General features: G+C 68.9%; 63 protein-coding genes and 2 pseudogenes (1 of these 65 running past the window's edge). 23 read left to right on the plus strand and 42 right to left on the minus strand.

All coding sequences use genetic code 11. The features are described from left to right. A pseudogene (locus ABD908_RS03435) lies at positions 1–424 on the plus strand (alpha/beta hydrolase); the annotation flags it as partial. 3 nt (positions 425–427) lie between these two features. Here the strand turns inward: ABD908_RS03435 and ABD908_RS03440 are convergent. Together ABD908_RS03440 and dut are read right to left on the minus strand one after the other, a co-directional pair. Then, positions 428–1,234, minus strand: a complete 807-nt coding sequence (locus ABD908_RS03440) for a DUF3710 domain-containing protein (protein ID WP_344990893.1) — start codon at positions 1,232–1,234, stop codon at positions 428–430. A gap of 54 nt (positions 1,235–1,288) precedes the next feature. Further along, a complete protein-coding gene (dut, locus tag ABD908_RS03445; protein WP_344990896.1) occupies positions 1,289–1,753 on the minus strand; it encodes a dUTP diphosphatase in 465 nt (154 codons plus the stop codon). A gap of 24 nt (positions 1,754–1,777) precedes the next feature. Between dut and ABD908_RS03450 the strand changes: the two genes are divergently transcribed. Beyond that, the gene (locus tag ABD908_RS03450) at positions 1,778–2,236 is read left to right on the plus strand and encodes a DUF3093 domain-containing protein (protein ID WP_344990899.1); all 459 of its coding nucleotides are present in this window, start codon (positions 1,778–1,780) and stop codon (positions 2,234–2,236) included. A 45-nt stretch (positions 2,237–2,281) separates the two neighbouring features. On the opposite strand, the gene ABD908_RS03455 is transcribed toward ABD908_RS03450, so the two are convergent. Further along, positions 2,282–2,581 (minus strand): DUF4193 domain-containing protein, encoded by a 300-nt coding sequence (locus ABD908_RS03455; protein WP_344990902.1) that lies wholly within the window; start codon positions 2,579–2,581, stop codon positions 2,282–2,284. 307 nt (positions 2,582–2,888) lie between these two features. Here ABD908_RS03455 and cei point away from each other — a divergent pair, with 307 nt between their 5' ends. Beyond that, positions 2,889–3,587: an envelope integrity protein Cei gene (cei, locus tag ABD908_RS03460; RefSeq protein ID WP_344990905.1), complete on the plus strand. Its 699-nt coding sequence runs from the start codon at positions 2,889–2,891 to the stop codon at positions 3,585–3,587. 24 nt (positions 3,588–3,611) lie between these two features. Here cei and ABD908_RS03465 read toward each other — a convergent pair whose 3' ends face one another. Continuing rightward, the gene (locus ABD908_RS03465) at positions 3,612–4,505 is read right to left on the minus strand and encodes an inositol monophosphatase family protein (protein ID WP_385921333.1); all 894 of its coding nucleotides are present in this window, start codon (positions 4,503–4,505) and stop codon (positions 3,612–3,614) included. A gap of 124 nt (positions 4,506–4,629) precedes the next feature. On the opposite strand from ABD908_RS03465, the gene ppgK reads away from it, so the two are divergent. Beyond that, the gene (gene ppgK, locus ABD908_RS03470; protein ID WP_344991162.1) at positions 4,630–5,376 is read left to right on the plus strand and encodes a polyphosphate--glucose phosphotransferase; all 747 of its coding nucleotides are present in this window, start codon (positions 4,630–4,632) and stop codon (positions 5,374–5,376) included. Positions 5,377–5,575: 199 nt separating this feature from the next. Next, positions 5,576–7,027, plus strand: coding sequence for an RNA polymerase sigma factor (locus ABD908_RS03475; protein WP_385921336.1), 1,452 nt, complete (start codon positions 5,576–5,578; stop codon positions 7,025–7,027). Between the two features lie 73 nt (positions 7,028–7,100). Here the strand turns inward: ABD908_RS03475 and ABD908_RS03480 are convergent, their stop codons facing one another. Further along, the gene (locus ABD908_RS03480) at positions 7,101–7,568 is read right to left on the minus strand and encodes a hypothetical protein (RefSeq protein ID WP_344990915.1); all 468 of its coding nucleotides are present in this window, start codon (positions 7,566–7,568) and stop codon (positions 7,101–7,103) included. Between the two features lie 102 nt (positions 7,569–7,670). Between ABD908_RS03480 and ABD908_RS03485 the strand changes: the two genes are divergently transcribed. Further along, a complete protein-coding gene (locus ABD908_RS03485) occupies positions 7,671–9,458 on the plus strand; it encodes an N-acyl-D-amino-acid deacylase family protein (protein WP_344990918.1) in 1,788 nt (595 codons plus the stop codon). Here the strand turns inward: ABD908_RS03485 and ABD908_RS03490 are convergent. Then, positions 9,433–10,803, minus strand: coding sequence for an MFS transporter (locus ABD908_RS03490; protein ID WP_344990920.1), 1,371 nt, complete (start codon positions 10,801–10,803; stop codon positions 9,433–9,435). The genes ABD908_RS03485 and ABD908_RS03490 overlap by 26 nt on opposite strands. Continuing rightward, a complete protein-coding gene (locus ABD908_RS03495; RefSeq protein ID WP_344990923.1) occupies positions 10,800–11,483 on the minus strand; it encodes a TetR family transcriptional regulator in 684 nt (227 codons plus the stop codon). The genes ABD908_RS03490 and ABD908_RS03495 overlap by 4 nt, the downstream gene beginning before the upstream one ends. Before the next feature lie 59 nt (positions 11,484–11,542). On the opposite strand from ABD908_RS03495, the gene ABD908_RS03500 reads away from it, so the two are divergent. Next, entirely contained in the window at positions 11,543–12,355 is an 813-nt protein-coding gene (locus tag ABD908_RS03500; RefSeq protein WP_344990926.1) for an SDR family NAD(P)-dependent oxidoreductase, read from the plus strand. A 212-nt stretch (positions 12,356–12,567) separates the two neighbouring features. Here ABD908_RS03500 and ABD908_RS03505 read toward each other — a convergent pair whose 3' ends face one another. From ABD908_RS03505 to ABD908_RS03525, 5 genes are all read right to left on the minus strand, one after another. Next, a complete protein-coding gene (locus tag ABD908_RS03505) occupies positions 12,568–13,758 on the minus strand; it encodes a cation:proton antiporter (protein ID WP_344990928.1) in 1,191 nt (396 codons plus the stop codon). Next, positions 13,755–14,237, minus strand: coding sequence for a cation:proton antiporter regulatory subunit (locus ABD908_RS03510; protein WP_344990931.1), 483 nt, complete (start codon positions 14,235–14,237; stop codon positions 13,755–13,757). Before ABD908_RS03510 ends, ABD908_RS03505 begins: the two co-directional genes overlap by 4 nt. A gap of 109 nt (positions 14,238–14,346) precedes the next feature. Continuing rightward, entirely contained in the window at positions 14,347–14,733 is a 387-nt protein-coding gene (locus ABD908_RS03515) for a DUF5073 family protein (protein WP_344990934.1), read from the minus strand. Between the two features lie 16 nt (positions 14,734–14,749). Next, positions 14,750–15,532 (minus strand): heavy metal-binding domain-containing protein, encoded by a 783-nt coding sequence (locus ABD908_RS03520; RefSeq protein WP_344990937.1) that lies wholly within the window; start codon positions 15,530–15,532, stop codon positions 14,750–14,752. Positions 15,533–15,916: 384 nt separating this feature from the next. After that, positions 15,917–16,876: a TauD/TfdA dioxygenase family protein gene (locus ABD908_RS03525; protein ID WP_344990940.1), complete on the minus strand. Its 960-nt coding sequence runs from the start codon at positions 16,874–16,876 to the stop codon at positions 15,917–15,919. A 155-nt stretch (positions 16,877–17,031) separates the two neighbouring features. Between ABD908_RS03525 and ABD908_RS03530 the strand changes: the two genes are divergently transcribed. After that, on the plus strand, positions 17,032–17,541 hold the full coding sequence (locus tag ABD908_RS03530; RefSeq protein ID WP_344991165.1) for a TetR/AcrR family transcriptional regulator: 510 nt from the start codon (positions 17,032–17,034) through the stop codon (positions 17,539–17,541). 113 nt (positions 17,542–17,654) lie between these two features. Here the strand turns inward: ABD908_RS03530 and ABD908_RS03535 are convergent, their stop codons facing one another. After that, the gene (locus tag ABD908_RS03535; RefSeq protein WP_344990942.1) at positions 17,655–18,116 is read right to left on the minus strand and encodes a 6,7-dimethyl-8-ribityllumazine synthase; all 462 of its coding nucleotides are present in this window, start codon (positions 18,114–18,116) and stop codon (positions 17,655–17,657) included. A gap of 514 nt (positions 18,117–18,630) precedes the next feature. Between ABD908_RS03535 and ABD908_RS03540 the strand changes: the two genes are divergently transcribed. Beyond that, entirely contained in the window at positions 18,631–19,704 is a 1,074-nt protein-coding gene (locus ABD908_RS03540) for an LLM class flavin-dependent oxidoreductase (protein ID WP_344990945.1), read from the plus strand. A 1-nt stretch (position 19,705) separates the two neighbouring features. On the opposite strand, the gene ABD908_RS03545 is transcribed toward ABD908_RS03540, so the two are convergent. From ABD908_RS03545 to ABD908_RS03600, 12 genes are all read right to left on the minus strand, one after another. Next, on the minus strand, positions 19,706–20,674 hold the full coding sequence (locus ABD908_RS03545) for a phosphotriesterase family protein (protein WP_344990948.1): 969 nt from the start codon (positions 20,672–20,674) through the stop codon (positions 19,706–19,708). A gap of 23 nt (positions 20,675–20,697) precedes the next feature. Next, positions 20,698–21,792: an acyl-CoA dehydrogenase family protein gene (locus ABD908_RS03550; protein WP_344990951.1), complete on the minus strand. Its 1,095-nt coding sequence runs from the start codon at positions 21,790–21,792 to the stop codon at positions 20,698–20,700. Continuing rightward, positions 21,789–22,973, minus strand: a complete 1,185-nt coding sequence (locus tag ABD908_RS03555; RefSeq protein WP_344990954.1) for an acyl-CoA dehydrogenase family protein — start codon at positions 22,971–22,973, stop codon at positions 21,789–21,791. Before ABD908_RS03555 ends, ABD908_RS03550 begins: the two co-directional genes overlap by 4 nt. A gap of 5 nt (positions 22,974–22,978) precedes the next feature. Next, the gene (locus tag ABD908_RS03560) at positions 22,979–24,337 is read right to left on the minus strand and encodes an acyl-CoA dehydrogenase family protein (protein ID WP_344990957.1); all 1,359 of its coding nucleotides are present in this window, start codon (positions 24,335–24,337) and stop codon (positions 22,979–22,981) included. Then, the gene (locus ABD908_RS03565; RefSeq protein ID WP_344990960.1) at positions 24,337–25,299 is read right to left on the minus strand and encodes a phosphotransferase family protein; all 963 of its coding nucleotides are present in this window, start codon (positions 25,297–25,299) and stop codon (positions 24,337–24,339) included. The genes ABD908_RS03560 and ABD908_RS03565 overlap by 1 nt, the downstream gene beginning before the upstream one ends. A 245-nt stretch (positions 25,300–25,544) precedes the next feature. Then, complete coding sequence (locus tag ABD908_RS03570; protein WP_344990963.1) at positions 25,545–25,997, minus strand: MaoC family dehydratase; 453 nt, start codon at positions 25,995–25,997, stop codon at positions 25,545–25,547. Positions 25,998–26,037: 40 nt separating this feature from the next. Next, the gene (locus ABD908_RS03575) at positions 26,038–26,793 is read right to left on the minus strand and encodes an SDR family oxidoreductase (RefSeq protein ID WP_344990967.1); all 756 of its coding nucleotides are present in this window, start codon (positions 26,791–26,793) and stop codon (positions 26,038–26,040) included. After that, on the minus strand, positions 26,790–27,512 hold the full coding sequence (locus tag ABD908_RS03580; protein WP_344990970.1) for an HAD family hydrolase: 723 nt from the start codon (positions 27,510–27,512) through the stop codon (positions 26,790–26,792). The genes ABD908_RS03575 and ABD908_RS03580 overlap by 4 nt, the downstream gene beginning before the upstream one ends. Positions 27,513–27,514: 2 nt before the next feature. After that, entirely contained in the window at positions 27,515–28,504 is a 990-nt protein-coding gene (locus ABD908_RS03585) for an NADPH:quinone oxidoreductase family protein (protein ID WP_344990973.1), read from the minus strand. After that, positions 28,505–29,320 carry an SDR family NAD(P)-dependent oxidoreductase gene (locus ABD908_RS03590; RefSeq protein ID WP_344990976.1) on the minus strand — a complete coding sequence of 272 codons (816 nt, stop codon included), beginning with the start codon at positions 29,318–29,320 and terminating at the stop codon, positions 28,505–28,507. Beyond that, a complete protein-coding gene (locus tag ABD908_RS03595; protein ID WP_344990979.1) occupies positions 29,321–30,076 on the minus strand; it encodes an SDR family oxidoreductase in 756 nt (251 codons plus the stop codon). Positions 30,077–30,128: 52 nt separating this feature from the next. Then, positions 30,129–31,346, minus strand: a complete 1,218-nt coding sequence (locus ABD908_RS03600) for an acetyl-CoA C-acetyltransferase (RefSeq protein WP_344990982.1) — start codon at positions 31,344–31,346, stop codon at positions 30,129–30,131. A gap of 156 nt (positions 31,347–31,502) precedes the next feature. Here ABD908_RS03600 and ABD908_RS03605 point away from each other — a divergent pair, with 156 nt between their 5' ends. The 3 genes from ABD908_RS03605 (at position 31,503) to ABD908_RS03615 (ending at position 35,063) form a co-directional block, all read left to right on the plus strand. Next, entirely contained in the window at positions 31,503–32,135 is a 633-nt protein-coding gene (locus tag ABD908_RS03605) for a TetR/AcrR family transcriptional regulator (protein WP_344990984.1), read from the plus strand. Between the two features lie 147 nt (positions 32,136–32,282). Continuing rightward, on the plus strand, positions 32,283–33,440 hold the full coding sequence (locus tag ABD908_RS03610; protein WP_344990987.1) for an acyl-CoA dehydrogenase family protein: 1,158 nt from the start codon (positions 32,283–32,285) through the stop codon (positions 33,438–33,440). Positions 33,441–33,470: 30 nt separating this feature from the next. Next, on the plus strand, positions 33,471–35,063 hold the full coding sequence (locus tag ABD908_RS03615; RefSeq protein WP_344990990.1) for an FMN-binding glutamate synthase family protein: 1,593 nt from the start codon (positions 33,471–33,473) through the stop codon (positions 35,061–35,063). Positions 35,064–35,074: 11 nt separating this feature from the next. Here ABD908_RS03615 and ABD908_RS03620 read toward each other — a convergent pair whose 3' ends face one another. The 4 genes from ABD908_RS03620 to ABD908_RS03635 form a co-directional block, all read right to left on the minus strand. Continuing rightward, the gene (locus tag ABD908_RS03620) at positions 35,075–36,607 is read right to left on the minus strand and encodes an alpha,alpha-trehalose-phosphate synthase (UDP-forming) (RefSeq protein ID WP_344990993.1); all 1,533 of its coding nucleotides are present in this window, start codon (positions 36,605–36,607) and stop codon (positions 35,075–35,077) included. After that, positions 36,604–37,080, minus strand: coding sequence for a Dps family protein (locus ABD908_RS03625; RefSeq protein WP_344990996.1), 477 nt, complete (start codon positions 37,078–37,080; stop codon positions 36,604–36,606). Before ABD908_RS03625 ends, ABD908_RS03620 begins: the two co-directional genes overlap by 4 nt. Before the next feature lie 93 nt (positions 37,081–37,173). Further along, positions 37,174–37,878 carry a TIGR03557 family F420-dependent LLM class oxidoreductase gene (locus ABD908_RS03630; protein ID WP_344990999.1) on the minus strand — a complete coding sequence of 235 codons (705 nt, stop codon included), beginning with the start codon at positions 37,876–37,878 and terminating at the stop codon, positions 37,174–37,176. 154 nt (positions 37,879–38,032) lie between these two features. After that, positions 38,033–38,245, minus strand: a complete 213-nt coding sequence (locus ABD908_RS03635; protein ID WP_344991002.1) for a CsbD family protein — start codon at positions 38,243–38,245, stop codon at positions 38,033–38,035. A gap of 323 nt (positions 38,246–38,568) precedes the next feature. Between ABD908_RS03635 and ABD908_RS03640 the strand changes: the two are divergent. The 3 genes and pseudogenes from ABD908_RS03640 to ABD908_RS03650 form a co-directional block, all read left to right on the plus strand. Then, positions 38,569–38,712, plus strand: a pseudogene (locus ABD908_RS03640) (PRC-barrel domain-containing protein); the annotation flags it as partial. Continuing rightward, positions 38,713–39,336: a YsnF/AvaK domain-containing protein gene (locus ABD908_RS03645; RefSeq protein WP_344991005.1), complete on the plus strand. Its 624-nt coding sequence runs from the start codon at positions 38,713–38,715 to the stop codon at positions 39,334–39,336. Between the two features lie 501 nt (positions 39,337–39,837). Then, positions 39,838–40,509: a MerR family transcriptional regulator gene (locus tag ABD908_RS03650; RefSeq protein ID WP_344991008.1), complete on the plus strand. Its 672-nt coding sequence runs from the start codon at positions 39,838–39,840 to the stop codon at positions 40,507–40,509. A gap of 33 nt (positions 40,510–40,542) precedes the next feature. Here ABD908_RS03650 and ABD908_RS03655 read toward each other — a convergent pair whose 3' ends face one another. Genes ABD908_RS03655 through ABD908_RS03680 form a run of 6 tightly spaced genes read right to left on the minus strand, consistent with a single transcriptional unit; the run spans position 40,543 to position 46,631 of the window. Next, complete coding sequence (locus ABD908_RS03655) at positions 40,543–41,139, minus strand: glycosyltransferase family 2 protein (RefSeq protein WP_344991011.1); 597 nt, start codon at positions 41,137–41,139, stop codon at positions 40,543–40,545. Further along, positions 41,136–42,470, minus strand: coding sequence for a PIG-L family deacetylase (locus ABD908_RS03660; protein WP_344991014.1), 1,335 nt, complete (start codon positions 42,468–42,470; stop codon positions 41,136–41,138). The genes ABD908_RS03655 and ABD908_RS03660 overlap by 4 nt, the downstream gene beginning before the upstream one ends. After that, positions 42,467–43,534 (minus strand): acyl-CoA dehydrogenase, encoded by a 1,068-nt coding sequence (locus tag ABD908_RS03665; protein ID WP_344991017.1) that lies wholly within the window; start codon positions 43,532–43,534, stop codon positions 42,467–42,469. The genes ABD908_RS03660 and ABD908_RS03665 overlap by 4 nt, the downstream gene beginning before the upstream one ends. Next, a complete protein-coding gene (locus tag ABD908_RS03670; RefSeq protein ID WP_344991020.1) occupies positions 43,531–45,612 on the minus strand; it encodes a catalase in 2,082 nt (693 codons plus the stop codon). The genes ABD908_RS03665 and ABD908_RS03670 overlap by 4 nt, the downstream gene beginning before the upstream one ends. Continuing rightward, positions 45,609–46,205, minus strand: coding sequence for a type 1 glutamine amidotransferase domain-containing protein (locus ABD908_RS03675; RefSeq protein ID WP_344991023.1), 597 nt, complete (start codon positions 46,203–46,205; stop codon positions 45,609–45,611). Before ABD908_RS03675 ends, ABD908_RS03670 begins: the two co-directional genes overlap by 4 nt. A gap of 39 nt (positions 46,206–46,244) precedes the next feature. Continuing rightward, complete coding sequence (locus ABD908_RS03680) at positions 46,245–46,631, minus strand: hypothetical protein (protein WP_344991026.1); 387 nt, start codon at positions 46,629–46,631, stop codon at positions 46,245–46,247. Between the two features lie 532 nt (positions 46,632–47,163). Here ABD908_RS03680 and ABD908_RS03685 point away from each other — a divergent pair. From ABD908_RS03685 to ABD908_RS03695, 3 genes are all read left to right on the plus strand, one after another. After that, a complete protein-coding gene (locus ABD908_RS03685) occupies positions 47,164–47,484 on the plus strand; it encodes an STAS domain-containing protein (RefSeq protein ID WP_344991029.1) in 321 nt (106 codons plus the stop codon). 437 nt (positions 47,485–47,921) lie between these two features. Then, positions 47,922–48,077: a DUF6131 family protein gene (locus tag ABD908_RS03690; RefSeq protein WP_344991032.1), complete on the plus strand. Its 156-nt coding sequence runs from the start codon at positions 47,922–47,924 to the stop codon at positions 48,075–48,077. An 86-nt stretch (positions 48,078–48,163) separates the two neighbouring features. After that, a complete protein-coding gene (locus ABD908_RS03695) occupies positions 48,164–48,364 on the plus strand; it encodes a hypothetical protein (protein ID WP_344991034.1) in 201 nt (66 codons plus the stop codon). A gap of 9 nt (positions 48,365–48,373) precedes the next feature. On the opposite strand, the gene ABD908_RS03700 is transcribed toward ABD908_RS03695, so the two are convergent. From ABD908_RS03700 to ABD908_RS03710, 3 genes are all read right to left on the minus strand, one after another. After that, positions 48,374–48,748 (minus strand): hypothetical protein, encoded by a 375-nt coding sequence (locus ABD908_RS03700; protein ID WP_344991036.1) that lies wholly within the window; start codon positions 48,746–48,748, stop codon positions 48,374–48,376. A gap of 281 nt (positions 48,749–49,029) precedes the next feature. Then, a complete protein-coding gene (locus tag ABD908_RS03705) occupies positions 49,030–49,365 on the minus strand; it encodes a Na+/H+ antiporter subunit E (protein ID WP_344991039.1) in 336 nt (111 codons plus the stop codon). 3 nt (positions 49,366–49,368) lie between these two features. Next, entirely contained in the window at positions 49,369–50,058 is a 690-nt protein-coding gene (locus ABD908_RS03710; protein ID WP_344991042.1) for an HAD family hydrolase, read from the minus strand. Positions 50,059–50,263: 205 nt separating this feature from the next. Between ABD908_RS03710 and ABD908_RS03715 the strand changes: the two genes are divergently transcribed. After that, entirely contained in the window at positions 50,264–50,533 is a 270-nt protein-coding gene (locus tag ABD908_RS03715; protein ID WP_344991044.1) for a DUF7218 family protein, read from the plus strand. A 126-nt stretch (positions 50,534–50,659) separates the two neighbouring features. Then, complete coding sequence (locus ABD908_RS03720; RefSeq protein ID WP_344991047.1) at positions 50,660–51,349, plus strand: PAS and ANTAR domain-containing protein; 690 nt, start codon at positions 50,660–50,662, stop codon at positions 51,347–51,349. A 65-nt stretch (positions 51,350–51,414) separates the two neighbouring features. On the opposite strand, the gene ABD908_RS03725 is transcribed toward ABD908_RS03720, so the two are convergent. From ABD908_RS03725 to ABD908_RS03740, 4 genes are all read right to left on the minus strand, one after another. Further along, the gene (locus ABD908_RS03725; protein WP_344991049.1) at positions 51,415–51,660 is read right to left on the minus strand and encodes a CsbD family protein; all 246 of its coding nucleotides are present in this window, start codon (positions 51,658–51,660) and stop codon (positions 51,415–51,417) included. Positions 51,661–51,699: 39 nt separating this feature from the next. Then, positions 51,700–52,005 carry a hypothetical protein gene (locus ABD908_RS03730; RefSeq protein ID WP_344991052.1) on the minus strand — a complete coding sequence of 102 codons (306 nt, stop codon included), beginning with the start codon at positions 52,003–52,005 and terminating at the stop codon, positions 51,700–51,702. A gap of 162 nt (positions 52,006–52,167) precedes the next feature. Next, positions 52,168–52,944, minus strand: coding sequence for an RNA polymerase sigma factor SigF (locus ABD908_RS03735; protein ID WP_344991055.1), 777 nt, complete (start codon positions 52,942–52,944; stop codon positions 52,168–52,170). A 6-nt stretch (positions 52,945–52,950) separates the two neighbouring features. Beyond that, complete coding sequence (locus ABD908_RS03740; protein ID WP_344991058.1) at positions 52,951–53,331, minus strand: ATP-binding protein; 381 nt, start codon at positions 53,329–53,331, stop codon at positions 52,951–52,953. A gap of 416 nt (positions 53,332–53,747) precedes the next feature. Here ABD908_RS03740 and ABD908_RS03745 point away from each other — a divergent pair, with 416 nt between their 5' ends. From ABD908_RS03745 to ABD908_RS03755, 3 genes are all read left to right on the plus strand, one after another. Beyond that, the gene (locus tag ABD908_RS03745) at positions 53,748–54,062 is read left to right on the plus strand and encodes an STAS domain-containing protein (RefSeq protein ID WP_344991060.1); all 315 of its coding nucleotides are present in this window, start codon (positions 53,748–53,750) and stop codon (positions 54,060–54,062) included. Between the two features lie 256 nt (positions 54,063–54,318). Further along, positions 54,319–54,501 carry a hypothetical protein gene (locus ABD908_RS03750; RefSeq protein ID WP_344991063.1) on the plus strand — a complete coding sequence of 61 codons (183 nt, stop codon included), beginning with the start codon at positions 54,319–54,321 and terminating at the stop codon, positions 54,499–54,501. A 238-nt stretch (positions 54,502–54,739) separates the two neighbouring features. After that, positions 54,740–55,412, plus strand: partial view of a DoxX family protein gene (locus tag ABD908_RS03755; RefSeq protein ID WP_344991066.1) — the 5' portion only. The gene runs 248 nt beyond the window's last position; only the first 673 of its 921 coding nucleotides appear in the window; it begins with the start codon at positions 54,740–54,742; the stop codon falls past the right edge of the window.

Consider the following 55,412-nt stretch of genomic DNA (forward strand, 5'->3'; position numbering starts at 1 on the left):
CGCACCGTGGTGCGGGGAGCCGGGGGACGCGCCGGCAGCTCTGGCGGCACAGGCGACGGCGGACGCGGTCGACGTCGATGGCGCGCAGGCGGCGATCGCCGCCATGCAGGCGGGCAGTCCGCCGTGGCTCGCGCGCGAGCTGACCCGCTCGTGGGCGGCCCACGGAGCGTTCCTCGCGGCAGCGTTACGGGAGGCCGGTGCCTACCGAGGCCCGACGGTGACGGAGCTCGGCCGCGTCACGATGCCGACGGTGGTGATCGGAGCGCGCGGCGATGCCGTGCACCCCGAGGCGGTGGCCGCTGAGTGGGCAGCCGCGCTGCCCTCGGCGACGCACGTCACCGTCGACCTCGCGGAGCTGGGGACCGACGCGACCGCGCTGGGCCGGGCAGCCGTACAGGCGCTCGGATGGGACCCGCGCAGGTAGCGCTTACAGCCCCTGCTGCAGGCGGGACAGGGCCGAGCCGCGGGTCAACCGGTCCTGGTTGGGCTGGCGCAGCGCGGCGGGCGCCTGCGCAGCCGCAGCAGCGGCTGCCTCCGCCTGTTGCTGCGCGATGGTCGCCTGCAGGTGCGCGACGAGGTCGGCCGGGAGCTGGATGTCGAGGTGATCGCGAGCGGGCTGCGGATCGGTGCCGCGGCGGACCACGGTCTCCGCGAGCATCGTCCGGGCGATCTGTGCGGCCTGGTCCGCCATGCCCTCGGGGGCGGTGACCACGAACCGCACCATCCAGCGGGGACCGTCGACACCGATGAAGCGCACCACCGCACCGGGGCTGCGGCCCACGATCTCGCGGCCCCAGTGGCCGTCCTCGATGGTCACCTGCGCGCCGTTGCTCCGCAGGGAGTCGGCGATCTCGCCGACCACCTCGCGCCACAGGCCGCCCGACTTCGGCGCGGCGAACGCACCGGGCGTCACCCGTCCGACGGGGGTGTCGATGTGCACGCCGGCGGGGGCACCGTCGGGTCCCATCTCGACCTGCAGCTGCGCCTCGGGCGGAAGCGCCAACACGAGTGCGCCGAGATCGAGGCGCCCGTCGAGCAGTGTGGCCGTGTCCACGAGCTCGGCCAAGTCGTACGGGCCCTCGCCGCTACCCAGCGACTTGGTGGCGACGGTGGCGGGCGCCGGGGTGTGGACGACGCGCTCGGGCTGCCCGATCCCCGAATAGGGGTCGACACTCGACTTCGCCGACGTGGCGGCACCGGCCGGCTTGTGGGACTTGCGGCGACCGAAGGCCATGACGCTCCTTGACACTCGTGGGGTGGGCACGGGCCCCGTGCGGACCCGACCAGTCTAGGTGCCTGCCGGGTCGAGGCTCGCGTGCCCGCCGGTCGAGCCGTAACCGCCGGTCCCCCGGACGCTGTCGTCCAGGAACGGGACCTCCACCACGGCCGGCAGCTCCACCTGCTGTACCAGGAGCTGGGCGATGCGGTCGCCGCGCTTGATGTCCACGGCGGCGTCGGGGTCGGTGTTGATCAGGCACACCTTGATCTCGCCCCGGTAGCCCGCGTCGACGGTGCCGGGCGTGTTGACGATCGTCAGGCCGTGCTTGGCGGCCAGGCCGGAACGCGGGTGGATCAGCCCGACGGTGCCCTCGGGAAGCGCGATAGCGACGCCGGTGGGGATCAGGGTGCGGCGGCCGGGATCGATCCGGACCGAGATCGCGGAGTACAGGTCGATGCCGGCGTCGCCGGGGTGCGCGCGCTTCGGCAGGGGCAGGCCCCGGTCGAGGCGCAGCACGGGAATCTGACTCACCATGGGCAGCAGACTACGCTGGTCGCCGTGAGTTCGAACTACCGTGAGCGCCTGTACGTCCCTTGGTACTGGTGGCCCTGCGCAGGGGTCGCCGTCGCCTTGATCGGGTACGAGGTACAGCTCGCCGCCCGTGGCGCCGCGTGGGTCGCGGCGGTGTACGCGGCCCTCGCTGCGCTGTCCGTTGTGCTGCTGTGGTCGATGAGCCGCGCGACCGTCGAGGTGCGCGACGGCGAGGTGTGGGCGGGCAACGCGCACCTACCCGTCGAGTTGATCACCCGGGCCGCGGCGGTGCCGAAGAGCGCCAAGACCGCGGCCATGGGCCGTCAGCTCGACCCGGCCGCCTTCCTGTTCCACAAAGGCTGGGTCGGCACGCTGGTCGTGCTGGTCCTCGACGACCCCGAGGACCCCACGCCTTACTGGATGGTGTCCACTCGGCACCCGGAGAAGATCCTCGCGCACATCCCCACCGCGACCACGCTGGCCTGACCGCTCGACAGGCGTCGCCGTTCGCGACGACGCCTGTTCACATCGTCATGCGCAGTCGACGCAGATGAGCTCGTTACCGTTCTCGACGGCGAGCCGACTGCGGTGGTACACGAGGAAGCAGCTCGTACATGTGAACTCGTCGGCCTGCTTGGGCACGACCCGTACCGACAGTTCCTCGCCCGAGAGGTCGGCGCCGGGGAGTTCGAACGACTCCGCGGTCTCACTCTCGTCGACATCGACCGAACCCGACTGCGCCTCGTTGCGGCGCGCTTTCAGCTCTTCCAGTGAGTCCTCCGACATCTCGTCGGACTCGGTGCGACGCGGAGCGTCGTAATCAGTAGCCATAATTGATCCCCATCCCTTGCTGCGGCCGACGCGGCGACCCGAGATCGTCGGGTCCCGGTAGGCCATCGGTCCGCCGAGCGGCCCGTACTGTAGCTCATACCTTCCCGGATTCCAAGCGACACGCCCGGTTCCCCGGGTATGTCGACTGTCTCCACCGCCGCGAGCGCGCCCCGCATCGGGTTCCCACCCCGCGGCGCAGCGTGTAACGCGGCCGCACGGCGGTTGATTCCCCCGCGCCGTCACGCGTGGGAAGGGCCGGCGGTGGCGCCTCACGCGGCAAGTGCGGGACACGCCCTACACTGGCCGCGTGGTTTCCCAGATCACCGCCTTCGCTCATCGCCTCGACCGACAGGGGCAGCCGTGGCGGCGGCGCAATCCCTACCCGGTCCTGATCGTGGTGGTGGTGCTGGCCGTGGTCGGGATCATCATGTGGGGCGTGGCCCTCACCCGCCAGACGCAGGTCGCGGCACCGGTGTCGTGCCCCGCTCCCCCCGCGGCACAGCCCGCCGCAGCGGGCAAGCCGGCCACGAAGCCACCCGCGCGCTTCGAGGTGGTGTCTTCTGCCGACATGGTGCCGGTCCGGCCCGCGCCGCTGGCCAACACCACGGTCCGGGTACTCAACGCCTCGGACCAGAACGGTCTCGCCGAGACCATCATGGACAAGCTCAAGGACTACGGCTTCACCACACCTGGGACGGCCGGGTACGGCGACGACACCGTCTACCCCGCCAACGACATGGCCTGCCAGGCACAGATCCGGTTCGGAGACGCCGGCCGCGCCGCCGCTGCATCGGTGTGGATCGTCGCGCCGTGCGCACAGTTGATCGACGACGGGCGGCGCGACCAGAGTGTCGACCTGGTGCTCGGTACCTACTTCACCGACATCGACCCGTCCACGGACGCGCAGGAGGTGCTGCGCACGCTGCGTGCGAGCGCCGCCAGCGACGGTGACGGTGGCGCGAACCCCGCCCTCGTCGCCGCGGTCCACAACCAGACCTGCAGCTGATCCCGAACGCCGGGGACGGCGCGCTCAGAGCGCCTCGAGACCGCCGGCCGCCCGCAGGGCGTCGATGAGGGCCGTGGCCACGCCCGGCGCCGCGGCGAAAGTCAGGAACCCGTCCGCGCTGGTGCTGTCCGGGGCGGGCACCGTCACCATCGCACCCGCCTCGGCCGCGATCAATCCGCCCGCGGCCCAGTCCCACGGGCTGAGCCCGTGCTCGTAGTGCGCGTCGACTCGCCCCGCCGCGACCATGCACAGGTCGAGCGCCGCCGACCCCACCCGCCGCACGTCGCGCACCTGCGGCAGTAACTGCGCGAGCACAGCGGCCTGCCGGCGCCGCCGGGCCGCCTGGTAGCCGAATCCTGTCGCGACCAGGGCGAGGCCCAGGTCGGTGATCGGGTTCGCGGCCAACGTCCGGGGCTCCACGCCGGGCCGCAGCTCCCGGGCCCCACCGCCGCGGTGCGCGGAGTACACCGTGCCGCCGGCGATGTCGGCGACCGCACCCGCCACGGACACACCGTCGATCTGCGCCGCGACCGAGACCGCGTACGCCGGGATTCCATACAGGAAGTTCACCGTGCCGTCGATCGGATCGACCACCCAGCGGACATCACCCCGAGCCGGCACACCGCCCCCGTCGCCCTGCTCCTCCCCGAAAACGGGATCGCCCGGCCGCAGCTGCGAGAGGCGGGCACGCACGAACTCCTCGGTCTCGGTGTCGACGACGGTGACGGGGTCCGTGGGCGTCGATTTGGCCCGCACCGGGTCCTGGGCGGCCGAGCCGTCGGCCGTGTACGCGCCGACGCCGAACACTTCTGCACGGCGCAGACGGGCTCGATCGGAGGCCTCGCGGGCGACGGTGACGGCGATGTCCTCGAGCCGCGCGGGCTCTACCTGTCCGGCATAGGGATTCACGGGCCCCATCGCATCACAATCCACGGTAACTTGGCACCCGACCGGCGGTGCGGCAGGTTCGAGGCGCCGAGGGTGGGTCGGGCGGCAACACGCCGTTCGAGCGGGCAACTCACGACAGGGAGCGATGAGCGTCATGGGCGACAACCACGGATTCGGCGTCGACATCGGCGGTAGCGGGATCAAGGGCGGGATCGTGGACCTGGACACGGGTCACCTGGTCGGAGAGCGATTCAAGGTGCTCACGCCGCATCCCTCCACTCCGGGAGCGTGCGCCGGGGCGGTACGCGAGGTCGTGGACAACTTCGGCTGGACCGGCCCGGTGGGCGTGACGGTGCCCGCGGTCGTCACCAACGGCACGGTGCGCTCGGCGGCCAACATCGACCAGGGGTGGATCGGGACCGACGCGAACGCATTGTTCGCCGCAAGCCTGAACCGTCAGGTGACGGTCATCAACGACGCGGACGCTGCGGGACTCGCCGAGGACAAGTACGGCGCGGGCAACGACGTGAGCGGCGTGGTGATCCTGCTGACCCTGGGAACGGGGATCGGCTCCGCGCTGATCCACAAGGGCGTGCTGGTCCCCAACACCGAGCTCGGACACCTCGAGGTGGACGGCAAGGAGGCCGAGCACCGCGCCGCGAGCTCGGTCAAGGACGCGAAGGGCTGGACGTACGAGAAGTGGGCCGCGCAGCTCTCCCGCGTGATCCGGGAGTACGAGAAGCTGTTCTGGCCGGACCTGTTCATCGTGGGCGGCGGCATCAGCCGCAAGGCGGACAAATGGATCCCTATGCTCGAGGTGTCGACGCCCGTCGTGCCCGCGACGCTGCTCAACACGGCGGGAATCGTGGGCGCTGCGATGGCCGCTCAGGCCCAGGCGTGACACCCACCCGCGGCCGAATCGTTACAATGGTGGTCCCGGCGGCGCAACGCCGGGTCAAACCCCGGTCCTTGCTCACCGAGCGCGCGCCCACAGCCAGCGGATGCGACTGCGCTCCGGCGGGCCCCGGCCGGGTGCAGATTTCTCAGATCGGTACGAAAGGGCGTAAGTGGTAGCGACTGATACCGGTCCATCCGCACAGTTGGCGGGGAACGGCGCCGTAGGGACGGCTGCGCTCTCCGGCGCGGCTGCGACCTCGGGACAGGCGGCGCCGGTGGCGTCGGCCACGTCCGGGGCCGCCGCGGCGCCGGCGAAGAAGGCCCCCGCCAAGCGAGCCACCGCAGCCAAGAAGGCGCCGGCCAAGAAGGCAGCGGCTAAGAAGACGACGGCCAAGAAGGCCCCGGCTAAGAAGACGACGGCCAAGAAGGCCGCCGCCAAGAAGGCGACGTCGGCCGCGACCAAGGGCGAGGGCGACGAGGACGAGGTCGACGGCGAGCTGCTCGACGGCGAACCCGATCCCACGGACCTGTCCGAGGACGAGACGGATCTCGCGCTCGACGGCGACGACGACGTCGAGTCGCCGGAGCCGAAGGGCGCGGTCACCAAGCCGGCGCCGGCCGACACCGAAGAGGTCGAGGAGCCGTCCGAGAAGGACAAGGCGTCCGGCGACTTCGTGTGGGACGAGGAGGAGTCGGAGGCCCTGCGCCAGGCCCGCAAGGACGCCGAGCTCACCGCCTCGGCTGATTCGGTCCGCGCGTACCTCAAGCAGATCGGCAAGGTCGCGCTGCTCAACGCCGAGGAGGAGGTCGAGCTCGCCAAGCGGATCGAGGCCGGCCTCTACGCGGTACAGAAGATCAACGAGTGGGCCGAGCGCGGCGAGAAGCCGCCGATCGGCGTGCGTCGCGACATGAATTGGATCGCGCGCGACGGCAACCGTGCGAAGAACCACCTGCTCGAGGCGAACCTGCGCCTCGTCGTGTCGCTGGCCAAGCGCTACACGGGCCGCGGCATGGCGTTCCTGGACCTGATCCAGGAGGGCAACCTGGGCCTGATCCGCGCCGTCGAGAAGTTCGATTACACCAAGGGCTACAAGTTCTCCACGTACGCCACCTGGTGGATCCGGCAGGCGATCACCCGCGCGATGGCCGACCAGGCCCGCACCATCCGCATCCCGGTGCACATGGTGGAGGTCATCAACAAGCTCGGCCGCATCCAGCGCGAGCTACTCCAGGACCTGGGCCGCGAGCCCACCCCGGAGGAGCTGGCCAAGGAGATGGACATCACGCCCGAGAAGGTGCTGGAGATCCAGCAGTACGCGCGTGAGCCGATCTCGCTCGACCAGACCATCGGCGACGAGGGCGACAGCCAGCTCGGCGACTTCATCGAGGACTCCGAGGCCGTGGTCGCGGTGGACGCGGTGTCGTTCACGCTGTTGCAGGACCAGCTGCAGTCGGTCCTCGACACGCTGTCCGAGCGCGAGGCCGGTGTCGTCCGGCTGCGCTTCGGCCTCACCGACGGCCAGCCGCGCACCCTGGACGAGATCGGCCAGGTCTACGGCGTGACCCGCGAGCGGATCCGCCAGATCGAGTCGAAGACCATGTCCAAGCTGCGCCACCCCTCCCGCTCGCAGGTGCTCCGCGACTACCTGGACTAACCGCTCCGCGCTGGACTAACCGCTCCGCGACGTAGGGCCCCGACGGTGACCGTCGGGGCCCTAGCCGTCGGGGTTACAGGGAGATCAGCACGTAGGGCGTCACGCCGTCTGCCTCGGCGCCCGCGAACAGCGCGCGGATGGCCTCCGCCACGGCGAGCAACATCGCGGGCGGCCACTGACCGTAGAACTCCTCGATCCGCGACCACGGTTCTACTGCCGCAGCCAAGGTGTCGTGGTCGGCGGCGAGCAGGGCGTCGACGGTGCCGCGCGCGACGGTGACCACGAACATCGCGTCCGGCTCCCCCGCGATCCACCGCCCGCAGTCGGGCCGGCTGATCAGGTCGAGCGCCGCCGCATCGTCGAGGCCGAGCAGGATCGCCTCGAGGCCGGTCAGCTCGCTGACCGGGTCGGGTCCGAGCACCGGCGCGCCGGGAACGAACCCGACGTCCGTCGCCCCGCGCACCAGGCCCAAGCCGGTCTCCACGACCGCAGCGGCGGCACCGTCGTCCGCCGCCGCGAAGTACTCGTATCGCACGCCCACGCAAGCCCTTTCTGTTGCAACCCAGCGCGACCATAGCCGGTATCCCCGCCCCTCCCCCGAACAGACACCCCGGCACATAGGTTCGTGCTGCATTGTGGAGGGATGCCTTCGGAAGCACCGTCCGAGTTCGACATCGTCATCCGCCGTGGTCTGTGGTTCGACGGCACCGGCGGTGTACCGCGGATCGCAGACCTCGGCGTTCGGGACGGACGCGTCGCGACGGCGTCCGACACCCCGCTCGACGCTGCAGACTGCCCCGAGGTGATCGACGCAGCGGGCAGTTGGGTCCTGCCAGGTTTCATCGACATCCACACCCACTACGACGCGGAGGTCCTGCTCAACCCGGGACTCGACGAGTCCGTGCGCCACGGTGTGACCACGGTGGTGCTCGGCTGCTGCTCGATGTCCACTGTGTACTCGGGTCCCGAGGACGCCGCCGATCTGTTCAGCCGCGTCGAGGCCGTACCGCGCCAGCACGTCCTGCGCGCCCTCCACGAGGCCCCCGCCTGGGACGGCCCCGAGTCGTACGTGAAGGTGATCGACGCACTGCCACTGGGGCCCAACGTCGCGTCGTTCCTCGGCCACTCCGACCTGCGGGCCGCAGTGATGGGGTTGGGGCGGGCCACCGACACCTGGACGTTTCCCACACGCGCGGAACTCGACCGCATGGCGGAACTGCTCGACCGCGCGCTGGCGGCGGGGATGCTCGGCCTGTCCGGCATGGACTCCCCGATCGACAAGCTCGACGGTGACCGCTTCCGCTCCCGCGCGCTGCCGTCGACGTACGCACGGTGGCACGAGCGCTGGCGCCTCGTCTCGGTGCTGCGGAAGCGACACCGTGTCCTGCAGAGCGCGCCGAACATCAAGAACCCGCTCACCGCGGTGATGTTCTTCATGGCCTCCGGCACCAGGTTCCGGCGCCGCTCCGACGCGGTGCCGGTCACGCTGCTGGTGGCCGCCGACTCGAAGTCCGCGCCCGGTGCGCACCTGGTCATCCGGTACGCCGCCGCGCTGGGCAACGCCGTGTTCCGGTCTCGCGTGCGATTCCAACATCTGCCGGTGCCGTTCACCCTGTACTCGGACGGCATCGATCTACCCGTGTTCGAGGAGTTCGGCGCGGGCACGGCCGCGCTGCACCTGCGCGACCAGCTCGAGCGCAACCGGCTGCTCGCCGACGTCGCGTACCGGCGCAGGTTCCGCCGGGAGTTCGCGGTCAAACGACACATGCCGGGACTGTGGCACAAGGACTTCTATGACGCGCGGATCGTCGAGTGCCCGGACGCATCGATGATCGGCAAGAGTTTCGGGCAGATCGCCGAGGAGCGCGGCATCGAGCCACTCGACGCGTTCCTCGACGTGTTGGTCGAGAACGGCGAGCGTAGCGTCCGGTGGACGACGACGGTCGGCAATCATCGTCCCGCGGTCCTCGACCGGATCGCCCGCGACCCGAACGTGCACATGGGCTTCTCCGATGCCGGTGCCCACCTACGGAACATGGCGTTCTACAACTTCGGCCTGCGCTTCCTCAAACGGATGCTCGACGCCCAGAACGCGGGCGCGCCCGTCCTCTCGCTCACCGAGGCGGTGCACCGCCTCACCGGCGAGCTGGGGTCGTGGCTGGGACTCGACGTGGGGTATCTGCGCGTGGGCGACCGCGCCGACCTCGTGATCGTCGATCCCGCGGGATTGGACGACAGCGTCGACGCGTACCACGAGTCGACCGTCGACTTCTTCGGCGGGCTCTCCCGCATGGTGAACCGTAACGACGGCGCCGTCGTGGCCACCGCGATCGCCGGCCGGATCGTATTCCGCGGCGGGCGGTTCGTCGACGGCTACGGCGACTCGATGCAGACCGGGCGCTACCTCACACCCCGGCCGTCCGCGGGATAGCGCGGTCCGCCACCGTCATCGCCACCAACGCGCCGCCCAGTCCGACGATGACACAGGCTATGACGTGGAAGCCCGCGTCGGTGACGCGGGAGCCGAACGCGATGCCGATCAGGCTCGACGACGCGATCGCGCCGAAGTATGCGAACGTCCGGAACAGCCCCGCTGCGACACCCACCTGATCGGCAGGCGACTGCACGTACAGCGACGTCTGATTGGCGTAGCCGCTCAGCCCGTCCGCCACGCCGAGCAGCAGGGACATCAGCAGGAGCAGCGCGACGGGCGATCGGTGGTCCATGCCGAGCATCAGCGCGCCTGCGGCAGCGAACGCGCCCCCGGTACCCAGCAGCGGCCCCCGCACCCAGCCGTGGCTCGAATTCACCCGAGCCACCACGATGCTCAGCGCCGACAGCGGAACCAGCAGCAGCCCCACCTGCGCGGCGGTGTAACCCGCGGCGCCCTCCATCCACTGGCTCAGCCCGTACATCGCCAGGTAGTTCCCGAGCGAGCCGAGGGCCTGCCGCAGGTACGTCCGCACCAGCGGAGGGTGCGACGCGAGCATCCGCACGTCGATCAACGGCGACGACGCTCGCTGCTCCCAGGCGACGAGCGCGACCATCGCGCCGCAGGCCAGAACCGCTAACCACCAGACGGGGTGCCGCACACCGGAGACGAACAGCAGCAGTGCCACGACCGTCGCCGCGAACAGCGCGATACCGGGTATATCGACTGCCCGCAGCAGGCCCCCGATCCGCCCGCCGGCCACCACGGACGGACCGTCTCGGGGCACGCCGAACCAGACCAGCGGTAGCGCCACCGCGACCATCGGAACGTTGACGAAGAAGACCGCGCGCCAGCCGAACACACCTGTCAAGACGCCACCGATCGGGAGCCCGAGCACAGCGATCACCTGACCGGCGATGGCGAAATTCCCCAGCACCCGGTTCGGTACGCCCGTCCCGAACTTGTCGGCACGCCTGCGCACCAGGGCCATCGCGGTCGGGTACGCGGCGGATGTACCGATGCCGATCAGCGCGCGCGAGACCACCAGTAGCTCGAAAACCGGTGCGGTCGTTCCGATCACACCGCCCAGCAGCAGAATCAGCAGGCCCGCGACGAACACCCGCCGCTCCCCCAGCACCGCGGCCGCCTTGCCCATCGTGGGCTGCGCGACGGCGCAGCAGAGATACAGCACCGAGATCAGGGACGCGGCCGCGCCCGGCCCCCGGTGGAAGTCGGCGCCGATCCCCGCGAGCGCCGTGGCGAGCAGCGAGCTGTTGACCGGGTTGAGCACCACGCCCAACAACAGCGGAGCGGTGAACCTGGGGCGAAACGCGGCGTCCGTCACCGGCACGCACGGCCGGGCGCCGCCCCCGGCTCGCCACCGGCATCCGCAGTCGGTCGTGCCCGCCCTTCGACCCCGCCACCGAGGCCGCGGAAGCAGCGCACCGCGATCTGCGCGAGAGCGGGCTCGCCATCGGGGTCCGGCGAGGGTCCGCCGGCGGCCCACAGCTCGAAGGCGATCCGCACGGCGTGCGTGGCTGCGGCCGCGGTGAGGCGCGCAGGCTCGACGGCGAGTCCGCCGGTCTCGCGGAGCACCCGGGCCAACTCGAACTCGGAGTCGCAGTTGACGCGATACCAAACCGAGCGCAGCGCGGGATCGTCGGCGGCCGCGGCGACCACTCGACGAGCAAGCGTCAGGCCGGCCACCGTCGCGGGGTCGCCGGGCGCGAGCACGGCGGCGATCGCGGCCTCGATGGCGTCGGCCACCGGCAACCGGGACAGATTGTCCGCCAAGGCGTTCCGCCACAGCTGCCCGCCCACGTCGAGCAGCGGCGCCACCGCCTCCTCCTTGGTGCGGGCGTACCGGTAGAACGTGCGCGGCGCGACCCCGGCGGCCTGCGCGATGTCCTCGGCCGTCGTATCCCGCGATCCACGCGCGGCGAACAACTCGGCGGCCGCCTGGGCGATGTCCATCGCGGTCGCCCGACGACGCCGCTCCACGAGCGATGCATCCCTCTCGGACATTCGTGACAGTTTATGCCATATAGACGTATGCTGCCATCGATACAGAGAAGGGCGACATCATGGACTCCATCGTTCCCGGCCGTTACAACGGACGCCGAGCGCTCGTGACCGGCGGCGGCTCCGGCATCGGACAAGCCACCGTGCTACGACTGCTCGCCGAGGGCGGCTTCGTCGCCGCCGCCGATATCAGCGCGGATGGCCTCGCGGACACCGTCGCGAAGGCCGCATCCCTCGGCGCCGACGACGCCGCACGGCTGACCACGGTCGCACTCGACGTGGCCGACGAGGCCTTGGTCCGCACCGGCGTGGCCGAAGCACTCGCAGCACTCGGCGGGTTGGACGCGCTGGTCAATGCGGCCGGCATCCTGCGCTCCTCACACACTCACGAGACCACACTCGAGCAGTTCGAGACCGTGCTGCGGGTCAACCTGATCGGGACGTTCCTGGTGATCCGTGAATCGATTCCGGCTCTGCTGGGGGGCACCGATCCCGCTGTGGTCAACTTCAGCTCCACATCTGCCGCGTTCGCACACCCGTACATGGCCGCCTACGCGGCGAGCAAGGGCGGCATCCAGTCGATGACGCACGCCCTGGCCGCCGAGTATGCGAAGCAAGGCGTCCGCTTCACCGCGGTGCAACCGGGCTCGATCTCGTCCGGGATGACCGACGGCAGCGGCAAGAGCCGCCAGAGTGTCGGCCCCGGCTTCCCCGCCGACGCCGACCTGTCGCTGTTCGGCAAGCTTCTCCCCGCGATCGGCCAGGGCTTCGCCGGCCCGGAGACTGTCGCGAGCGTCGTCGCACTGCTGGCGAGCACCGACGGTGCCTTCATCACCGGCACCGAGATCCGCATCGACGGCGGCACCCACTTCTGAGCGGCAGAGACACGGAGCACACCGTAATCAGTCGGCTCATCGACCGATCGCAAGAGTGTCCGCGACGCTAGGCGGTGAGGCGCCCCCGGTATCGCCGACCGGCCCGCCGTAGACCGGCGCGGTGAGAGCCCCGCCGAACCAATGATGGCGCTCCACCCCCACGCCCGGCTCCGGCTCGCACGCGAGGCCGTTTCGACACCGGTCGATTCGTCTCAAGCTCGGGCCGGCCACCCCAGCCCCTGCACCAACCGCACGGCAGGCTCGACGACGCGGGCGGCTATCGGCCCGACCACCGCCATGATCAGCACGTATGTGGTCGCCAGAGCCGCGACGCGGCCGTCGACGGCGCCCGCCGCCACGGCGAGGCCCGCGATCACGATCGAGAACTCGCCACGCGCGACCAGCGCCGCGCCGGCGCGCGCTCGACCCATCCGCCGCACCCCCGCCCGGCTGGCGGCCCACCATCCGGTCGCCACCTTGGTCACCGTCGTCGCGGCGGCCAGCACGATCGCCCAGCCGAGCACCGGCGGGATCGCGCGCGGATCGGTGTTGAGCCCGAACACCACGAAGAACATGGCCGCGAACAGGTCGCGCAGCGGCTCCAGCAGGCGGGAAGCCGTATGCGCCGTCGAGCCCGAGATGGCGATGCCCAGCATGAACGCACCCACTGCTGCGGACACCTGCAGCGACGACGCCACACCCGCCACCAACAGAGCCGATCCGAGCAGCTTCAGCAGGAACACCTCGCGATCGTCGCTGTAGATCACCGCCGAGACCATGTGGCCCCAGCGCAGGGCCACCAACAGCACGACGCTGATCACAACCAGCGCAACGATCAGTGCCTGCAGGCCACCCCACAGGCCGACGCCGGCCAACACCGCGGTGAGGATCGGCAGGTACACCGCCATCGCGAGGTCCTCGAACACGAGGACCGACAGCACGACCGGCGTCTCACGGTTGCCGAGTCGGCCCAGATCGCTGAGCACCTTCGCCGCGATGCCGGACGACGAGATGTACGTGACGCCCGCGAGCACCAGGGCCCCGGTCGGGCCCCAGCCGAGAGCCAGGGCGACGACGGCGCCAGGCGTCGCGTTGAGCAGCAGGTCGAGCAGTCCGGCCAGCCAGGACCGGCGCAGGCCGGTCACCAGTTCCGGAGCGGTGTATTCGAGGCCCAGCATCAGCAACAGCAGCACCACGCCGATCTCGCTGGCGACATGACTGAACTCCGTGGCCTGCCCCAGCGGGATCACGCCGCCCCGCCCGAAGGCGAGGCCCCCGATCAGGTATAGCGGGATGGGCGACATGCCGATCCGGCCGGCGACACGCCCGAGGACGCCCAGGACGAAGAAGACACCTCCGAGTTCGAGCAGTGCCAGCGTGGTCTGGTCGGCGTGGAGGTTCACCCGTGCGTCAGGATCTTCGCCGCGGCGTCGAGACCGTCCGCGGTGCCGACGACGACGAGCAGATCGCCGGCGGTGAACAGGAACTCGGGGCCCGGTGACGGCTGCACCTGACCGGCGCGCATCACCGCGACGATGGACACCTTGGTCCGCGTCCGCATCTGCGTCTCGCCGAGGGTGCGGCCGTCGTAGGGCGAGCCCGCGGTGATCGGCATCTGCCTGGTGTTGATGCCCTCGAGGTCCCGGTGCTCCTCCCGCAGCTGGTTCACCAACTGCGGCGCACCGAGCAGGTTGGCGAGGACGCCCGCCTCCTCGTTCGACAGCGGGACCTGGGCCCGACAGGCATCGGGGTCGTCCGCCTCGGACAGGATCAGGTCGACGGTGCCGTCGCGGTGTGACACCACGCCGACCCGTCTGCCTGTGCTGAGCTCGAAGTCTTTCCGGACACCGATTCCGGGCAAAGGGGTCACATCGACGTTCACCCGGCCGAGCCTAGCCGCCCACCGTCCTTGAAACCGACATCTCGCCGAGTCCGCCACGATCAGGCCGAATGGCTCGTATCGACGGAATCGGGCTCCTACCGACCCGTGCCTACCGACCCGTGATCGTGGCGAGCGCGTACAGCGAGGCCTGTGTAGCGATATCAGCGTCCGGGCCGAAGCGCTCTGCCGACCCGAGCAGTTCCGCGGCGAGGCGCTGCGCACATTCTGCTGCGGGAGGTGTCTCGGTGAGCACGGCGATTCCTCGAATCACGTGACGTGCCCGGACCTCGTATCCCGCATCAGGCGCGGTGAACTCCCAGTCGCCCACTCGCAGAACGGTGCTCCGTGTCCGGTGCAGACGCCGCCCGCTCTCCACGGACTCGCACGCGACGCCGGGCACCTCGGCGAACGCGCGGAGCGCCGTCGCTCCGCCACCGGGTTGCCGCAACACCCCGGTGAGGATCGTCGTCGCCGCCGCCTGATCGTATCGGTCCATCTCGCCCGCGCCTCGATCAGAAGCCGAGCACCGGGTCGGGGGTCACGGGATTCGGTTCGCCGACCCGCCGCACCGCGGTGCCGGAGACGTAGAACTCCATGGTGTGCTCCCCCCAGATCCACTCCGAGGCCTCGAAGGTCACTCCGACGACCCCGGTGGCGCGGTCCCGCTCGGCCTCGGCCTGCATGCGCGACATCGCGATCTCGCGGGCGTCGTAATACGCCTGCGTCCACTGCGGCATCTCGATGTTCCGCCCCATCTGCCCGAGCGTCTGGACGAAGCCCTGGGCTGCTACGTGATACACGCAGTTGCCGAGCACGAAGGCGACCGGCGCGTATCCTGTCCGGGCGAGCTTGTACATGTCCTGACCCGAGAGGTGCGACGAGAAGGCGTGTCCGTCGGGTCGACGGAAACGGCCCGGCTGCGCGACGAACCGCACCGCAGTACCGACGGCGATGAACTCGATGTGCTCCGGGGAGGCTCCGTGGCGTCGCCACTGCAGCCGCACCCCGACGATCCCGTCGGCCTGTAGGCTGTCGGCCTCCGCCTGCATACGCGACATCGCGTTCTCGCGCGCCGTGTACATGGCGCCGGTCAGAACGCCGAGTTCCTCACTCTGCTGGCGCCGCTGCGGCTGCCAACCGATGTGGTAGACGGACGTTCCCATGACGAGACCCAGGGGCTCGAATCCCGCGGTCTCGAGCAGGACGAACTCGTCGACCGTGAGGTCGGACGTGAAGACCTTGCCGGCCTCCGCCAATCGCGCGGTCGCGACCGGATCCAACGGTGAATTCATCAACAGCCCTCTCGACGGCTCGCACTCTTCGGATGAAGCGGTGTCAGTATCCATGCAGCGCCCAGCCTGCTGGTGAAGGATCACCAAAGGCCGAGACGGCACAGCCGCGTGTCCACACTCGCGTGGTACTCGCCTTCGAGGAGCTCCTCGCCCCGTATAGGTGCAGGTGGCAGGTGCAGGTGGCAAGTGGCAGGTGAGCGCCCGAGATTCCGCGACCGTCGATGCGGATCGCCGTTCCCGACCGCGGAACGACCTCCCCGTATCGAAGGGTGAACGCCGCGTCGGATTCGGCTCGGGCCCATCGGATAGCAGTTGCCGTGCCGTCAGCGGGATCACGTTGTGGACGGTGCCGGCAGGCGCGGCGCCACCGAACGAACACGCGAACCGTCAGGCCACCGGACGCTCGCCGATCACCGATGCGCGCTCCATGATCCGCACGTACGGGAAGTAGTCGCTGGTGGCATAGTGCTGCACGCCGCGGTTGTCCCAGAAGGCGACGGTATCGGGCTCCCAGTGCAAGCGTGCCTGGTGCTCGGGGTAGTCGGCCTGCCGGCACAACTGCTCCAACAGCGGGCGACTCTCCTCGGCGGTCATCCCCTCGAACCGATCGGTGAAGATCCGGTTGACGTACAGGTGCCGGCGACCGGTCACGGCATGCGTGCACACGACCGGGTGCACGACCGACGGGTGCGCAGCCCGCATCGCCGCCTGCTCGTCGGCACTGCGCCCCAGTCCGAAGGCACGGGTGAAGTCGTGCACCGCCGACAGCCCTTCGATCCGTGCCTTGAGGTCGTCACCGAGCGACTCGTATGCCGCGTACATGTCGGAGAAGAGCGTGTCACCGCCCACATCGGGCACCGAGATCGCATGCAGCACAGCGCCCATCGACGGTCGATCACTCCATGTGACGTCGTGATGCCAGGTGTTCTCGAAGCCGGCCATGTCGGCTCCCTTGGCGAACCGCACCAGCTCGGGACGCTCACCGTTCGCAGGCAGCGCCGGATGGACGTCGAGTTCGCCGAACCGGCTGGCGAAGGCCACGTGGCCATCCGGCGTCAGCGGCTGGTCGCGGAAGAAGAGCACCTTGTACTCGAAGAGGGCGCGTCGGATCTCGTCGATCACGTCGTCTGGCAGTTCGGCGCCGAGCTCGATGCCGCGGACCTCCGCGCCCAGGGTCGCGCTCACGGGGCGGACGTCGAAGTTCTGCCACCGGAGCGCGGCGAGCCGGTCCCGCTCGGCGGTCAGATGCAGGAACGGCCCCACCATCAGGTCGTACCCCGGCAGCCGCGCCGCCCTCGGGGTGAACCGCGGGGCGGCGATCGCGCCTGTCGACATCGTCTCGGTCATCTTCAGCCTCCAGCCCGTTTGGTGTAGTCACTCGACTACACCGTGGCGGACGCTAGTGTAGCCATGTGACTACAGATCCGTCGAGGACCGCCCCGGGAGATCCGGCAGATCGAGCATCCGGTACCGACCCGGGCCCCGTCGGGCGGGACGCGGTCATCGCCGCCGTGACGGCCGCGGCGACCGATCTGTTCGCCGAGCGCGGCCCGGCTGCGACATCGATCCGCCAGATCGCCGACCGCGCCGGAGTCAATCAGGGGCTCGTCTTCCGCCACCTCGGTACCAAGGATCAGGTTGTCGGCGCCGTCCTCGACAGCCTCAGCGCGCAGTGGGTGGACGGGCTCCCGCCGGGCACGGCCGCCCGCACGGACCCGCGGCTACGCCGCCAACTCACCGTCATCGCGCGCTGCAGCCTCGACGGCTACCCTGTCGGCCGCATGCAGCAGCGCTTCCCCGGGATGGAGGTCCTCCTGCGGCAGGCTGCTACGACGCACCCCGATCCGCGCGCCGCGGCCCTGGCCACCGCGCACAGCGTCGCGCTGGGGTTGGGGTGGTTGATGTTCGAGTCGTTCTTGCTCGGCGCGACGGGTCTGACGGAACTCTCCGGGGACGAACTCACCCGCGCGGTCGACCTCGAGGTGCGTCGAATCCTCTACGACTCCGTGTGACGCTCCGGCCAGTCCGACGGGGCGTTTGGTCAGCCCCGACCACGCTCGGATGGTCGGCGCCCGCACCTGCCGTGGCCTCGGCTAGAGCGGCTAGAGCCCCGTCGCAGGCCGGGTCACTCGCCGTGGGCGATGGCGCGGTGCACCTCGAGCGTCGCGACGGCCGCGCGAGCCGCCTCCGCACCCTTCTGCACGAAGTGCCGGGTGAAGTACTCGACATGCTCGGCGTGCTCGTGGAAGTGGTGTGGCGTGAGCACCACCGAGAACACGGGCACATCGGTATCCAGTTGCACACGCATCAGACCGTCGATCACGGCCGTCTCGACGAACTCGTGCCGGTAGATTCCACCGTCCACCACCAGCGCGGCAGCGACGATGCCGGCATACCGACCGGTTCGCGCGAGCCGCTTGGCGACCAGCGGGATCTCGAATGCCCCGGGGACCTCGAAGAAGTCCAGCCGATCCGTTGCGTAGCCGAGCCGCCCGATCTGGTCGGTGAACCCCACGCGCGCCTGGTCGACGACGTTGCGATGCCACGTCGCCTGCACGAACGCGATCTTCCCGGCTGTGTCACTCATACAGTCAACTTAGCGCCTGACTCCCGCGCGTCGGTGAGTACCGCCCCCGCAGTGCCCGCTCGGCGTACCCGGTCTGGAACAGCCCGCGCCGCTGCAGGATCGGCACCAGCGGTCGCGCGATCCCGGCACTCGCCTCGGCCGAGGTGACCGCCCGAGAGGGCTGAGCGAACCCGGTCGAGAACGCTCCGACCCGAGCCCGTCCACAGATCGCGGCCGAGATTCGCGGGTATCGAGACACCGCGCCTCTATGCTTGCCCACCTGTCATCTCGGGTCTCGATTCGGTTGCAGCGCAGCGTCTTCGGAGAAGCTGCGGCCTGCGATCCGATCATCGAGATTCGATCAGACAGATTCGATCAGACAGATTCGATCACGCCGATCGGATCGCGCGGCGACAAGTATCACAGGACGCTGCTCGCCACGAGGGCCGTGGACCAGGCGGCGGGCCGGCGCCAGGCGGCACCGCCCGGTTGCACGCGCGCAACATCCGACAGACCGACACCGAAACGGAGCGCTATGAGCTCGGAGTTCCTCTGGTACATCCCCAATACCGTCGAGCCCGGTCACCGGGGCGACGACACCGCCGCCGGGTGGGGGACTCTCGAATACTCGGCAGAGCTCGCCCTCGCCGCTGAGGCCCACGGGTGGGGCGGCGCCCTGATCGGCACCGGTTGGGGCCGGCCGGATACCTTCACCGTGGCCGCTTCCCTGGCGGCGGTGACCACCACGTTCAAGCCGCTCATCGCGATCCGCCCGGGCTATTGGCAGCCCGCGCACTTCGCGAGCGCGGCCGCCACCCTGGATCAGCTCAGCCGCGGCCGGGTACTGGTGAACATCGTCAGCGGGCAGGACCATCTCGCCGCCTACGGTGACGGCAATGCTGATCCCGCCCAGCGGTACGCCCGCACCCGCGAGTTCCTCCAGCTGGTCCGTCGCCTGTGGACCGACGAGGACGTCAGCTACCACGGCGAACACTTCCGGGTCGACGGGTCGACACTGGCGTCGCGCCCCTACCCCGTCGACGGTAGACCACACCCGACGCTCTACTTCGGCGGCGCCTCCGAGGCGGCCGAGCGAGTATCCGCGGCCGAGGCCGACGTTCAGCTGTTCTGGGGCGAACCGCTGGACGACCTCGCCGCCCGGATCGCGCGACTCGAGTCGCTCACCCGGTCGCTCGGCCGCGAGCACGCGCCGCTGGAATACGGGCTCCGCATCACCTCCGTCGTGCGCGATACGTCGGAACAGGCGTGGCAGGCGGCCGAAGCGCGGGTCGCGCAGATGGCCGCCGACGCCGGCAGCGAGGACCACTTCATCGGTGACCGTAGGAAGGCAGTGGGGCAACAGCGGCTGCTCGATCTCGCAGCGCGCGGCGAGGTGCTCGACTCGTGCCTCTACACCGCGCCCGGCCGGGTGGGTGGGGGCGGCGCCGGCACCACCTGGCTGGTGGGCTCGGCGGACGAGGTGGCCACGGCACTGGCGAGGTACCGGGACCTGGGCATCACCCACTTCGTGCTCTCGGACACGCCGTACCGACGCGAGGTCGCCCGCGTCGGGGACGAACTGCTGCACCGGCTTCGGCAGCCCGCGTGACTCAGGACGCTTCGAAGAACCCGCGTGGGACGTCCACGAGCATGGTGTCGATCTGCTCCTGTGTCACGCCGCGTTCGAGCACGTACGGGAACACGTCCTCGAACACGTGCGTGTAGTGCCACTGGGGCAGGGCCGGCATGAGACTCGGTTCGACCCAGTCGATGTAGCACGCCGCATCCTGCGACAGCACCATCCGGTCGGCGTAGCCCCGTCGCACCATCTCGATCAGCGTGTCGGCGCGGGCCTCGAAGGTGGTCTCGAGGTTGATCCCGAACCGGTCCATACCGAGCACGAAGCCGGCGTCCGCCAGCGCCGCGAGGTGACCGCAGTCGGTGCTGTCGCCGCTGTGCCCCAACACGATCCGCGACGGGTCGACGCCCTCCTCGTCGCACATCACGCGCTTCACGTGCCACCCGGCCTCGCTGCCGGGATGCGTGTGCACCGTGATCGGCGTGCCGGTCATCAGGTGCGCCTTGGCCACCGCGCGCATCACCCGCTCGACACCGCCGGTCGGTCCCTGGTGATCGATCGCGCACTTGAGCATTCCGGCCTTCACCGAGGTACCGGATATCCCCTCGGTGATGTCGCGGACGAACATGTCCACCATGGGATCCGGCACCGCGGGCCCCAACGCGGGGCCGCGGTACATGAAGAAGTTCGGCGCGTCCACGTACGTGTAGATGCCCGTAGCCGCGACGATGTTCACCGGCACCTGGGACGCGACCCGTTCGATGCGCGGGACGTACCGCCCGAGGCCCGCCACCGTCGGGTCGACGATGGTGCGGACCCCGGCGTGGTACGCCTTCCGCAGCTTGCCCACGGCGTCGGCGACGCGATCCTCCTCGGATCCCCACTCGTCCGGGTAATTCTGCTGGATGTCCGGCGTCAGCACGAAGATGTGCTCGTGCATCAGGGTGATGCCGAGGTCGCCGGAGTCGACGGTGCCACCCACGGTCTGGATCGTGCTCATCGACGAGCCTCTTCCTTCCGGTATCAGGCGGGCAGATCCACCAGACCCGCGAGGACGGCCCGATACGCCCCCGGGGTCCCCAGGCCGATCTGATCGGCCTTGGCACGCTTGAGATACAGGTGCGCCGGATGCTCCCAGGTCATCCCGATCCCGCCGTGCAGCTGCACGGCCTCTTCAGCGGCGAACACCGCGAGGTCGCCGCAGTAGGACGCCGCGACAGCGGTCGCGATCTCCGTCTCGGGATCGTCCGGTCCCAGCTCGGCGAGGGCCACCGCGGCATACCGCGCGGCGGCGGAGCCGGATTCGACGGCGGCGTAGAGGTCGGCGAGGCGGTGCTTGATCGCCTGGAACCCGCCGACGACGCGGCCGAACTGGCGGCGCTGCAGCAGGTATCCGACGGTGGCCTCGAGGCACCACCGCGCGACGCCCGCCTGCTCCGACGCAAGCAGCGCCGCGCCCGCGACCAGAGCCGAGCGGACCGCCGCACCGCCGTCCTCGAGGATGCGCTCCCCCGCCCCGCCGCTCAGCGTGACGTCCGCGACGGGACGTGTCATGTCCAGCGACGGAACGACTCCCACGACCGCGTCCGCGGCGGCGACCGCGTACACACCGCCGTCCTCACCCGGGACGAGCAGGATGTCCGCGCCCTCCACACCGACGACGCTGCGGACGATACCCGTCGGCCGGCCGTCGGCCAGGGCCACCGTCGGCAGCTCCCCGTACGGCGACGTCGAGAACGGGACCACCAGGGCCGCAGTCGATTCCCCGGCCGCGACCCGGGTGAGCAGATCGTCGGCCGACGCGGCGAGCAGCACCGTCGTCGCCACGACCGAGCTGGTGAGGAACGGAGTCGGCGCCGCGGCCCGGCCCATCTCCTCCTGCACGACGCCCGCCACCGCCGCGCTCGCGCCGGCCCCGCCGCGCTCCTCCGGCACCGTCAGGCCGGCCAGGCCCAGGTCCCGGGCGAGCTCGGGCCACACCGCCGGGGCGCCGCCGCCGTCGTACGTCGCGATCAGGGACGACGGAGGGCACCGCTTCGTCAGCAGGTCCCGTACGGACGCCCGCAGATCCTCCTCGACCTCGCTGTAGAGCAGGTCCGGGCTGAACGAATCCGTCACTTCTGCAGGTCCTTCCACGGGACATCCTTGTCGACCCGGTGCTCCGGGGGGAGCCCGAGGATCCGCTCGGACACGATGTTGCGCAGGATCTCCGACGTGCCGCCCTCGATCGAGTTGCCTTTGGCACGCAGGTACCGGTAGCCGGCATCGCGGCCGAAGAAGTCGACCTTCTCCGGCCGGACCATCGTCCAGTCGGAGTACCGCAGACCGTCCGCGGCGAGCATCTCCACCTCGAGGCCGGACAACTGCTGGTTGATCCGCGCGAACGAGAGCTTCATCGCGGCCCCCTCCGGTCCCGGCTGACCGCTGGCGAGCTTCTGCCGCAGCCGCATCCCGGTCAGGCGGGCAACCTCCGAGTCCACCCACAGCCGGGTCAGTCGGTCGCGCAGGTCGGCGGTGCGAAGCTCGGGACGCTCACGCCAGGTCCGCGCGACCACGCCGATCATGCCGTCCTCCCGCGCGGCGGCGCGGCCGCCGATCGCGACGCGCTCGTTGTTGAGCGTCGCCGTCGCCACCCGCCAACCCTCGCCCTCTGCGCCGAGCCGCTGCGAGTCGGGGATCCGGACCTCGGTGAGGAAGACCTCGTTGAACTCGGCCTCGCCGGTGATCTGCCGCAGCGGCCGCACATCCACACCGGGATCCGTCATATCGCACAGGAAGTACGTCAGGCCACGGTGTTTCGGCACCCGGGTGTCCGTGCGGGCGACGAGTATCGCCAGCCGCGCGTTGTGTGCACCGGACGTCCAGACCTTCTGCCCGGTGACGACCCAGTCGTCACCGTCCCGCACAGCCTTGGTCGCCACCGCGGCCAGGTCCGAGCCGGCGCCGGGCTCGCTGAACAGCTGGCACCAGATCTCCTCACCCGTCCACAGCGGCCGCAGGAAGCGGTCCTTCTGCTCCTCCGTGCCGAAGGCGAGGATCGTGGGCGCGGCCATGCCGAGCCCGATCCCGTTGGCGGCACTGTTGTTGTCCGGCGCGCCGGCCTCCCGCAGCATCCGGTCCACCTCGGGCTGCAGGGACTGCGGCAGGCCGAGCCCGCCACGGCCGACCGGATACCGCACCCATGCCAGCCCGGCGTCGTACCGGGCGCGCAGCCATTCCAGCCGGTCGGTGGTCGCCGGGTCGTGCGCGGCGAGGAACGCCGTGACCCGCGAACGGAGCTCGGCCGCCGGATCGGTCACCGCACTCACCGCGCACCTGCAGTCGACGCCGCTCGGGCAGCGGCCTGCCGCTTGAGCTCGGTGCGCGCCAGGGCGTTCTTGTGCACCTCGTCGGGGCCGTCGGCGAACCGCAGGGTGCGGATCCCGGCGTACGCCTCGGCGAGCGGGAAGTCCTGCGAGAGGCCGCCGGCGCCGTGCGCCTGGATCGCCTTGTCCAGAATCCACTGCACCGCCGCCGGGGTGGCGATCTTGATGGCCTGGATCTCGGTGTGTGCGCCTCGGTTACCGACGGTGTCCATCAGCCACGCGGTCTTGAGCACCAGCAGGCGCAGCTGCTCGATCCGCACGCGGGACTCGGCGATCCAGTCGCGGATCACGCCCTGCTCGGACAGCGGCTTACCGAACGCGACACGCTCGGAGACCCGCGCGCACATCAGCTCGACGGCCCGTTCGGCCAGGCCGATCGACCGCATGCAGTGGTGGATCCGGCCGGGACCGAGGCGGGCCTGCGCGATACCGAAACCGTCACCGGCAGACGCGATCAGGTTGCTCGCCGGGACCCGCACGTCGGTGAAGGACAGCTCGGCGTGCCCGCCGTGGCTGTGGTCGTCGTAGCCGAACACCTCCATGCCGCGCAGCACCTCGACGCCCGGTGCGTCCCGCGGCACGAGGATCATCGACTGCTGACGGTGCCGCTCGGCACCAGGGTCGGTCTTTCCCATCACGATGAAGACCTGCGCGTTCGGGTTCATCGCGCCCGTGATCCACCACTTGCGGCCGTTGATCACGTAGTCGTCACCGTCGCGCTCGATACGCGTGCCGATATTGGTCGCATCCGACGACGCGACGTCCGGCTCGGTCATGGCGAACGACGAGCGGATCTCGCCCGCCAGCAACGGCTTCAGCCAGCGCTCCTGCTGCTCGGGGGTGCCGAACTGCGCGAGCACCTCCATGTTCCCGGTGTCCGGCGCCGCGCAGTTGAGCACGGCGGGAGCGAGATGGATGCTCCGGCCGGTGATCTCGGCGAGCGGCGCGTACTGCAGGTTGGTGAGCCCGGCGCCGAACCTGGTCGGCCCGCTCGCTCCGCTCCCGGCGCCGGCAACATTCGACCCGCTCGCTCCGCTCCCGGCGCCGGCAACATTCGACCCGCTCGCTCCGCTCCCGGCGCCGGTGTGCTCGCCCGGGAGGAAGACGTTCCACAGCCCGCGGCGCTTCGCCTCGGCGCGGAGCTCGGCGAGCACCGGAACCGAGTCCCACGCCCACCGGTTGTCGAGCCCGGCGAGCTGGTCGTGGAACGTCTGCTCCGCCGGATAGATGTGCGTGTCCATGAAGTCGAGCAGGCTCGCCTTCAGTTCCTCTGTCTGCGAATCGAATTCGAAATCCATCAGCGATGCTCCTCCAGCGACGTCAGACCGGTCTCGAGCATGATGCCGACCGCGTCGCCGACACGGTCGAACCCGGCGCCCACGGTCTGGCCGTGGATGAATCGGTAGTGGATACCCTCGATGATGGCGGCGAGCTTGAACGACGCGAGCCCTAGATAGAAGCCGAACCGGGACAGGTCCCGGTCGCTGCGTGCGCGGTAGAGCGAGATCACCTCGTCCTCCGACAGGAAGCCGGGGGCGGCGTTGGCATCCGCCACCGAGTCCGAGCCGAGCAACGCGCCCAGGCGGTGGTAGACGATCATCAGCGCGAGATCGGTGAGCGGGTCACCCAGAGTCGCCATCTCCCAGTCGATCACGGCGGTGAGTCTGTCCTGCGCGTCCACCAGCACGTTGTCCAGCCGGTAGTCGCCGTGGACGATGCCGGGCGCCGACTCGACGGGCACATCGGCCTCCAGCCTGCGACACAGCTCGTCCGCGAGCGGCAGGTCGCGGCTGTAGGACGCGTCCAGTTGCTTGCGCCACCGCTTCACCTGCCGCGCGAGGAAGCCCTCGGGACGGCCGAAGTCCGCCAGCCCCACCGCCGCCGGATCGACGGCGTGCAACGCACTGAGGGTCTCGACGAGACCGACGGAGATCGCCCGCGTCCGCTCGGGCCCGAGCACCTCGAGCTCGGTGCGAGTGCGGTACGGGACCCCGTCCATCTTCTCCATGACGTAGAACGGGGCGCCCAGGATCGCGGTGTCCTCGCAGTGCCCGTACGTGCGCGGTACCGGTACGTCCGTACCGGCCAGCGCCGTCATGACCCGGTACTCGCGCCCCATGTCGTGCGCGGTCGCCAGGACGTGCCCGAGGGGCGGCCGCCGCACGATCCAGGTGCGCTCGCCGTCCCCGACCTCGTACGTGAGGTTCGACTTTCCACCCGCGATCAGCAGGCCGGTGAGCCGCGCGCCGGCCCCGGGCATCGCTTCGGCGAGCCACGGTGCGAGCCTGTCCAGGTCGAGACCCGGCAGATCATCGGCGCCGGCAACATTCGGCCCGCTCGCTTCGCTCCCGGCACCGGCAACATTCGGCCCGCTCGCTTCGCTCCCGGCACCGGCAACATTCGGCCCGCTCGCTTCGCTCCCGGCACCGGCAACATTCGGCCCGCTCGCTTCGCTCCCGGCGCCGGCAACATTCGGCCCGCTCGCTTCGCTCCCGGCGCCGGCCATCAGAAGACCACCACGCTCACGGTCTCCGCGACGCACGCCGGCTTGGCACCACCGTCGAGCTCGATCGTCACGCGCGCGATCACGGAGTAGCCCGGTCCGCTCGGCTCGACCGACACCAGCTCGACGCCGGCACGCACCCGCGAATCGACGGGCACGATCGACGGGAAACGGATCTTGTTGCTGCCGTAGTTGATCCCCATCTTCGTGCCCTCGACCGCGTACACCTCCCACACCAACATGGGGATCAGGGACACGGTGAGGTAACCGTGCGCGATGGTCGTGCCGAACGGGCCCTTCGCCGCCTTCTCCGGATCCACGTGGATCCACTGGTGATCACCGGTCGCATCGGCGAAGGCGTCGATCCGCGCCTGGTCGATCGTGTGCCAGTCCGAGTAGCCGAGGTGGGTGCCCACGGCTGCCTTCAATTCGTCGATGCCGTTGAGAACCTTCATCTTCCCGCTTCCTGCCTGATCCCGACGTGTCGCAGTCCGACTAGTCCTTGGGCCCACCGGCCACGTACAGGACCTGCCCGGAGACGAATCCCGCTCCCTCGCTGGCGAAGAACGAGGCGGCGTGCGCGATGTCATCCGGGTTGCCGACCCGCTGCACCGGGATCTCCTTGGCGGCGAACGCCTTGAAGTCCTCGAACGGGATGCCCACACGGGCTGCGGTGGCGGCCGTCATGTCGGTGGCGATGAAGCCCGGGGCGATGGCGTTGGCGGTGACACCGAACTTGCCCAGCTCGATGGCGAGGGTCTTGGTGAAGCCCTGCATTCCGGCCTTCGCGGCGGAGTAGTTGGCCTGGCCCCTGTTCCCGAGCGCCGATGTCGACGACAGGTTGATGATCCGCCCGAAGCCCGCCTTGGTCTGGTACGCCTGCACCGCCCGTGACATCAGGAAGGCACCCCGCAGGTGCACCCCGAGCACGGTGTCCCAGTCGTCCACCGACATCTTGAACAGCAGGTTGTCGCGCAGTACCCCGGCGTTGTTCACCAGCACGGTCGGGGCGCCGAGCTCGTTCGCGACACGCTCCACGGCGGCCGCGACCCGCGCCTCGTCGGCCACGTCGACGCCCACCGCGATCGCCTTACCGCCGGCCGAGGTGATCTCGTCGACGGTGCCCTGGCAGGCTCCCTCGTCGAGGTCGAGAACGGCCACCTGCAGGCCGTCGGCGGCGAGGCGCTTGGCGACGGCGGCACCGATGCCGCGGGCGGCGCCGGTCACGATGGCGGTACGGGTCTCGGTCATTGTGGATCCTCCTTGATCGATTTCTCTCGTCCGACAGCGCCGGGTGCGAGGCCGGGGATGAGTTCTGCCAGCTCGGCTCGGGTCGTGGCGGCGTCGCGGTGCAGCACCCCGCGCATGCCGACGGCGCGGGCCCCGTCGAGGTTGGGTGCGGCGTCGTCCACGAAGGCGACGCGCCCGGGGCTCTGCGCGAACACGGAGCCGTCCGGTCCGGTGCCGAGGCGGCGCAGCGTCAGCTCGAAGATGTCCGGCTCCGGCTTGCGCAACCCCACCTCCTCCGAGATCACGACGGTGTCGAACAGCGCGTCGATCCGGGTGCGGGGGTAGGCATTACCCCAACTGTTGGACAGTAGTCCCACCGTGACGCCCAGCGTGCGCAGGTCGTCGACGATGCGCCAGGTCTCCTCGTCCTGCACCGTCCCGGCGAACAGGCGCCCCAGCAGATCGTCGGCGACCACCGGGCCGCCGTCCACAGATCGAAGCCGGGCCGCGAGCTCGCGGTTGAAGTCGGCAGGGGCCAGCTCGCCGGTCTCGAGCCGATGAATCGGGCTGCCCGCAGGCGCCCGGCGGCTCAGCCAGGACCGCAGCGCCTCGGTGAACGACGCGGGGTCGATGCCGTCGGCCGCGACCCACGCGGTGACGTTCTCGCGCATCGGGTTCGTGAGCACGCCCCCGTAGTCGAAGACCACGGCGTCCACAGTCCGCGGTGCGGATTCTGCCACCGTCATACCTCGGCGACGTACGAGACGCGACCCACGGTGGTCCCGTCGGCCAGCCGCTGGACGGCGTCGCCCACGTCGGCGAGCGGCAGTCGCTCGCTCACCAGCGGCCCGATCCGCCCGGCGTCCGCGAGGGCGGTCAGCTCGGTGTGGCACTCCGCGACCAGCTGCGGGGCGCGGGTGTTGTACAGGCCCCAGTGCAGGCCCACGATCGAGTAGTTCTTGATCAGCGCGTGATTGAGTGCTGCCGACTGGATCTCGCCACCGGCGAAGCCGATGATCACGATGCGCCCCTCGAAAGCGATGCACTTGGTGGAGCGCGCGTACGTGTCGCCGCCCACCGGATCGAATACGACGTCGGCGCCGCGGCCGCCGGTGACGTCCTTGACCACCGTCACGAAGTCCTCCGCATGTCGGTCCACGACCACGTCGGCACCGAGCTCGCGGGCCACGGCAGCCTTCTCCGGCCCACCGACCACACCGATCACCCGGGCGCCCGCCGCCTTGCCGAGCTGGATCGCCGCCGTGCCCACGCCGCCCGCCGCGGCGTGCACCAGGAGGGTCTCACCGGGCTGCAGGGCCGCGCGGCGGTGCAGCGCGAACCAGCCGGTCTGGTAGCCGATGTACAGCGAGCCGGCCTGCGCATCGTCGAGCGACGACGGTGCCGGAAACGTCACGGCCTCGTCCAGCACGGCGTACTCCGCGAAACCGCCGTGCGGCAGCACCGTCCCACCGATCACCCGGTCTCCCACCGCGAACCGTGTGACTCCGGGCCCCACGGCCACGACCTCGCCGCACAGCTCCACGCCTGGCGTGAAGGGCAGCTCGGGCTTGATCTGGTAGAGCCCTCGGCACATCAGCACGTCGGGGAAGTTCGCCGGGGACGCCAGCACCCGGACCACGATCCGGGTCCCGGCCGGCTCCGGGTCCGGGACGTCGAGAAGCGTCAGAACGTCCCGCGGCTCGCCGAGCTCGGCCACTCGCCACGCCTTCATCTACAGTGCTCCTTGCTGTTCGAGGCCACGCTGGATCTTGTTCATGCCGCCCAACCATCGATCGGTCTGGGTCGCGCGCGTCGCGTAGTACCCCGCCACCTCCGGGTGCGGCAGGATCAGGAAGCGCTCGTCGCCGAGTGCCTCCCAGACCGAGTCGGCGAGTTGCTCCGGTGTGAGCGCGCCGTCATGGGCAAGCAGGTCCTGGAGCGGCCCGGCATCGTCGAAGATCCTGGTGCGCACGCCCTGCGGGCAGATCGCCTGCACCACGACACCCCGGTGCCGGTACGTCGCGGACAGCCACTCGGCGAAGCCGATGACGGCGTGTTTGGTGGTCGAGTAGGTGGGGGTGCCCAGCATCGTGAGCAGCCCGGCCGCGGACGCCGTCACCACGAATCGACCTCCGGGCGAGCGAAGCGACGGAGGATTCGACTCCGCGCGCTCGATCCATTCGGGGATCAGCAGGCGGGCGGCGCGCACATGCGCCATGACGTTGACATCCCACGAGCGCGCCCACTCGACCTCGCTCGCGTCGAGCCCGCGCCCGCGGTCGATGCCGGCGTTGCCGAACCAGATGTCGATCACGCCCAGGTGATCCCGGGCCGCTGCCACCAGGGCGGCCACGCCGTCTTCGGACGCGGCGTCGCCCACCACCGCGAAGCCGCCGATCTCCGCCGCGACGGCGCGGACGGCGTCGCCGTCCAGGTCCGCGACCACGACGCGGTCCCCCGCCGCCGCCAGTCGCGCGGCGATGGCGCGCCCGATGCCGTTGCCGCCGCCGGTGACGACGACGCCGCGACCCGAGCCCCGGTCGCTCACCTAGACCCCACCGGTCAGCGTGAGTCCGCCGTCGATCACGAGCGTCTGTCCCGTGAGCCAGGACGCGTCGTCGGACAGCAGGAAGGCGACGACCGAGCCGATGTCCTCGGGCACACCGAGCCGCTCGAGCGGATAGGCGGAGGCCACCTCCTCCTCCCGACCCTCGTACAGCGCGGTGGCGAAGCGGGTCTTGACCACGGCCGGTGCGACGGCGTTGATCCGCACGCGCGGGCCGAGTTCGACGGCCAGCTCCTGCGTCAGGTGGATCACCGCGGCCTTGCTCACGCCGTACATCGAGATCCCCGGGGCCGGTTTGAGACCGGCCACAGAGGCGACGTTGACGATCGCGCCGCCGTGCTCGCCCTGCCATGCCCGGTGCACCTGCTGCGCCCAGGAGAGCGCGCCCAGGACGTTGACCTCGAGGATCTTGCGCGCGGCGGCCACGTCGATGTCCATCAGCGGCCCGTACACGGGGTTGATGCCGGTGTTGTTCACCAGGAAGTCGACGCTGCCGAAGGTCTCGATCGCCCGAGCGACGGTGTCCGCCTGGTGCTCGACGTCGTCTGCGCGCCCGGCGACGGCGATCGCCTTCTCCGGTCCGCCCAGAGCGGCCACGGCCTGGTCCAGCGCCTCCTGCTTGCGGGCCGTGATCACCACGCGCGCACCGTCCGCCACCAGGCGCTCGGCGACCGCGAGGCCGATACCCCTGCTGGCGCCCGTGACGATCGCGGTCCTGCCCTCGAAACGTGTTGTCATGCCCTGCTTCCGTGTGAGTGGTTTCTCGGTTCGATCGGCGTGCGCGTGCGGCTCAGCTGAGCCGCTCGAGAACCATCGCCATGCCCTGGCCACCGCCGACGCACATCGTCTCGAGGCCGAACTGCTTGTCGTGGAAGCGGAGCGAGTTGATCAACGTGCTGGTGATGCGGGCGCCGGTCATGCCGAACGGGTGGCCGACGGCGATCGCGCCGCCGTTGACGTTGAGGCGGTCGAGGTCGACGCCCAGCTCGCGCGCCGAGGGGATCACCTGCGCGGCGAACGCCTCGTTGATCTCGACGAGATCGATGTCGCCGATGGACATCCCGGCACGGGCCAGGGCCTGCTTCGACGCCTCGACCGGGCCCAGGCCCATGATCTCGGGCGAGAGGCCGGTGACACCGGTGCTCACGATGCGCGCCAGCGGCGTCAGCCCGAGCTGCTTCGCCTTGGTGTCGGACATGATCACCACGGCCGCGGCACCGTCGTTGAGCGGACAGCAGTTGCCCGCGGTGACGGTGCCGTCGGGCCGGAAGACCGGCTTGAGCCCGGAGACACCCTCGAGGGTCACACCCGCCCGGGGACCGTCGTCCGTGGCGACGACGGTGCCGTCGGGCAGCGTGACCGGGGTGATGTCCTTCTCCCAGAAGCCGTTCGCGATCGCCTGTTCCGCGAGGTTCTGGCTGCGGACGCCGAACTCGTCCTGATCGCGGCGCGTGACGCCCCGCAGCTGTGCGACGTTCTCGGCGGTCTGGCCCATCGCGATGTAGATGTCCGGCAGGTCGCCCGCGCCGCGCGGGTCGGCCCACGTCTGTCCGCCCGCGGCGAACTTCTCCGTGCGCACCTCCGCCGTCCCGAAGAGCGGGTTCTTGGTATCGGGCAGCCCGTCGGCGTTGCCTTTGATGTATCGGCTCACGGTCTCGACGCCGGCCGAGATGAACACGTCGCCCTCGCCCGCCTTGATGGCGTGGAACGCCATGCGGCTCGTCTGGAGGCTGGAGCTGCAGTACCGGTTGACGGTGACGCCCGGCACGTGATCGAGGCCCAACTCGACCGCGACCACCCTGGCGATGTTGAACCCGGACTCCCCCGCAGGCTGGCCGCAGCCCATCATCAGGTCGTCGATATCCCGCGAATCCAGTTGCGGCACTTTGTCCAGCACCGCACGGACCATGGCCGAGGCCAGGTCGTCCGGGCGCAGCGAGACAAGCGAGCCCTTGCCTGCGCGCCCGATCGGCGACCGTGCAGTGGCGACGATGACAGCCTCGGTCATTCCGTGTCCCTTCTCACAAACTAAGCGGTCGCTTAGTGGTGTAGCGTCTACTCTGCCCAACCAGGGCCCGGGCGTCAACCGCCGCCCGGTTGTGATGTGGATCTCACACTATTCCGGTCGACCGCCGGTGCGGCAGGCGTGGCAGCGAGGGAGCGTATGACCGATCCAGAGGATCAGTCGAAGGCCGCGCAGACCCGTGCCCGTCTGCTGGACGCCGCACTGTCGTCGTTCGCCGAGCGCGGCTTCTACGGCACCAGCACCCGCGACATCGCCGCCGCCGCCGGGATGAGTCCCGCCGCCGTGTATGTGCACCACCGGTCGAAAGAGGATCTGCTGTACCAGCTCTCGCGGCGCGGGCACGACATGATCCTGGACGTGGTGCAGTCCGCCGCAGCGTCGTCGGACGATCCGACCGCGCAGCTGGCAGCGGTGGTGCGCGGATTCGCCGAGCACCACGCACAGCGACACACCAGCGCCCGGGTCGTGAACTACGAGCTCGCGGCGCTCGACGACGAGCACCGCGCCGAGATCCTCGCGCTGCGCCGTCTGATCGACGGCGCCATCCGGGATGTCATCGAGCGCGGCGTCGCGGCCGGCGCGTTCGACACGCCGCACCCGAGGATGGCCGCGGTCGCCATCCTGTCGCTCGGCATCGACACCGCCCGGTGGTTCCGGGACGACGGTGCGTGGTCGCCCGAGCAGGTGGGCGACTTCTACGCCGACCTGGCGCTGCGGATGGTGGGGGCGGGTCACGGCCCCGGCGCCGCGGCCAGGAGGTCCGCGAAGTGAGCTCGCACCTCCGCACCCCCGATATCGGGCCGCCGCCGCGGTACCACACCGGCCGGTGCCGCCACTGCCCGCCCGTATCTTCCCGTCCCGAACCGTCGCCCGACACGCGGCGATCATCCCCACAATCCATCGAGGAGGTGGCGCCTGATGCGCCGTACCGTCTACACCGAGGACCACGAGGCATTCCGGTCCACCCTGCGCTCGTTCATCGAGGCCGAGGTCGTGCCCCACTACGACGAGTGGTACGCGAACGGCATCGTACCGCGTGAATTGTATTCGAAGCTCGGAGAATTGGGCATCTTCGGCATCGAGGTCCCCGAGGAGTACGGCGGGGCCGGCATCGAGTCGTTCAAGTACCAGGCGGTCATCAGCGAGGAGTTGGCCCGGGCCGGCGTGTCATTCGGCGGTTCGAGCGTGCACATCGCGCTGTGCCTGCCCTATCTGACCAAGCTCGCCACCGAGGAGCAGAAGCAGCGCTGGCTGCCGGGCATGGTCACCGGCGAGACGATGTTCGCGATCGCGATGACCGAGCCCGGCACCGGTTCGGATCTGGCCGGTATGCGCACCACCGCCAAGCTCTCCGAGGACGGCTCGCACTACGTGCTCAACGGCTCCAAGACGTTCATCACCGGCGGCGTGCACGCCGACCGCGTGATCGTCTGCGCGCGCACCGCGCCGCCCAAGGAGGACGACCGCCGGTTCGGCATCTCGCTGCTGGTAGTGGACACCAAGCTCCCCGGGTACGCGGTCGGGCGCAAGCTCGACAAGATCGGCCTCAAGGTCTCCGACACCGCCGAGCTGTCGTTCACCGACGTCGCGGTGCCCGTCGAGGACCTGCTGGGTGAGGAGAACAAGGGCTTCAGCTACCTCGGACAGAACCTGCCGCAGGAGCGGCTGTCGATCGGTGTCGGCGCCTACTCGCAGGCATCCGCGGCACTCCGGTTCGCGCAGGCCTACACGACCGACCGCAAGATCTTCGGTAAGTCCGTCGCCTCCTTCCAGAACACCAAGTTCGAGTTGGGCGCGTGTAAGGCGAAGGTCGACGCGATCGAGGCCGTGATCGACCGAGCGCTCGAGGCCCACGACGCAGGCGAGCTGACGGCGGCCGATGCCGCCTCCGTCAAGCTGTTCTGCACCGAAGCCGCGTCGGACGTGATCGACCGATGCCTGCAGCTGCACGGTGGCTACGGCTACATCACCGAGTACCCGATCGCCCGCCTCTACGCGGACAACCGTGTGAACCGCATCTACGGCGGCACCAGCGAGGTGATGCGTTCGATCATCGCCAAGGACATGGGGTTGTAGGCTTCGGCGGCCGTCTATCAGGAGGACATCGTGACCCGGTTCGTGGCCGTCGGACTCGTCGTAGTCATCGCCGTGGTCGTCGCCGTCCTCGGCGCGGTCGGGCCGTGGGGCTGGTGGATCGGAGCCGCCGTGCTGGTGGCGTTCGCCGCGGTCGGTCTCTTCGACCTGCTCCAACGTCGCCACTCCGTTCTGCGGAACTATCCCGTCCTCGGCCACATGCGGTACCTGTTCGAGGCCATCCGCCCGGAACTGCAGCAGTACTTCATCGAACGCAACGTGGATGGCAGACCGTACGACCGGGACGTGCGGTCGATCGTCTACGAGCGCGCGAAGGGGATCCACGGCGAGTTGTCCTTCGGCACCGAACGGGACGTCGAGGAGATCGGGTACGAGTACCTGATCCACTCGATCGCTCCGGTGCCCCAACTCGGCGATGCGCCTCGCGTACTGGTGGGCGGCCCGGATTGCACCCAGCCGTATTCGATGTCGCTGCTGAACGTCTCAGCGATGAGCTTCGGCGCGCTGTCGGCGAATGCGATCCGCGCGCTGAACGCGGGGGCCGCGCGGGGTGGGTTCGCCCACGACACCGGCGAGGGCGGGCTCACCCCATATCATCTCGACGGCGGCGGCGACCTGGTCTGGGAGATCGGCTCCGGCTATTTCGGCACGCGCACCGACGACGGGCACTTCGACCCGGACCGGTTCGCGGAGAAGGCCGCTCACAGCCACGTCAAGGCGGTCTCGATCAAACTCAGCCAGGGCGCGAAGCCGGGCATCGGCGGCGTGCTCCCCGCGGCGAAGGTGAGCGAGGAGATCGCCCGCTACCGCGGGGTGCCGCCGTACCAGAAGTGCGTGAGCCCGGCGGCGCATTCGGCCTTCACGACGCCGCGCGAGCTGATCCGATTCGTCGCGCGGCTCCGCGGACTCGCCGGCGGCAAGCCCGTCGGCATCAAGCTGTGCGTCGGATCCCGCATCGAGGTCCTCGCGATCTGTAAGGCGATGATCGCGGAGGGCACCGGGCCCGATTTCATCATCGTCGACGGAGCGGAGGGCGGCACCGCCGCCGCCCCGCTCGAGTACGAGGATCACGTCGGGCTACCGCTCACCGACGGCCTGATGACGGTGCACAACGCACTCGTCGGGACGGGGCTTCGGGACCACATCCGGGTCGGCGCGAGCGGGAAGGTCGCCGCCGGCAACGACATCGTCAAGCGCCTCATCCAGGGCGCCGACTTCACCAACTCCGCCCGAGCGATGATGATGGCGATCGGCTGCATCCAGGCGCAGCGGTGTCATACCAACAAGTGCCCGGTCGGGGTCGCGACCCAGGATGCCCGGCGCGCACGGGCTCTCGACATCGCCGACAAAAGCCTGCGGGTCACGCGTTATCAGGAGAGCACGGTCAGCCAGGCGACGCAGATCATGGCATCGCTCGGGGCGGCCGGTCCGGCCGACCTCACGCCGCACATGTTGCGCAAGAAGGTCTCCCCCACCACCCAGCGGTCGTACGCGGAGCTCTACGAATGGCTGGCCCCGGGCGTTCTGCTCACGGAACCACCGCAGACCTGGGCGACCGACTGGGCTGCGGCGACACCCGATTCGTTCCGGGCCGTGCAGGGCTGATCGGCGGCGACTCACGCCTCCGGACCATCGTTGTCGGCCGAGAGTGCGTCCAGGAACGACCGTGCCCACAGCGCGACGTCGTACTGCAGCACCTGCCGCCGCATGGCCCGCATCCGCCGGCGTCCGAGCGCTGCGGGTCGGTGCACCGCAGCGTCGATGGCGTTCTTCACGTCCTCCAGATCGTGCGGGTTGCACTGGTACGCCTGCCGGAGTTCAGCTGCAGCGCCGGTGAATTCGCTGAGCACCAAAGCGCCACCGTCATCGGCCTGGCACGCGACGTACTCCTTGGCGACCAGATTCATCCCGTCCCGTAGCGGAGTCACCAGCATCACGTCGGCCGCCACGTAGAAGGCGACCAACTCATCGATCGAGACCGAGTGGTGGAGGTAGTGCACCGCGGGGCTGCCGACGCGGCCGAAGTCACCGTTGATACGGCCCACCTCGCGCTCGATGTCGTCCCGCATCGCGCGGTACGAGCCGACACGTTCCCTGGACGGAGTCGCGAGCTGCACGAGGACCTCCCTGGTCGGGTCGAGTCGCCCCTGCGCGTACAGCTCGCCGACGGCGTGCAGACGCACGTCGATGCCCTTGGTGTAGTCGAGCCGGTCGACGCCCAACATGATCGTCTCGGGGTTTCCGAGTTCGCTGCGAAGCCGCTCCGCGGCCGCGCGGACGTCGGCGCTACGGGCACGATCCTCGAGCGTCGACGAATCGACGGAGATCGGGAAGGCTCCCACGCGCACCGTGCGCGCTCCGACGGCGACTGCGCCGAATCTCGACCGGGTTCCCACGTTTCCGCGAGACGTCGGAAGGCCGGTCAACCGCCGGACGAGGTAGAGGAAGTTCTGCGCACCGCCGGGCAGGTGGAAGCCGACCAGATCCGCGCCGAGGATGCCCTCGATGATCTCGGTCCGCCACGGCATCTGCAGGAACAGCTCCACCGGCGGGAACGGAATATGTAGGAAGAAGCCGATCTTCAGGTCGGGACGCATCGTGCGCAGCATCCGAGGTACGAGCTGGAGCTGGTAGTCCTGCACCCACACGGTGGCGCCTTCGGCAGCGGCCCGGGAGGCGGTCTCGGCGAACCGCCGGTTGACCGCCGCGTACGCGTCCCACCACTCGCGCCGGTACTCCGGCTTCACGATCACATCGTGGTAGAGCGGCCAGAGTCCCGCGTTCGACAAGCCCTCGTAGTAGTCGATCACCTCGCGTTCGCTGAGCCGCACGGGATGAAGGGTCATGTCGTCGCCGCTCATCGGGTCCACCTCGACGTCGGCGGCGCCGGCCCAGCCGACCCACGCTCCCCGGCGTGCGCGGAGTATCGGTTCGAGCGCGGTGACGAGTCCCCCCGGCGATGTGTTCCACGACACGCCCTGCTCGTCCTGGACGATGTCCACCGGCAGGCGGTTGGCAACCACCACGAACTCGGCGACGCCGTGGCCGACGCCACTCGCACGGTCTGCCGCGGGCTCCGGTCCGGATGCCTCCTCGGCGTCCGTGGAGGCCGACCGCCCCGATGCGATCTCGAACGTCGTGCTCGTCATGAGCGGGCGCGGCTCGCTGCGGTCTTCTCGGTGTCTGCATCACCGGTGCTGAGGGTGCCACGGGAGTTCTCGAGATGGGCGCGGACGAACCAGTGCGCCTGCTCCAGCTTCCGACACTGCCCGATCAACATGTCCTGGCTGACGGGATCCGGCTCGTCGGTGTCGGCGACGGCCCGGCGGTGCGCCTCGATGACCCCGACGTAGACCACGTCGGGGGCGGCGATGCGTTCCGCGGTCTGGTCCACCATCGACCGCGCGGCCTCGACCTGGTCGTCGAGCATGGTGTGCACAGCGATGAAGTGCGGCCCGACCACGTTCCAGTGCACGTGCTTCAGCGTCAGCACCAGATCGCTGAGAGCGTTCAGGCGGTCCTGGAGCACGGTGATGACGCTTCTCGCGTCCTGCTCGGAGAGGCCCGGCACGGTGAAGTCGATCGGGCCCGATGCGGCCCCGCGCGGTGTTGTCGTCGCCATTGTCTGTCGTCCTTCTTCCCGGTCCGCGGCATCTGCCACAGGCCCGGGGGCACTGGTACCCGACAGTCGCGTACTCGAAACCCGTACGGACGGTCAGCGACTCCGGAACGCCGGCAGGAACTCGCGTTCGGCCCAGTCCAGGAAATCCGATTGGCTCGCATCCCCGATCTGGACCACGGCCACATCCGTGAACCCGGCATCGACGAGAGAACGCGCGGCCTCGACATGTGCATCCGCCTCGGGGCCGCACGGTATCGCGTCGGCGACGTCATCCGGCGTCACGAACCGGCTCGCTGCCGAGAATCCGGCCGGTCCGGGTAGCTCGGCGTTGACCTTCCAACCGCCACCGAACCAGCGGAACTGCTCATGGGCCCTGGCGATCGCGACCTCGGGGTCCGGGTCCCGGCTCGGGGTCCGGGTCCCGGCAGATCGGTTCACGGGCGGCCATCCGCCCCCGACGACGTGTTCGTTGAGGTTCTCGCCCGCACCGACTCCAAGCGTGAACCGACCTTCGCCGAGCAGCCCGACGGTCGTGGCCTGCTGCGCGACCACGACCGGGTGGTAGCGCATGGTCGGGCATGTCACGTAGCTCATCAGCTCCACTCGCTCGGTGATGTGTGCGATCGCGCCGAGAGTCACCCATGCGTTGGGAGCGTGGCCCTGGCTGCCCAGCCACGGAGAGAAATGATCACTGATCACCTCGAAATCGAACCCGGCTCGTTCCGCATGAGCAGCATGTGCGGCCAACTCCCGCGGTCCGGACTGTTCGCACATCAGGGTGTATCCAAATCGTGTCATGGGGCACCGCTACCCCGTTCGACAGGTCGCCGATCCCCGCGGACGGAATGCGATCCGGTACCGCTACGTAAGGGAGGCATCGACCCGACGATGGCGACAGCCCCTCCGCCGCGGCCGGGAGGCGGCGAATGCACGCCGCCCCCTGGCCTGATGCTCAACGATTGCCGGTCAGCTTGTCCTTGACGTTGTCGACGCCCTCTTTGACCTTGTCGGCGGCGTCCGCGACCTTCCCTTTGGCGCTGGCGATTCCCTGGTCGGCCTGTCCCTCGGACTTCAGGTCGTCATCACCGGTAACGCTGCCTGCGGCCTCCTTGGCGCGTCCCTTGAGGTCGTCGGCCTTGTTCTTGGCGTCGTCTGTGATTCCCATCGTGTTCCTTTCGTCAGGGCTACGGTTCGGGCTGTGACGGTGACGTCACGGTTCACGGGTGACGTCATCCGTTCCTTTCCTGTCCTGGTCCGCCTCACTCCGTGGTGTCGGTAGCCGAGCGAGACGAACTCATCGGGACGACCGTCCTCTTACCCTCGCCGATCCATTCGTAAACGACTGCGTGATGGAGCTCATGTCCGCGGGCTGATCCGGGTGACAGGTTTATCCACCGCTTGACTGGGTACCAATACTGTGCACGACCGAGAACATCCCGTTGATGATGCTTTAGAACGAGGCCCCAAACGGCAACAGAAAGGGAGAAGATCGGCAAGGTCGAGCAGATATATCTCGATGAGAGGACGCGCCAACCCACCTGGGTCGCCGTCAAGACCGGATTGTTCGGATCGTCCACCTCGCTCGTACCCCTGTCCGGAGCCCGACACGACGGCGACCGGCTCCAGGTATCCGTGCACGAGGAAGCGGTGAAGGACGCGCCGCATCTCGACGTCGAGGGCGGCATCAGCGCCCAGCAGGAGCGCGAGTTGCTCGCGCACTACGGCGTCGGCGGAAACACTGCCGAATGGGCACAGTACGGCCAGCACGTGGGCACGGATGCAGCAGCGGCCGCAACATCGTCGCAGTCCGCAGATCCCACCGATCGGCACGCGGCGGAGCAGACCCCGCACACCGGTGCAGACGAGCAGAATCGTCTCGTGCGCTCGGAGGAGCGACTCGACGTGGACACGACTTGTGCCGAGGCCGGCCGCGCCCGGCTCCGCAAGTTCGTCGTCACCGAGGAGCAGACGATCACGGTGCCGGTCACGCGGGAGGAGGTCTCCGTCGTGCGGGAGCCGATCGACGATCCGTCTGTCGTCGGTCAGTCGAGGATCGGGGACGACGCCACGGAGGTGACCCTGCATGAGGACCAGGTCAGGGTGACGAAGAAGACGGTGCCGGTCGAGCGGGTGGGACTCGAGGTGCACGACGTGCAGGACGAGCAGACCGTGTCCGACCAGGTGCGCAAGGAGCGGATCGAGGCGGAGGGCGTCGGTCCGCAGACGACGAATCGTTCGGGGAACGGCCGCGGGTAGTCGTCACGTCGTCAGGACGAAGCACGCGTGTGGCAGGAGAGGCGTAGAAGATGAGCATCGCACTCGTGCGGTTCCTCTTCCTGCCCGAGCCCGAGTCCGACCGTGTACAGCATCGGGGTCGGCAGTACAGCACGCCCTAGACAACCACTCTCCCGTGCAGACGGCACACACGATCCGGCCGGCCCGGAAGCCCAAGACACCTGTCGAGGCTCCCGGGCCGGCCTCTTCGCCTGTTCGACGCGGCGCTGTGATCGCGGCGGCCCCTTCTCCGGCGGATCGGTTCGGTGGTAGCGTCCTCGGCTGAGCATTGAGCCAACGGTGCGATTCACTCCTGTCGACTTCTACGGAGAGTCCGTTGGCCCATCCATGCCGAATTGCACGCTTCCGACGGCGGCGACCCCACAGCTCCCCCCATGAGCGCCCCTATGAGCGTCGACGCGCGCACCCTCACGGCCGGTACCTGCGTTGTCCGGTATCCATCCAGTCGAACGGAACCGCTCCATGCGTATCGCCGAACTAGCCGCTGCCACAGGCATATCCAGCCCCTCTCTGAAGTACTACATGCGGATGGGCCTGTTGCCGTCGGGAACGCCGGTGACTCGAACCGAATCCTCTTACGACACTTCACATGTGGCCCGGGCGAATCTGATCCGAGCGCTGCTGGATCTCGGTGGTCTGTCGGTCGTACGGATCCGGGCCGCCATTGCGGTCCTGGACGCCCGGCCCGATGCCCGGAGCGAACTGCTGGGCGCCGCACGAGCAGCGCTCACCCCGCCGACGCCCGGTCCGGTCGTACCGGAGTGGACCGAGCGCGCCGCCCGCGCCGTCGAGCGCTTCGGCTGGCGGATCGATCGGTCCGATCCGCTCGTCGCGACGCTGGGAAGCCAGCTCAGGTCACTCGCAGCGGCGGGCGTCGACTTCGGTGGGGACGTGACCCTGGGCCGTTGGGCGGCCGCGGCGGAGTCGATCGCCACGGTGGATCTGGACGCGTCGCCCCGGAGTCCAGCGGCGGCGCTCCGATACGCCATCGTCGCGACCTCCCTCACCGACCTGCTGCTCGCGACGCTGCGCAGGCTCGCGCAGCAGGAGCTCCGTATCCGCCGATCCGAGGCGCTCGAGAACGACCGACCATGTGCGGCAGAGCAATCGACAGGCTGCAGCGGTATGGCCTGAGGTGCTGGGCGACGGTGGACGATGCGGGGGTGTTCACAGCATGCCTCCCTGCCGGTCGTGGATCCAGTCGGCGAAGCCGTGCGGGGCCCGCGCGTGTCGGCGAGCCGAGGTCAGTACCGGCGCCTGGTCGGTGGCGACGATCCCGTCGCCGTGGTCGCGTGCAACGTGGACGAGAGCGCGGTCCTCGCCCGTAGCCACAGGGGCGAAGCCGCCGAGAGCGAGGTAGGTGCTGGCACGGATACCGAGGTTGGCGCCATATATGTGGGGGTGCCCGGGGGCGGGCTCGTGTGCGAACTCCCAAAGGAGCCGCTTCTGACGTGGCAGGCCTCTGGGATCCGGTCGGAGTGCCGCTGTGACTCCGGCGTGCCGACTCGCGCCCACGGCGCCGTAGCCGACGGTGACGACGCGGACGTCGTACGCGGAGGCGATCGTCGCGGTGGGATCGCTGCAGTCGTCGAGCACGACGGTGACATCGACGTCTATCGCGATGGCGGCGGTGGTGCGGAGATGGTCGACCGTCGCGCGGATCGCGGTGAGGCAACGGCCGATGAGCCTCGCCTCATTGCGGGCGGGAACGACGACCGAGACCGCGAGGATGTGCTCGAGTGGGTGAGATGTGGGGCGGGTCATGTCTGTTGCCAGAGATCTGCCCGGTAGTCGGCCGTGGACACGGACCGAAGCAGACGGAGGTAGCTCCGCTGTCGGATGATCTCATGCACGCCGCAGCCGTCGAGAGGCCATCCGTTTATGGGATGCAACCAGTGGCACGCCAGGAGATGGCCGCCGAGCGCGGTGGCGCGTCGGAGTGCATCGAGCGTGGTGCGCAGGCCGCCGGGACTGAGGAAGTATCCGATCTCCGACAGGACGACCAGGTCGTATTCGCGCCGCGGGATGTCCAGGGGCGCCGCGCCGTGGATGATGTGCACGTTGCCTAGGCCGGCGGTACGTCGGCACGCGAGAGCGGCTGCGGTCGGTGAGGCCTCGAGCCCGTCGACCTCGCGGCAGGCGGTGGCGAGATCAGCGGTGAGCGCACCGACCGAGCAGCCGATCTCGAGCGCCCTGGCCGGCCGGGCCAGTCCGTCGAGTAGAGCGAGCGTTGTTCGCCGCTTGCCCGTCTCGTAGTCCGATCCCACGTCCCAGGGATCGTAGGACGCCTGATGAAGCTCTTCGAAGGCGTAGGCATCGGACGGTGCGGGGCTGGTGAAGACGACTTCGACGTCACGGCGGAAGTATCCGAGCACATGCTCCGGCACCACGGCAGCGTCTTCGACGGCGTCGGAGAGCGGTCGAATCTGTGAGACGTGCGCGCGCACCGCGTCGGCTTTGGCCGCGCGGTCCTCGACATCGAGGGGCACTATCGCCATTCGGCCCCGTGGCAGGTCCGCCGGCGTACCCCAATGCCACAACCAGACCGGGTACTCCAGAAGATCGGCGTCGGTGCGTGCGGCTGCCGCGGCGGCGGCGCGCCCGGCGGCCTCGTGATCGGGATGACGGTCGTGCCGCCACGGCCCGAGGACGACGGTCCGGGCGCCATCGACCGGGGTCGCGCCGACGATGGCGGCGGTGAGGTCGTGGTGGCCTGCGGCCACCTGTCCGTCGGCCAGGCCGACCGCGAGCAGCCGGATCGGATTGTCCGGCTCGCCGAGGATGGACAGGGCGTGCTCGATCTCTTCTCGTCGCCGGTGGGCGAGCTGTGTGGGTCCGGCGGTCGGTGAACCGGGGTGCGACGCCTCACCCCAGGTGGCGAGGACCACCGTCACGTCCATACCTCCACGGCTTGCTCGATGGAGCAGCCCGCCGCATCCGAGCGTCTCGTCGTCCGGGTGTGCGGAGACCACTATCAGGTGGGTGTACGAGGCCGAATTCACCTGATGTACGGCGGGGTGCTGTTCGAGTTCGGTTCGCCAGAGGCTTTCGGGTGTGCCGAGGACGCCGGGAGTGAATGCCCGCTCGTCGGTCACAGAACCAGTCCTCGCCCCTCGGCCACCGCGTTGCCGAGAGCAGCCACGTCCCGCTCAGCGTGTTCTTGGCACAGGTACACGGTCAGGTCCGCGATACGAGCGGCATGCGCGGCGTCCCGCACGAGCGGCGTCGGGCCGAGAGCGTGGGCCGTCCGCTCGATGACCTCCTCCGCCGCCCGGCGCACAGCGCTTCGAACATGCAGGCCCAACACCGATCGATCGGTGTCAGGAACGTCGCCGTCGAGTCTGTGCGCCGCGTCGGCCATGACCTGTCCGGCCTGGTGCAGTGCGATCTCGGCGGCGCCGAGATGCATCATTCCGATCTGATCCAGAGCTCCGCGGTCCGCGTGAGCCCGCAGCGTTCTACCCACGGCCATCGCCGCGCCGAACCACACAGCGGCGACACGCATGCCCCCGATCGCGAATCCGGGGCGATCGTGGTACCAACCGTCCGGTCCTATCGGCGTCGCAGCGACGGCTCGGCAGATCAGCGACGGCGAGTCGACCGCGGAGAGACCACGCGCCACCCACCGCTCGTGGCCGATGGCCACGCCCGGCGAGTGCAGATCGACCGCGAACAGCCGCCGGATACCACGGGCCGTCCACGCCGTGATGAGCGCGTAGTCGAGGTCCTGCGCCAACGAGCACCAAGGTTTCGTACCCGTGAGGGTCCAACCGGTCCGGGACTCTCTCGCCTCGAGCCGCACACCCGGCCCCTCTGCGGCGTAGACACCCCAGGTCGAATCAGCGCCGCGCCCGCGCAGCGGCGACCCCGCCTCGTCGAGGATCGCCAGCGCATCGACGTGAGGTTCCACGATTCTCGCGACAGTCAGGTCGAACGCGCCGATCGTCGCCATCGCCGACCATTCCCGCCGGACCGGCGTGGTGGCCTCATGGACGCCCACGCACCGGCCCAAGGCCGGCAACCGCCGCACGGTCTGGGCGACGTCACGCCCACAGGACCGTAACAGCGGAGTCAGGACGTCGGCGGCGTCGGCGACCGATGGACCGCCGGCCGTGCCGGCCCACGGAATGCAGATCACCTCCTCGGCCTCCGCGATCACTCGAACACGTTCCGGTCCCAGAAGCGTAGATCGGCACACGAGTCAAGGAACTCGCCCGTCGTCGCCGCGGTGGTGATCCGCAGGCAACCGGCGTCGAGACGTCCCCGGAGCCCGACCTTCTCGAAGAGGCGGTCGGCATACTCACCTACGCCGATGAACTTGAAATGATGGAAGGCGTCGTTGACGAAGTCCTTGGCGGCCGGATCCTTCGCCAGCTCGTCGATCTCCCCCTGGGAGGGGATGACGGCGACCGCGTCGTAGAGCACCGCCGGGGCTCCCGCGAGCTGCGCATCTGCCGAGGTCGACTGTCCGTCGGAGAGCGTCACGCCACCGACCTTCGGCGCGATCACCTCGATCGTCGCTCCCGCTTCCGCTACCCCGCTCCGCAGCGCATCGAGCAGCTCGGCATCGGTGCCGTTGGTGACCAGCACGCCCAGCTTACGACCCGCGAACGTACCGGGAGGGTTCCGCAGGATGCTCAACGCAGGCGAAGGGGGCAGGTCGTCTCGGACCGGTGCGAACGGTTCGCTGGGTTCCGGAACCGGGATCCCGATCCCGGCTGCGACGCGTACAGCGAGCTTCTCGTCCACGTTCCGGAGGTTCGCCACCACACGGATCCGGATGTGCGGATCGACGACCTTACTCAGCTCGAAGACGTAGGCGTCGACGATATGGTCGCGCTCGATGTCGTTCTGGCTGATCCAGAACACCCTCGCCTGGCTGTAGTGATCGGCGAACGACTCGGGCCGCAGCCGCGCCTTCACCCCGGAAACCTCCGTCTCGAACGAGGTGACGCTCGCCAGTTGGGGACGGGCGCGCGGCCCCGCCTCGGCGCCGGATCGTCCGTTGGGTTCGTAATTCACCGGGCCGGTCGGCACCGTCGTCTGCATGTGACCGTCCCGGGCGAAGCTGGCGACGGGACACGTGGGCGCATTGATCGGGATCTGGGTGAAATTGGGGCTTCCGAGCCGAGACAGCTGGGTGTCGAGATAGGAGAAATTGCGTCCCTGCAGAAGGGGGTCGTCGGTGAAGTCGATCCCGGGAACGATGTTCTGGGTGCAGAACGCCACCTGCTCGGTCTCGGCGAATTCGTTCTCGATCACCCGATCGAGTGTCATCCGGCCGACGATTCGCAGGGGTATGTCCTCCTCCGGAATCAGCTTCGTCGGGTCCAGCGGGTCGAACTCGAGACCCTGGGCGGTCTCCTCGTCGAACAGTTGCACCGCCAGATCCCACTGCGGGAAGTCACCCCTGGTGATCGAATCCCACATGTCACGGCGGTGGAAGTCGGGGTCGGCGCCGTTGATCTTCACCGCTTCGTTCCACAGCACGGACTGACAACCGAGCACCGGCCTCCAGTGGAACTTGACGTACGTGCTCGCGCCGTGCTCGTCGAGGAATCGGAACGTGTGGATGCCGAACCCCTCCATGAATCGGAACGAGCGCGGTATCGCCCGATCCGACATCTGCCACAGCGTCATGTGTGTGGACTCAGGCATGAACGATATGAAGTCCCAGAAGTTGTCGTGCGCGGACTGCGCCTGCGGGAATCCGCGATCGGGTTCCTCCTTGACCGCATGGATCAGGTCCGGGAACTTGATCGCATCCTGGATGAAGAACACCGGGATGTTGTTCCCGACCAGGTCCCAGTTACCTTCGCGGGTATAGAATTTGACAGCGAATCCGCGCACGTCGCGGGCGAGATCCGGCGAGCCTGCGCGGCCCGCCACCGTCGAGAACCGGACGAAGACCGGGGTCTTCTCCCCCGCTTCACGGAACAGGTCCGCAACCGTCACCTCCGGCAGGGGGGCGGTGGTCTCGAACACTCCGTGCGCCCCATACCCGCGGGCGTGTACGACCCGCTCGGGTATCCGCTCGTGATCGAACCGGAAGATCTTGTCGCGGAAGGCCTGATCCTCCAGCAGCGTCGGGCCGGGAGCGCCGACCCGAAGGGAGTTCTGGTTGTCGACGACCGGCGCACCCTGCGAGGTGGTCAACGTCTCCTGCGATGTCTGGTGGAACTCACCGCCCTCACCGCGTTGCGTGTCGCCGCCGCTATCGGGCTGATCAGACGTCATTTATCCTGCTCCTTCGCTACGAGATACGGACCGTCCGCCGACCCCAGTGCAGCGACCAGCGCCGAGCAGAAGCCCGGCAGATCAGCGGGCTTGCGGCTGGTGACGAGGGTGTTGGGACCATCGGCGCACACGACCACCGACCGGTCGACCCAGTCGCCCCCGGCGTTGACGATGTCGGTTCGTAGACTCGGCCACGAGGTCAGCGTCCGGCCGCCCACCACCCCCGCCTCGATCAGGGCCCAGGGCGCGTGGCAGATCGCCGCGACAGGCCTACCGCGGGCGAAGAAGTCGGCGACGAATGCGACTGCGGCCGACTGGGTTCGGAGGTAGTCGGGATTGGCCACACCGCCCGGCACGACCAATGCGTCGAAGGCATCGGCGCCCTCGTCCTCCACGGTCTGATCGACGGCGAACGTATCCGCCCGGTCGAGGTGGTCGAACGCTTGAATCGTCCCCGCCCCCGTCGAGACCAGACGCGGCCTGGCACCGCTCTCCCGGACCGCGCGCCACGGCTCGGTCAGTTCCACCTGCTCGACACCCTCCGGTGCGACGAGAAATGCGATCGTCTTGTCGGCGTGCGGCCGGTCTGCCATCTCGAACCCCGTTACCTCGATAGGTCACATGTCGGGCTGTCAATACCCGTAGGGGTCGCCCGGCAAACCTCCGCGCGATGCCGCCGACGCTTCATCCTCGAGGTCGTCGACCACCCACGACTCCTCTGCCGCATCGGCGGGCGGTACGGCGTCCTCCTGTCCGCGGCCGAGGATTTCCGGCTCTTCCTGCGCGAGCCTGTCGTCGAGAGACTCTCCCTCTCGCTGTTCACGGCTTGTGACGCCGACGCGATCACTCGCCGACCAGCCTTCCGGCGGATCCATCCCTTCTTCCAGCGGATCGCGCTGCGGGCGATCCTCGTCGAGATCCTCGGCGCCTACAGCCGCCGCAAAAACAGGATCGACCTCGTCCCCGGGATCCGGGATCTCGGGCCGCTGACCGTCTCTCGTGCTCATCGGTTCCGTCACCAACCTCTCATCGTCGACTGGAGTCTTCGTCAACCGCTGTCGTATACCCCCGGCCGTGTACGACGAAACCGTCGGTGTCCGACGTGCGTGGGCTGCCAGCAGGATTACCCGGCCATTACCCGCCCGCCGAGCTTTCTCATAGGAGCAGACGACTCGATAGTGTCGCTTCTCAATCCGGTAGCGTGATTTGCCAAATCGCATATCCGATAATGCGGCATCTCAAATCTGTCGACCGGAAGTAGCGGTCGGCCCGACAGCCGGACTGGACCGTTCGTTGACGGCTCAGCTCGAACGGCACTAGGATCGATGGCGAGGTTGAGCACAGCAGCCCACCAGCGACAGTCGGCATGATCGCAGCGTCTACGCGATCCTGGGTGCTGGATAGGATTCACTCTACTAAAGAGCGAGGCTGAGCATGGGTTATGCGGTGTCCGGAAACCACACAGATAAGACATTGAATTCCGTACAGCTCCCGGCGAGGATCGATGTATACGTATCGACACCGTCCGATGCGCGGCCTTCGGCTGCACCCATGGTGGTGACGATCTCCGGCGAGATCGACGCCTCCAACTCCTCCGACATCGATACGTGCGTCCAAGCGCTGTATGCACGTCGAGTGGACGTTCTGATCGATCTGAGCGGCGTGACCTTCATGGGGTCGTGCGGGCTGTGGGCCGTCGTCGGCCTCCCCCAGATCGCACGTAGTTACGGCGTGGGATGCGCCGTCCTCACAAGTGACGCCGTCGACCGCCTTCTCCAGGTCGTCAACCACTGCAGACCGCCGTGGGTGTTCGAGGACCGTCGGGCTGCGCTCAACGCACTGGTCACCGAAGGGCTCTGGCTCGCGTCCTGACGTCCTCGACGGCTCGCGTGACCGGTTCACGAGCCCATCCGTCGACAGCAGCAGGTTTGGCCGGCCGGCAATCGGGGTACAGGACAGGCGGAAGCGGACGGCGAACGAGGAGGACATCGATGCGGCGGACCATCACGCTTGGAACACAGCTCACCACGACACTCCGGACCGGGCATCGCGTCCGGTGCAAAGTGACCGCGATCCGCAACGCGCCGTTCTGCTACGTAGAACTCAAACCCTTAGCGGGCGGGGAGCGTCGCGCGGTTCCTTTGCGCGTCGCGGAGATGCTGCTCCGCGAAGAGATCTGCGCGCCCCTCGTTCCGTCGCTACAGCACGCGGATACCGTCGGCCGCCAAGACTGACAGGCGGATTCACGTCGGCTCGATGGGCACGGTCGAGCAGTTCACAGCAACACACAGAGAAACATTGGAGATGTCATGATCGTCGCCGGAATAATACTTCTCATCCTCGGATTCGTGTTCAAGATCGCGATCCTCTGGACGATCGGAATCGTAGTGCTGGTGATCGGATTGATCCTGCTGGCGCTCGGATCGCTCGGCCACGCGATCGGCGGCAGGCGCCACTACTACTGACCACCACAGCGCCGGTCTACGGCACCGGTAGGCGATCGGGGCCGGTGGGCCCTGAGGGAGCCAGGCTCGAGGAAGGGAGGCTCGCCATGCGCTGGATATCGGCGGTCGTGCTCGTCTGGCTGATCATCGGCGCCGTCGCGGCGGCGCAACGAGGGTATTTCACGCACGCCTCCGAGAACTGTGCCAGCGGCGCGACGACGGCAGTGACCGTGGTCGCCGGGCCGCTGAACTATCTGGGTGTCAATCCCAAGGTCGCGGGCTGCAAGATCCCGCAACCCAGCCCGTGACGCTCACAGTCAGACCAAGAGCACCACGGACACGGTGACCAGCCCGGTGACGGCGAACGCGGCGTAGTCGTTCACCGAACCGGTATGCAGCCGTCGCAGCCAGGTGAGCGGACGCGGCTCGACCTTCAGGCGCAGGTACGCCGCTGCGAGCAGCAGTCCGAGGACGATCTCGACCAGCGCGGTCAGCAGGTCGCTCACCTGGAGGTACGTGAACGTCAGATGCAGCGCGGGCACGGCGCCACCGTCGGCGAATACCGCCCGCGCATACGCGTTCGGGTGCAACAGGATCGACGCCAGGGGCGAGGCCACGTCTCGTACGAACATCCCGGGCAGCACACCGAATCCGACGCACGCGACTCCCAGGGTGATCAGGCTGAACCGCATACCGGGACGCGTTGGTTCCAGTCGCTCGTAGTCCCGGGCGCGCCGACGGCGTCGAGATCGTGTCGAGCGCGACGACTCGACCGGCGACGGACGGTCCGAGCCCGAGCCGCAGAAGCAGCAGGGCTGTAATCATGAGCTCCGCGATACAAGGCCGCGATGTAGACGTCGCGCATCATCGTCGCCGCACCAGCGGCGCGAGCAACTTCTCAACCGGCGCAATTCGTGCCGCGCTCGGTCGATGTCGACGATCTGATCGTCCACGATCAACGAGCTGATCAGTCCTACACCACCCAGCCCGCCATCGGTCCGCATCGTCGTCGGGACGACGACCAACCCGAAGCCAAGGGTCGGCTCGGCGCCCAGATACGGCGGGCCAGAAGGACGTTGGCGACCACGATCCGGCCGGACGCCACGATCACCAGCCGCACGACCGTCGCGAGACACCGCGGATCGAGCAGGCGCCAGGGCCGCGCCACCGGTCCCAGCGGCGCCGGAGCACACGCGACCACGAGCGCCAGCAGCCCCCCGAACGTCAGCTGCTCGACCGTCACCGTCCACGTCAGCAACAGCCACGTGCCGAATGACCACCCGAACAGCGCGGCGATCCGAGTGGTCATGTCTCACCTGCTTCCCACCGCGTCGAGCCCGCTGCGCTCGATGTTCGCGAGCAGGTCGGCCGGTTCGCGCCATACCTCCACCGCACCGTTGTCCCGTAGCTCGGCCGCACTGGTACCGCCGCAGGTGAGCCTGATGAAGGGAATCCCGGCGCGCCCGCACGCCTGGCCATCCCAGACGGCGTCCCCCACGAACACGGTGCTCCGCGGCGTCAGCCCGGAACGCTCCAGCGCCGCATGGAGGATGTCCGGCGCCGGTTTGCCCGCATCCGCGTCGGTGGAACTCGTGGCGCAGGCGATGGCGTCGTCTGCGCCCAACGCCGACCGCAGCGCAGAGAACTCCTCCTGCGACGCCGACGAGGCGAGCACGACGCGTAGCCCTCTGCCGGCACACGCTCGGACGAGCTCCGCTGCGCCAGGCAGTGCCCGCAGCCGCCCCCAGTACTGCTTGTACAGGGTCAGATGGGCGGTGTGCACGCCACTGTCTGCCTGCCGATCGCGGTCGTCTCCGATCAGGTGGTCGAGGAGCTCGGCGCCGCCCATCCCGATCGCCCGGTGCACCGCCGCCATGGTGACGACGTGACCGCCCTGGCGCAGTGCCTCGCCCCAGCACACCGCGTGTAGGTACGTCGTATCGACGAGCGTGCCGTCCACATCGAACAGCACACCGCGCGCAGGCGCATCGTCACCGGGCACAGCGGGCCGCCGACCCCGTGTTCGTCTGCCTCATCATGTCTGGCCTCCTCCATCCACTCACCTCGGTGCCTGGCGTACTCGCTACATACCCCGAATCCGCGCGACGAAACAGCGTCTCAACCGACGCCGCGGCGCAGCGCGATTGAACCCGAGCCGCGCCGGGTATGAGACGAGGTGAGACCTAGCCCCCGAGGATTGGAACGCCATGCCCCAGAAGAGCCCCGGCCCCAGCGTCAAGGACAAGGAGATGTATGAGGAACTCCGTAAGCAGGGTGACTCCAAGCAGAAGGCGGCGCGCATAGCGAATGCGGCCGCAGGCTCGAGCCGTAGCGAGGTGGGCCGCCGCGGTGGGTCCTCTCCTTCGTACGAGCAGTGGACCGTGACCGACCTTCGCAAGCGCGCACGAGAACTGGGCATCGACGGGCGTTCGTCCATGAACAAGAGGGCACTCATCGACGCCCTGCGCAACCACTAGCCGCCTCCGAGTCCCGTCGCTACGAGCAGGCCCGCCGCTGGTCCGCGGGCGGCCGCTCGTCAGGCATGACCCGCACCGCAGCGGCTCGACCGAATCGCGGACGCGGAATTACCGTATGATCGGCGAATGGAAATGGGCGGCGCTGACGCGCTGGCACGGACCGTCGGCGGGGGCGTTCCCCAACGCATCGGAAGCTTTCGGTTCTATTTCGCCGGCGAGCGCTGGGAGTGGTCGGACGAGGTCGCTCGGATCCACGGCTACGAACCGGGGTCCGTGAGGCCCACGACGGAGCTGATCCTCGGGCACAAGCATCCGGACGACAAGTCCGAGGTCGCCGCCAAGGTCCAGCGAATGCTCGCGGACGGAAGCCCGTTCAGCAGTCGGCACCGCATCATCGACACCCGCGGCGCGGTACACCACATCATCGTCATCGCCGACAAGATGTTCTCGGACCGTGGCGAACTCATCGGGTCCGAGGGGTTCTACGTCGACATCACCGACACCATCGAGGCCGAGGTGCGGACGTCACTCACCGACGTGCTCCCCGAATACACCGCCTCGCGCGAGGCGATAGATCGCGCAAAAGGGGTCATCATGTTCGTGTACGGCATTCCGGCCCAGCGTGCTTTCGAGATCCTGAAGTGGCGGTCCCAGGAATCCAACGTCAAACTCCGAGAGATCGCGGTACAGCTCCTGAACGACATCGAATCGACCGGTGGTGACCTGATCCCCCGCGAGTCGCGCCAGCAATTCGATCACATCCTCCTCACCACCCACCTGCGGATCGGATCCGGAGACGCGATCGACCTGATCTGATCGCTGATCCGGCTGTCCGCGGCTGCGTACCCGCGCTATGCCGCCACCGTCGCCCGACGGCGAGATCAGCGGCGGCGGCGGCGCGCCGCCACCTCGTCCGCCTCCGCGTCTCCGGCCTGAGCGCGCTTTTGCTCAGCGTTCGCCTCATGCTCGGCCGCCTCCCGCTGGTCGGCTGCTTCGTCCTGCTGCGCACGCCCCGCGTCGACCAGGTCTGCGCGGCCCAAGACGGTGCCCACGGCCTCCTTCACCTTGCCTTCGAGGTCTTCAATGACACCCTTCGCTACTTCCCCGCGTCCGGACTCGTTGCTCATACTCGTTCCTCTCGTCGAAACGCATCCATCACTCGGCCACTAGCGCGTCTCCGGGCGTCGTCGTCCGCGGTACCGCCGGACGTATTCGCGCTCCTCCTCCGGCGTGGTGGGCTCCATGATCGGGTCGCGTTCCGTCCGGTCGTGGAATCTACTTGGACGCTGGGACACCGACACGGCGACCAGCAACGCGCCACCCGCGATCACAAGCACGACCCCGACCGCGAACAGGTACCAACCCCACGGCGCCGCGACTGCGACTCCCGTGAGGCCGGCCGCCAGGCCGGCGATCGCGACGATGCACAGCACGTAACCGAGCATCCCCCAACGCTTGTCGAGTCTTCTCATGGCAACTCCCTTGCGGTCGTGCGCCTCGTACGAGTGTCCTGATGACCTTGTCTACGCACTCGTACCCACGTGCCGACGGTCGAAACCTTCTGTCCCGTCCGCGCCGCGGCACGCCTGGAGTGGCCGCGGCACGCCTGGAGTGTCGGGACGGAGCATCCGCCCTCAGGCGCCGGATTCGGGTAATCGGTCCCGGAGTTCACGCAGGGTGGCAGACAGGATCCTGGAGACATGCATCTGGGATATTCCGACTCGTTCCGCGATCCTGCTCTGGGTCATGTTGTCGATGAACCGCAGTCTGAGGATCTGCCGTTCCCGCTCCGGAAGGTCGGCGAGCGCGGACCGGAGCAGCATCCGATCCTCCACCACCTCGAGTTCGGGATCGTCCGTGCCCACCGTCTCGCCCAACGGACGGTCCGGCGACGTGTCGGACTCCCGCGCAGGCGCGTCGGTGGAGAGCGCGTGGTATGCGTTGTCCGCCGACAGCGCCTCCAACACGTCGGACACGGCCACATCGAGGTGCACCGCGAGTTCGCGGGGGGTCGGCGCGCGCCCGAGATCCTGGCTCAACTCGGCGGTGCTCTTCGCCACCGCCAGACTCAGCTCCTGCAGACGGCGCGGGACGCGCAGCGCCCACGCGGTGTCGCGGAAATGCCGCCTGATCTCGCCCATCATGGTGGGCACAGCGAATGCTAAGAAGTCCGGCCCCTTCGTCGGATCGAACCGGTCCGCAGCGTTGACGAGGCCGATGCGCGCGACCTGCACGAGATCATCGTGTGCCTCCCCGCGGCCGTCGAACCGCCAGGCGATGCTCTCCGCAAGGCCGAGGTGCGCCACGATGAGGTCGTCTCGCGCAGACCGGTGGGTATCGCTCTGCGGATCGCTGTCCGCCAGGGCGCGCAGCGCGGTTCCGGTGCGAGCGTCGTCACGGCTCCAAGCCATCGCCGGTCACTCCGCCCGGCGGTCGACGCCCGTATCGATGGAGAGCTCGATCCAGGCGGTCCGCATCGCCGGATCGCGTTCCGACGGTCCGCTGCCCGCCGACAGGTCGGTGCTCACCGACTGCAGGATGTACCACGACAGGCCGTGTCCAAGAAAGGGGTCATCGCCGACGATAGTCGTTACGCATCTCAGGACGAGATGACGTGGGTGACCACCCATTCTGCATTCGAGGGTCGCGCCTGGGGAACTGACGCGGATCAGCTTCGTACAGGCTTCGTCCACCGCCAGCCGCGCATCGGCGATCCCGTCGACGGTGAGGTCGAACGCCGCCCCCACAGTGGCGACAGCCGCCCGAATGACGGCCAACTGATCGACCTGAGCAGGCACCCGTACCTCGACGGCCGAATCGGACCACCCCCCACCCTCGGAGGGGACGACTTCCACAGATGTCATAGCTACCTCGCCACTCGGTTGGTGCCCACGCCGCTCATCGTCGTCGACCTCCATACCCGTCGATGTTCGATCTCAAACGTTAGCCCGCCTCGCGCTGTCACACAGCGGAGCGCGGTTGACGAGCGCACGGGGCGTGCATACGATCGGAAATGGTTGAACATTGCAGCCCCTTGGTTCACGTCCGCCGTAGAGCAGGATGTACCTCGCGGCGGACGCCTCTTCGCAACACCGAGAGAGTGAGGCGCAAGATGCGTTCTTCTGTATCTTCGAGCCCGTCCACCGCGTCGATGCAGGTCGACGTCGAGCCCCCGATGCCGGCGGGCCCAGCCTTTGCCAGGGGCCCTGCCGTCGTGAGCGTCTCAGGTGAGATCGACGCCTCCAACGCCAAGGACATCGATTCCCGCGTCGAGCCGTTGTTCGCACGCCGCCACGACGTGATCATCGACCTCGCGGCGGTCTCCTTCATCGGTTCGTGTGGTCTGTGGGTCGTAGTCGGTCTGCCCCAGGTCGCGCGTACCTATGGTGTCGGCTGTGCGGTCGTGACCAACGACACCGTGGACCGCCTCCTCCATGTGGTCAACCACTGCCGGCCCCCGTGGGTGTTCGACGACCGGTCGTCTGCGACCGATGCACTTGCGACAGAAGGTCTCTGGTTGGCATCGTAGACGTCGCGACGGCAACCCGACCACCTGAACCGGCGCCCGGCGCGTGGCCTGTACGGTATCGCCTTCGTGATCCTGATCAGTAGCGCCGCGAGCACTGCGCGAAACCACCTATTGATCGCGGTACCCGATCCGAGCGGGAGCAAACCCTTGTAGGGGATCCCATCCCGGACGGCGGGTTTCGCCGCGCCCGCATCTGGGTAGTGCTAGGTACCGGTGGATCCATACGCCGCCGCCCCGAACCCGAGAGGAGGTCGGCATGACTGAGCCGACGCACCCACCCGAACGTCCCTATCCGCCCGACCCGTACCCGCCTCGGCGCCCTGAACCGCCGGCACCCGACCCGATTCCGACCCCGGAGCCCGGTCGCGAGCCGGATCCGATACCGCTGCCGAACGACCCGGACATCAACCCGCCGTCCCGTCCCGACATCGTCGAATGACCTGCCTAACCCGGCTATCACCGCGCCACAGCGCTCGCTGAGGCAGGTCCGGTGGCGGTGCGCATGGTGCGTCTCCACGACACGGCTCTCATGTTGGCCCACATATCAATGAAATTGATTGCCGCACAAGCTATTTGTCCAGAACCAGCCGAATCTCGGCGCGACCTCGACGGCGTCGCGCCGCACCTTCGGCATCGCAGCCCCTCGCGGGGCGAACCGAGAGGAAGTAGTCACCAGCATGATTCGCCGAATCGCTCGACCGTTGCTCGGATCGATCTTCGTCTACAGCGGCTACCAGAACCTGCGCAGCCCCGATCAGACCGCTCGGGCGGCCGAACCACTGGTGGACCGACTGAACGACTCACTTCCCGATTCAGCACTCCTGCCCACTGGTTCACGCACGTGGGTACGGGCGAATGCAGGAGTCCAGATGGGTGGCGGGCTACTGCTCGCCACCGGGCGCTTCCCGCGCGTGGCCTCACTGGCCCTCGCCGGCTCACTGATCCCCAGCACGTTCGTCGAGCACCAGTTCTGGAACGAGACGGATCCTGTTGCCCGCCAGCGACAGCAGACGGACTTTCTGAAGAACATCTCACTGTTCGGCGGGCTGCTGATCGCAGGATTCGACACGGAGGGGAAGCCCGGCCCGGTGTGGCGCACGAAGCGTGCGGTCGAGCGCGCGTCGGACCACGTCTCGTCCGGTATCGCAGCAATCACCCCCACCGCGGCGGAGGCGTCGTCCGATCTGGGCGAGCGCGTGCACGAGTGGGCGGGCACCGCACACGATCTCGCGGTACAGGCGGGTGACCGGTTGGCTGCCGCGAGAAACGTTGCCGGAGAACATCTGACCGACGCCGCCGCAAAGACGACACCGGCGGTGACGGACGCCGTGTCCACGGCCGCACACCGAG

The organism is Tsukamurella soli (genome assembly GCF_039541155.1).
Lineage (GTDB): Bacteria > Actinomycetota > Actinomycetes > Mycobacteriales > Mycobacteriaceae > Tsukamurella > Tsukamurella soli.

Coding starts and splice junctions, on each gene's coding strand:
- ABD908_RS03750 (WP_344991063.1), top strand. CDS start 54,319: ATGACTGAGCCGACGCACCCACCCGAACGTCCCTATCCGCCCGACCCG.
- ABD908_RS03570 (WP_344990963.1), bottom strand. CDS start 25,997: ATGAAGGTTCTCAACGGCATCGACGAATTGAAGGCAGCCGTGGGCACC.
- ABD908_RS03635 (WP_344991002.1), bottom strand. CDS start 38,245: ATGGGAATCACAGACGACGCCAAGAACAAGGCCGACGACCTCAAGGGA.
- ABD908_RS03515 (WP_344990934.1), bottom strand. CDS start 14,733: ATGGACCGATACGATCAGGCGGCGGCGACGACGATCCTCACCGGGGTG.
- ABD908_RS03730 (WP_344991052.1), bottom strand. CDS start 52,005: ATGAGAAGACTCGACAAGCGTTGGGGGATGCTCGGTTACGTGCTGTGC.
- ABD908_RS03655 (WP_344991011.1), bottom strand. CDS start 41,139: ATGACCCGCCCCACATCTCACCCACTCGAGCACATCCTCGCGGTCTCG.
- ABD908_RS03465 (WP_385921333.1), bottom strand. CDS start 4,505: ATGGGGCCCGTGAATCCCTATGCCGGACAGGTAGAGCCCGCGCGGCTC.
- ppgK (WP_344991162.1), top strand. CDS start 4,630: ATGGGCGACAACCACGGATTCGGCGTCGACATCGGCGGTAGCGGGATC.
- ABD908_RS03650 (WP_344991008.1), top strand. CDS start 39,838: ATGCGTATCGCCGAACTAGCCGCTGCCACAGGCATATCCAGCCCCTCT.
- ABD908_RS03620 (WP_344990993.1), bottom strand. CDS start 36,607: ATGACGAGCACGACGTTCGAGATCGCATCGGGGCGGTCGGCCTCCACG.
- ABD908_RS03545 (WP_344990948.1), bottom strand. CDS start 20,674: ATGAGCACGATCCAGACCGTGGGTGGCACCGTCGACTCCGGCGACCTC.
- ABD908_RS03595 (WP_344990979.1), bottom strand. CDS start 30,076: ATGACAACACGTTTCGAGGGCAGGACCGCGATCGTCACGGGCGCCAGC.
- ABD908_RS03440 (WP_344990893.1), bottom strand. CDS start 1,234: ATGGCCTTCGGTCGCCGCAAGTCCCACAAGCCGGCCGGTGCCGCCACG.
- ABD908_RS03690 (WP_344991032.1), top strand. CDS start 47,922: ATGATCGTCGCCGGAATAATACTTCTCATCCTCGGATTCGTGTTCAAG.
- ABD908_RS03625 (WP_344990996.1), bottom strand. CDS start 37,080: ATGGCGACGACAACACCGCGCGGGGCCGCATCGGGCCCGATCGACTTC.
- ABD908_RS03560 (WP_344990957.1), bottom strand. CDS start 24,337: ATGGATTTCGAATTCGATTCGCAGACAGAGGAACTGAAGGCGAGCCTG.
- ABD908_RS03720 (WP_344991047.1), top strand. CDS start 50,660: ATGGAAATGGGCGGCGCTGACGCGCTGGCACGGACCGTCGGCGGGGGC.
- ABD908_RS03735 (WP_344991055.1), bottom strand. CDS start 52,944: ATGGCTTGGAGCCGTGACGACGCTCGCACCGGAACCGCGCTGCGCGCC.
- ABD908_RS03610 (WP_344990987.1), top strand. CDS start 32,283: ATGCGCCGTACCGTCTACACCGAGGACCACGAGGCATTCCGGTCCACC.
- ABD908_RS03630 (WP_344990999.1), bottom strand. CDS start 37,878: ATGACACGATTTGGATACACCCTGATGTGCGAACAGTCCGGACCGCGG.
- ABD908_RS03695 (WP_344991034.1), top strand. CDS start 48,164: ATGCGCTGGATATCGGCGGTCGTGCTCGTCTGGCTGATCATCGGCGCC.
- ABD908_RS03675 (WP_344991023.1), bottom strand. CDS start 46,205: ATGGCAGACCGGCCGCACGCCGACAAGACGATCGCATTTCTCGTCGCA.
- ABD908_RS03605 (WP_344990984.1), top strand. CDS start 31,503: ATGACCGATCCAGAGGATCAGTCGAAGGCCGCGCAGACCCGTGCCCGT.
- ABD908_RS03455 (WP_344990902.1), bottom strand. CDS start 2,581: ATGGCTACTGATTACGACGCTCCGCGTCGCACCGAGTCCGACGAGATG.
- ABD908_RS03705 (WP_344991039.1), bottom strand. CDS start 49,365: ATGACCACTCGGATCGCCGCGCTGTTCGGGTGGTCATTCGGCACGTGG.
- ABD908_RS03485 (WP_344990918.1), top strand. CDS start 7,671: ATGCCTTCGGAAGCACCGTCCGAGTTCGACATCGTCATCCGCCGTGGT.
- ABD908_RS03495 (WP_344990923.1), bottom strand. CDS start 11,483: ATGTCCGAGAGGGATGCATCGCTCGTGGAGCGGCGTCGTCGGGCGACC.
- ABD908_RS03525 (WP_344990940.1), bottom strand. CDS start 16,876: ATGACCGAGACGATGTCGACAGGCGCGATCGCCGCCCCGCGGTTCACC.
- ABD908_RS03500 (WP_344990926.1), top strand. CDS start 11,543: ATGGACTCCATCGTTCCCGGCCGTTACAACGGACGCCGAGCGCTCGTG.
- ABD908_RS03715 (WP_344991044.1), top strand. CDS start 50,264: ATGCCCCAGAAGAGCCCCGGCCCCAGCGTCAAGGACAAGGAGATGTAT.
- ABD908_RS03700 (WP_344991036.1), bottom strand. CDS start 48,748: ATGCGGTTCAGCCTGATCACCCTGGGAGTCGCGTGCGTCGGATTCGGT.
- ABD908_RS03685 (WP_344991029.1), top strand. CDS start 47,164: ATGGTGGTGACGATCTCCGGCGAGATCGACGCCTCCAACTCCTCCGAC.
- ABD908_RS03565 (WP_344990960.1), bottom strand. CDS start 25,299: ATGCCCGGGGCCGGCGCGCGGCTCACCGGCCTGCTGATCGCGGGTGGA.
- ABD908_RS03575 (WP_344990967.1), bottom strand. CDS start 26,793: ATGACCGAGACCCGTACCGCCATCGTGACCGGCGCCGCCCGCGGCATC.
- ABD908_RS03540 (WP_344990945.1), top strand. CDS start 18,631: ATGAGCTCGGAGTTCCTCTGGTACATCCCCAATACCGTCGAGCCCGGT.
- ABD908_RS03585 (WP_344990973.1), bottom strand. CDS start 28,504: ATGAAGGCGTGGCGAGTGGCCGAGCTCGGCGAGCCGCGGGACGTTCTG.
- ABD908_RS03535 (WP_344990942.1), bottom strand. CDS start 18,116: ATGAGTGACACAGCCGGGAAGATCGCGTTCGTGCAGGCGACGTGGCAT.
- ABD908_RS03600 (WP_344990982.1), bottom strand. CDS start 31,346: ATGACCGAGGCTGTCATCGTCGCCACTGCACGGTCGCCGATCGGGCGC.
- ABD908_RS03670 (WP_344991020.1), bottom strand. CDS start 45,612: ATGACGTCTGATCAGCCCGATAGCGGCGGCGACACGCAACGCGGTGAG.
- dut (WP_344990896.1), bottom strand. CDS start 1,753: ATGGTGAGTCAGATTCCCGTGCTGCGCCTCGACCGGGGCCTGCCCCTG.
- ABD908_RS03725 (WP_344991049.1), bottom strand. CDS start 51,660: ATGAGCAACGAGTCCGGACGCGGGGAAGTAGCGAAGGGTGTCATTGAA.